Origin of the sequence: Streptomyces sp. PT12, from assembly GCF_003311645.1 — a bacterium.
Classification (GTDB): domain Bacteria; phylum Actinomycetota; class Actinomycetes; order Streptomycetales; family Streptomycetaceae; genus Streptomyces.
The window spans coordinates 56,191-111,673 of the sequence record NZ_QEST01000149.1; the positions used below are offsets into that span (position 1 = coordinate 56,191).

At 74.8% G+C, this 55,483-nt stretch carries 51 protein-coding genes and 5 pseudogenes (2 of these 56 running past the window's edge); 28 read left to right on the forward strand and 28 right to left on the reverse strand.

Annotation, left to right across the window (positions count from 1 at the left end; all coding sequences use genetic code 11):
- The 5 genes in view from DEH69_RS17150 to DEH69_RS17170 are tightly spaced (at most 45 nt apart) and all read left to right on the forward strand, a layout consistent with a single transcriptional unit that may run on beyond the window.
- On the forward strand, positions 1 to 522 hold the 3' portion of the coding sequence (locus DEH69_RS17150; RefSeq protein ID WP_113687860.1) for a glycosyltransferase. The gene continues 444 nt to the left of window position 1, outside the view; the window shows 522 of its 966 coding nt (coding positions 445-966); its start codon lies beyond the left edge, outside the window; its stop codon occupies positions 520 to 522.
- The gene (locus DEH69_RS17155) at positions 522 to 1,778 is read left to right on the forward strand and encodes a glycosyltransferase (RefSeq protein WP_113687861.1); all 1,257 of its coding nucleotides are present in this window, start codon (positions 522 to 524) and stop codon (positions 1,776 to 1,778) included. Before DEH69_RS17150 ends, DEH69_RS17155 begins: the two co-directional genes overlap by 1 nt.
- Positions 1,779 to 1,823: 45 nt before the next feature.
- Entirely contained in the window at positions 1,824 to 2,468 is a 645-nt protein-coding gene (locus tag DEH69_RS17160; protein WP_113687862.1) for an SIS domain-containing protein, read from the forward strand.
- Positions 2,465 to 3,877 (forward strand): D-glycero-beta-D-manno-heptose 1-phosphate adenylyltransferase, encoded by a 1,413-nt coding sequence (rfaE2, locus tag DEH69_RS17165; protein WP_258534730.1) that lies wholly within the window; start codon positions 2,465 to 2,467, stop codon positions 3,875 to 3,877. Before DEH69_RS17160 ends, rfaE2 begins: the two co-directional genes overlap by 4 nt.
- On the forward strand, positions 3,874 to 4,833 hold the full coding sequence (locus DEH69_RS17170) for a glycosyltransferase family 9 protein (protein WP_113687863.1): 960 nt from the start codon (positions 3,874 to 3,876) through the stop codon (positions 4,831 to 4,833). Before rfaE2 ends, DEH69_RS17170 begins: the two co-directional genes overlap by 4 nt.
- Before the next feature lie 651 nt (positions 4,834 to 5,484).
- Here the strand turns inward: DEH69_RS17170 and DEH69_RS17175 are convergent.
- Positions 5,485 to 6,042, reverse strand: a complete 558-nt coding sequence (locus DEH69_RS17175; RefSeq protein WP_147255648.1) for a hypothetical protein — start codon at positions 6,040 to 6,042, stop codon at positions 5,485 to 5,487.
- Between the two features lie 137 nt (positions 6,043 to 6,179).
- Between DEH69_RS17175 and DEH69_RS17180 the strand changes: the two genes are divergently transcribed.
- Entirely contained in the window at positions 6,180 to 7,367 is a 1,188-nt protein-coding gene (locus DEH69_RS17180) for a helix-turn-helix domain-containing protein (protein WP_113687865.1), read from the forward strand.
- A 46-nt stretch (positions 7,368 to 7,413) separates the two neighbouring features.
- Here DEH69_RS17180 and DEH69_RS17185 read toward each other — a convergent pair whose 3' ends face one another.
- Positions 7,414 to 8,313 (reverse strand): glycosyltransferase family 2 protein, encoded by a 900-nt coding sequence (locus DEH69_RS17185; RefSeq protein WP_113687866.1) that lies wholly within the window; start codon positions 8,311 to 8,313, stop codon positions 7,414 to 7,416.
- On the reverse strand, positions 8,300 to 9,181 hold the full coding sequence (locus DEH69_RS17190) for a glycosyltransferase family 2 protein (RefSeq protein WP_258534731.1): 882 nt from the start codon (positions 9,179 to 9,181) through the stop codon (positions 8,300 to 8,302). Before DEH69_RS17190 ends, DEH69_RS17185 begins: the two co-directional genes overlap by 14 nt.
- A 90-nt stretch (positions 9,182 to 9,271) precedes the next feature.
- On the opposite strand from DEH69_RS17190, the gene DEH69_RS17195 reads away from it, so the two are divergent.
- Positions 9,272 to 10,237, forward strand: coding sequence for a polysaccharide pyruvyl transferase family protein (locus DEH69_RS17195; protein WP_113687867.1), 966 nt, complete (start codon positions 9,272 to 9,274; stop codon positions 10,235 to 10,237).
- Positions 10,238 to 10,308: 71 nt separating this feature from the next.
- Positions 10,309 to 12,480, forward strand: coding sequence for a catalase (locus DEH69_RS17200; RefSeq protein WP_113687868.1), 2,172 nt, complete (start codon positions 10,309 to 10,311; stop codon positions 12,478 to 12,480).
- Between the two features lie 201 nt (positions 12,481 to 12,681).
- On the opposite strand, the gene DEH69_RS17205 is transcribed toward DEH69_RS17200, so the two are convergent.
- A complete protein-coding gene (locus tag DEH69_RS17205) occupies positions 12,682 to 13,992 on the reverse strand; it encodes an NAD(P)/FAD-dependent oxidoreductase (protein WP_113687869.1) in 1,311 nt (436 codons plus the stop codon).
- A 115-nt stretch (positions 13,993 to 14,107) separates the two neighbouring features.
- Positions 14,108 to 14,803, reverse strand: a complete 696-nt coding sequence (locus tag DEH69_RS17210) for an ANTAR domain-containing response regulator (RefSeq protein ID WP_113687870.1) — start codon at positions 14,801 to 14,803, stop codon at positions 14,108 to 14,110.
- Between the two features lie 83 nt (positions 14,804 to 14,886).
- Here DEH69_RS17210 and DEH69_RS17215 point away from each other — a divergent pair, with 83 nt between their 5' ends.
- Positions 14,887 to 16,053: a PAS domain-containing protein gene (locus DEH69_RS17215; protein WP_113687871.1), complete on the forward strand. Its 1,167-nt coding sequence runs from the start codon at positions 14,887 to 14,889 to the stop codon at positions 16,051 to 16,053.
- On the opposite strand, the gene DEH69_RS17220 is transcribed toward DEH69_RS17215, so the two are convergent.
- Entirely contained in the window at positions 15,950 to 16,513 is a 564-nt protein-coding gene (locus DEH69_RS17220; RefSeq protein ID WP_113687906.1) for a DUF6328 family protein, read from the reverse strand. The two genes, DEH69_RS17215 and DEH69_RS17220, sit on opposite strands and share 104 nt — an antisense overlap.
- A gap of 4 nt (positions 16,514 to 16,517) precedes the next feature.
- Positions 16,518 to 17,327: a SigB/SigF/SigG family RNA polymerase sigma factor gene (locus DEH69_RS17225; protein WP_113687872.1), complete on the reverse strand. Its 810-nt coding sequence runs from the start codon at positions 17,325 to 17,327 to the stop codon at positions 16,518 to 16,520.
- 458 nt (positions 17,328 to 17,785) lie between these two features.
- On the opposite strand from DEH69_RS17225, the gene DEH69_RS31575 reads away from it, so the two are divergent.
- Positions 17,786 to 17,989: a hypothetical protein gene (locus DEH69_RS31575; RefSeq protein WP_181727469.1), complete on the forward strand. Its 204-nt coding sequence runs from the start codon at positions 17,786 to 17,788 to the stop codon at positions 17,987 to 17,989.
- A 287-nt stretch (positions 17,990 to 18,276) separates the two neighbouring features.
- Here DEH69_RS31575 and DEH69_RS17235 read toward each other — a convergent pair whose 3' ends face one another.
- Both DEH69_RS17235 and DEH69_RS17240 read right to left on the reverse strand, forming a co-directional pair.
- Positions 18,277 to 19,443 (reverse strand): Gfo/Idh/MocA family protein, encoded by a 1,167-nt coding sequence (locus tag DEH69_RS17235; protein WP_113687874.1) that lies wholly within the window; start codon positions 19,441 to 19,443, stop codon positions 18,277 to 18,279.
- Entirely contained in the window at positions 19,440 to 20,213 is a 774-nt protein-coding gene (locus DEH69_RS17240) for a sugar phosphate isomerase/epimerase (protein ID WP_113687875.1), read from the reverse strand. The genes DEH69_RS17235 and DEH69_RS17240 overlap by 4 nt, the downstream gene beginning before the upstream one ends.
- Positions 20,214 to 20,811: 598 nt before the next feature.
- On the opposite strand from DEH69_RS17240, the gene DEH69_RS17245 reads away from it, so the two are divergent.
- From DEH69_RS17245 to DEH69_RS17255, 3 genes and pseudogenes are all read left to right on the forward strand, one after another.
- Positions 20,812 to 21,627 (forward strand): ABC transporter substrate-binding protein, encoded by an 816-nt coding sequence (locus DEH69_RS17245; RefSeq protein ID WP_258534732.1) that lies wholly within the window; start codon positions 20,812 to 20,814, stop codon positions 21,625 to 21,627.
- Positions 21,512 to 22,078 (forward strand): annotated as a pseudogene (locus tag DEH69_RS17250) (ABC transporter ATP-binding protein); the annotation flags it as partial. The gene DEH69_RS17245 and the pseudogene DEH69_RS17250, both read left to right, overlap by 116 nt.
- 50 nt (positions 22,079 to 22,128) lie before the next feature.
- Positions 22,129 to 22,374, forward strand: a pseudogene (locus DEH69_RS17255) (LLM class flavin-dependent oxidoreductase); the annotation flags it as partial.
- A 172-nt stretch (positions 22,375 to 22,546) separates the two neighbouring features.
- Here the strand turns inward: DEH69_RS17255 and DEH69_RS17260 are convergent.
- From DEH69_RS17260 to DEH69_RS17270, 3 genes are all read right to left on the reverse strand, one after another.
- The gene (locus tag DEH69_RS17260; protein WP_258534733.1) at positions 22,547 to 22,990 is read right to left on the reverse strand and encodes a DUF433 domain-containing protein; all 444 of its coding nucleotides are present in this window, start codon (positions 22,988 to 22,990) and stop codon (positions 22,547 to 22,549) included.
- A 365-nt stretch (positions 22,991 to 23,355) separates the two neighbouring features.
- Complete coding sequence (ssuE, locus tag DEH69_RS17265) at positions 23,356 to 23,913, reverse strand: NADPH-dependent FMN reductase (RefSeq protein WP_113687876.1); 558 nt, start codon at positions 23,911 to 23,913, stop codon at positions 23,356 to 23,358.
- Between the two features lie 55 nt (positions 23,914 to 23,968).
- Entirely contained in the window at positions 23,969 to 25,105 is a 1,137-nt protein-coding gene (locus DEH69_RS17270) for an LLM class flavin-dependent oxidoreductase (RefSeq protein WP_113687877.1), read from the reverse strand.
- Between the two features lie 555 nt (positions 25,106 to 25,660).
- On the opposite strand from DEH69_RS17270, the gene DEH69_RS32805 reads away from it, so the two are divergent.
- Both DEH69_RS32805 and DEH69_RS17280 read left to right on the forward strand, forming a co-directional pair.
- The gene (locus tag DEH69_RS32805) at positions 25,661 to 25,843 is read left to right on the forward strand and encodes a hypothetical protein (protein WP_113687878.1); all 183 of its coding nucleotides are present in this window, start codon (positions 25,661 to 25,663) and stop codon (positions 25,841 to 25,843) included.
- On the forward strand, positions 25,840 to 26,646 hold the full coding sequence (locus DEH69_RS17280) for a nucleotidyltransferase domain-containing protein (protein WP_258534734.1): 807 nt from the start codon (positions 25,840 to 25,842) through the stop codon (positions 26,644 to 26,646). The genes DEH69_RS32805 and DEH69_RS17280 overlap by 4 nt, the downstream gene beginning before the upstream one ends.
- A gap of 13 nt (positions 26,647 to 26,659) precedes the next feature.
- Here DEH69_RS17280 and DEH69_RS17285 read toward each other — a convergent pair whose 3' ends face one another.
- From DEH69_RS17285 to DEH69_RS17310, 6 genes and pseudogenes are all read right to left on the reverse strand, one after another.
- Positions 26,660 to 26,941 (reverse strand): hypothetical protein, encoded by a 282-nt coding sequence (locus DEH69_RS17285; RefSeq protein ID WP_113687879.1) that lies wholly within the window; start codon positions 26,939 to 26,941, stop codon positions 26,660 to 26,662.
- Positions 26,938 to 27,153, reverse strand: coding sequence for a hypothetical protein (locus DEH69_RS17290; RefSeq protein WP_113687880.1), 216 nt, complete (start codon positions 27,151 to 27,153; stop codon positions 26,938 to 26,940). Before DEH69_RS17290 ends, DEH69_RS17285 begins: the two co-directional genes overlap by 4 nt.
- Before the next feature lie 43 nt (positions 27,154 to 27,196).
- Positions 27,197 to 28,071, reverse strand: a pseudogene (locus tag DEH69_RS17295) (ABC transporter transmembrane domain-containing protein); the annotation flags it as partial.
- A gap of 40 nt (positions 28,072 to 28,111) precedes the next feature.
- On the reverse strand, positions 28,112 to 30,043 hold the full coding sequence (locus tag DEH69_RS17300) for an ABC transporter ATP-binding protein (RefSeq protein ID WP_258534735.1): 1,932 nt from the start codon (positions 30,041 to 30,043) through the stop codon (positions 28,112 to 28,114).
- A gap of 7 nt (positions 30,044 to 30,050) precedes the next feature.
- Complete coding sequence (locus DEH69_RS17305) at positions 30,051 to 30,560, reverse strand: hypothetical protein (protein WP_181727470.1); 510 nt, start codon at positions 30,558 to 30,560, stop codon at positions 30,051 to 30,053.
- Positions 30,466 to 32,754 (reverse strand): SDR family oxidoreductase, encoded by a 2,289-nt coding sequence (locus DEH69_RS17310; RefSeq protein ID WP_113687883.1) that lies wholly within the window; start codon positions 32,752 to 32,754, stop codon positions 30,466 to 30,468. The genes DEH69_RS17305 and DEH69_RS17310 overlap by 95 nt, the downstream gene beginning before the upstream one ends.
- Before the next feature lie 492 nt (positions 32,755 to 33,246).
- On the opposite strand from DEH69_RS17310, the gene DEH69_RS17315 reads away from it, so the two are divergent.
- The gene (locus DEH69_RS17315; RefSeq protein WP_113687884.1) at positions 33,247 to 34,521 is read left to right on the forward strand and encodes an FAD-binding protein; all 1,275 of its coding nucleotides are present in this window, start codon (positions 33,247 to 33,249) and stop codon (positions 34,519 to 34,521) included.
- A 73-nt stretch (positions 34,522 to 34,594) separates the two neighbouring features.
- Here DEH69_RS17315 and DEH69_RS17320 read toward each other — a convergent pair.
- Both DEH69_RS17320 and DEH69_RS17325 read right to left on the reverse strand, forming a co-directional pair.
- Positions 34,595 to 34,997 (reverse strand): annotated as a pseudogene (locus DEH69_RS17320) (cellulose binding domain-containing protein); the annotation flags it as partial.
- A 6-nt stretch (positions 34,998 to 35,003) separates the two neighbouring features.
- A pseudogene (locus tag DEH69_RS17325) lies at positions 35,004 to 35,801 on the reverse strand (IS5 family transposase).
- Between the two features lie 182 nt (positions 35,802 to 35,983).
- Here DEH69_RS17325 and cutA point away from each other — a divergent pair.
- The 3 genes from cutA (at position 35,984) to DEH69_RS17345 (ending at position 38,325) form a co-directional block, all read left to right on the forward strand.
- A complete protein-coding gene (gene cutA, locus DEH69_RS17330; RefSeq protein ID WP_113687909.1) occupies positions 35,984 to 36,313 on the forward strand; it encodes a divalent-cation tolerance protein CutA in 330 nt (109 codons plus the stop codon).
- Positions 36,314 to 36,919: 606 nt separating this feature from the next.
- Positions 36,920 to 37,219 carry a hypothetical protein gene (locus DEH69_RS17340; RefSeq protein WP_147255650.1) on the forward strand — a complete coding sequence of 100 codons (300 nt, stop codon included), beginning with the start codon at positions 36,920 to 36,922 and terminating at the stop codon, positions 37,217 to 37,219.
- On the forward strand, positions 37,219 to 38,325 hold the full coding sequence (locus DEH69_RS17345) for an MBL fold metallo-hydrolase (protein ID WP_258534736.1): 1,107 nt from the start codon (positions 37,219 to 37,221) through the stop codon (positions 38,323 to 38,325). The genes DEH69_RS17340 and DEH69_RS17345 overlap by 1 nt, the downstream gene beginning before the upstream one ends.
- On the opposite strand, the gene DEH69_RS32810 is transcribed toward DEH69_RS17345, so the two are convergent.
- Positions 38,266 to 38,667, reverse strand: a complete 402-nt coding sequence (locus DEH69_RS32810) for a hypothetical protein (protein ID WP_258534740.1) — start codon at positions 38,665 to 38,667, stop codon at positions 38,266 to 38,268. The genes DEH69_RS17345 and DEH69_RS32810 overlap by 60 nt on opposite strands.
- On the opposite strand from DEH69_RS32810, the gene DEH69_RS17350 reads away from it, so the two are divergent.
- The 4 genes from DEH69_RS17350 (at position 38,590) to DEH69_RS17365 (ending at position 40,471) form a co-directional block, all read left to right on the forward strand.
- A complete protein-coding gene (locus DEH69_RS17350) occupies positions 38,590 to 38,994 on the forward strand; it encodes a phosphotransferase (RefSeq protein ID WP_258534739.1) in 405 nt (134 codons plus the stop codon). The genes DEH69_RS32810 and DEH69_RS17350 overlap by 78 nt on opposite strands.
- A gap of 111 nt (positions 38,995 to 39,105) precedes the next feature.
- Positions 39,106 to 39,348, forward strand: coding sequence for a DUF2630 family protein (locus DEH69_RS17355; RefSeq protein WP_113687888.1), 243 nt, complete (start codon positions 39,106 to 39,108; stop codon positions 39,346 to 39,348).
- A 27-nt stretch (positions 39,349 to 39,375) separates the two neighbouring features.
- A complete protein-coding gene (locus DEH69_RS17360; RefSeq protein ID WP_113687889.1) occupies positions 39,376 to 40,239 on the forward strand; it encodes a TrmH family RNA methyltransferase in 864 nt (287 codons plus the stop codon).
- Between the two features lie 16 nt (positions 40,240 to 40,255).
- Positions 40,256 to 40,471, forward strand: a complete 216-nt coding sequence (locus tag DEH69_RS17365) for a VOC family protein (protein ID WP_113687890.1) — start codon at positions 40,256 to 40,258, stop codon at positions 40,469 to 40,471.
- Between the two features lie 21 nt (positions 40,472 to 40,492).
- Here the strand turns inward: DEH69_RS17365 and DEH69_RS17370 are convergent, their stop codons facing one another.
- Positions 40,493 to 41,551, reverse strand: a complete 1,059-nt coding sequence (locus DEH69_RS17370; RefSeq protein ID WP_113687891.1) for an NAD-dependent epimerase/dehydratase family protein — start codon at positions 41,549 to 41,551, stop codon at positions 40,493 to 40,495.
- A 326-nt stretch (positions 41,552 to 41,877) separates the two neighbouring features.
- On the opposite strand from DEH69_RS17370, the gene DEH69_RS17375 reads away from it, so the two are divergent.
- A complete protein-coding gene (locus DEH69_RS17375) occupies positions 41,878 to 42,186 on the forward strand; it encodes a hypothetical protein (RefSeq protein ID WP_113687892.1) in 309 nt (102 codons plus the stop codon).
- 81 nt (positions 42,187 to 42,267) lie between these two features.
- Here DEH69_RS17375 and DEH69_RS17380 read toward each other — a convergent pair whose 3' ends face one another.
- Both DEH69_RS17380 and DEH69_RS17385 read right to left on the reverse strand, forming a co-directional pair.
- Entirely contained in the window at positions 42,268 to 43,482 is a 1,215-nt protein-coding gene (locus tag DEH69_RS17380) for an acyl-CoA dehydrogenase family protein (RefSeq protein ID WP_113687893.1), read from the reverse strand.
- Between the two features lie 14 nt (positions 43,483 to 43,496).
- Positions 43,497 to 43,958, reverse strand: a complete 462-nt coding sequence (locus DEH69_RS17385) for an SCP2 sterol-binding domain-containing protein (protein ID WP_113687894.1) — start codon at positions 43,956 to 43,958, stop codon at positions 43,497 to 43,499.
- A gap of 93 nt (positions 43,959 to 44,051) precedes the next feature.
- Between DEH69_RS17385 and DEH69_RS17390 the strand changes: the two genes are divergently transcribed.
- The gene (locus DEH69_RS17390; protein ID WP_113687910.1) at positions 44,052 to 44,699 is read left to right on the forward strand and encodes a TetR/AcrR family transcriptional regulator; all 648 of its coding nucleotides are present in this window, start codon (positions 44,052 to 44,054) and stop codon (positions 44,697 to 44,699) included.
- Positions 44,700 to 44,702: 3 nt separating this feature from the next.
- On the opposite strand, the gene DEH69_RS17395 is transcribed toward DEH69_RS17390, so the two are convergent.
- Entirely contained in the window at positions 44,703 to 45,539 is an 837-nt protein-coding gene (locus DEH69_RS17395) for a MaoC/PaaZ C-terminal domain-containing protein (protein ID WP_113687895.1), read from the reverse strand.
- The gene (locus tag DEH69_RS17400; protein ID WP_113687896.1) at positions 45,536 to 46,873 is read right to left on the reverse strand and encodes a 3-oxoacyl-ACP reductase; all 1,338 of its coding nucleotides are present in this window, start codon (positions 46,871 to 46,873) and stop codon (positions 45,536 to 45,538) included. Before DEH69_RS17400 ends, DEH69_RS17395 begins: the two co-directional genes overlap by 4 nt.
- A gap of 71 nt (positions 46,874 to 46,944) precedes the next feature.
- Here DEH69_RS17400 and DEH69_RS17405 point away from each other — a divergent pair, with 71 nt between their 5' ends.
- The 3 genes from DEH69_RS17405 to DEH69_RS32110 are packed head-to-tail and all read left to right on the forward strand — an operon-like array spanning position 46,945 to position 52,006.
- Entirely contained in the window at positions 46,945 to 48,291 is a 1,347-nt protein-coding gene (locus tag DEH69_RS17405; protein ID WP_113687897.1) for an acetyl-CoA C-acetyltransferase, read from the forward strand.
- Between the two features lie 4 nt (positions 48,292 to 48,295).
- Positions 48,296 to 50,215, forward strand: coding sequence for a long-chain fatty acid--CoA ligase (locus tag DEH69_RS17410; protein ID WP_113687898.1), 1,920 nt, complete (start codon positions 48,296 to 48,298; stop codon positions 50,213 to 50,215).
- A gap of 57 nt (positions 50,216 to 50,272) precedes the next feature.
- Positions 50,273 to 52,006: a GNAT family N-acetyltransferase gene (locus DEH69_RS32110; protein ID WP_258534737.1), complete on the forward strand. Its 1,734-nt coding sequence runs from the start codon at positions 50,273 to 50,275 to the stop codon at positions 52,004 to 52,006.
- Positions 52,007 to 52,009: 3 nt separating this feature from the next.
- Here DEH69_RS32110 and DEH69_RS17420 read toward each other — a convergent pair whose 3' ends face one another.
- Complete coding sequence (locus tag DEH69_RS17420) at positions 52,010 to 53,980, reverse strand: AMP-binding protein (protein WP_113687899.1); 1,971 nt, start codon at positions 53,978 to 53,980, stop codon at positions 52,010 to 52,012.
- A 525-nt stretch (positions 53,981 to 54,505) separates the two neighbouring features.
- Positions 54,506 to 55,483: part of a polysaccharide lyase family 7 protein coding region (locus DEH69_RS17425; RefSeq protein WP_147255653.1), annotated on the reverse strand (this coding region is incomplete at its 5' end). 511 nt of the annotated region lie beyond the right edge of the window; the window shows 978 of its 1,489 annotated nt.

Below are 55,483 nucleotides of genomic sequence, written 5' to 3' on the forward strand. Positions count from 1 at the left end.
TGGACCGGCGCGCTGGAACGCGCCGCCGTCGTCGTCAACGAGCCCGTGCGCCGCGGCCGCACCACCGGCACCGACCTGCTGCCGCTGCTCGCCGAGTCGGCGCCGCTCGACGTCTTCGGCATGCGCACCGACGGCCTGGCCGGGCGGCTGCGCGTGCCGTGGGACCGCTGCCGCAGCTACGAGCTGGCGCAGGCGCGCCTGCACGACGAGCTGGCCAGGCGGCGCCTCTATCTGCACCCGGTGCGCTGGACCTCGCTCGGCCTCTCGCTGATCGAGGCGATGCACCTGGGCATGCCCATCGTCGCCCTGTCCACCACCGAGGTCGCCGACGCGGTCCCCGAGGAGGCCGGGGTGCTCTCCACCCGCCCCGAGGTGCTGGCGCGGGCCGCCGCCCGCTATCTGCGCGACCGCGACGCGGCGGCCGAGGCGGGCCGCGCCGCGCGCCACGCGGCGCTCGAGCGCTACGGCCTGAAGAGGTTCATCGACGACTGGGACCTGCTGATGGAGGAGGTGATCCGCTGATGAGGCGCCCCACGAGGCAGGGGGAACGCGGCGGGCGCGACGGGCTGCGCATCGCCCTCGTCTCCGAGCACGCGAGCCCGCTCGCCGCCCTGGGCGGCGAGGACGCGGGCGGCCAGAACGTGCACGTGGCACAGCTGGCGGCCGAGCTCGCCGACCGCGGCAACGCCGTGACGGTCTACACCCGCCGCGACGACCCGGCCCTGCCCGCCGTGGCGCGGCTGCGGGACGGCGTGGCGGTCCGCCATGTCGCCGCGGGCCCGGCCAGGGCCGTGCCAAAGGACCGGCTGCTGCCGTTCATGCCGGAGTTCGGCACGGTGCTCCAGCGGGAGTGGGCGGCGGACCCGCCCGATGTCGTGCACTCGCACTTCTGGATGTCGGGGGTCGCCACGCTCCAGGCCGCCAGGCGCCTGTCGCTGCCGTTCGCGCACACGTTCCACGCGCTCGGCACGGTGAAACGCCGCCACCAGGGCAGCGCCGACACCAGCCCGGCCGACCGGATCACCTGGGAGCGCTACATCGGCCTGAGCTGCGACAGGACCGTGGCCACCTGCCGCGACGAGGTCGAGGAGCTGACCGCGCTCGGGCTGCCCGCCGACCGGATTAGCGTGGTGCCTTGCGGCGTTGACCCCACCCGTTTCACCCCCGTTGGACCGGCCGAGCCACGCGGCGAACTCCCCTACCGGCTCCTTCAGTTGGGGCGACTGGTGCGGCGCAAGGGCGCCGAGGTTTCGCTGGCGGCGCTGGCCAAGATCCCCGACGCCGAGCTGGTGATCGCGGGCGGCCCGCGCGCCGGGCGCCTTGAGAACGACCCCGAGGTGCGGCGGCTGCGCGAGGCGGCCGACGCACTCGGCGTGGCCGACCGGGTCCGCTTCACGGGCGGCCTCGCGCGCGCCGATGTGCCGGTGCTGCTGCGCGGCTCCGACCTGGTGCTGTGCCCCGCGGACTACGAGCCGTTCGGCATCGTGCCGCTCGAGGCCATGGCGTGCGGCGTGCCCGTGGTGGCGAGCGCCGTCGGCGGGCAGCGCGACACCGTCGCCGACCCGGCCACCGGGCGCCTCGTGCCACCGGGCGACCCGGCCGCGCTCGCGGACGCGGTCACCGCCCTGCTGGCCTCGCCCGAGGAGCGCGCCGCCAGGGGCGCGGCGGGGCGGCGGCGGGTGCTGACCCGTTACTGCTGGGCGGCCGTGGCCGCGGGCACCGAGGCGGTCTACCGCGAGATCAGCAGCCGCAGCCCGGCGCCGGTCAGCGGCGCCTGAGGTCCCACTCCCGTTCCGCTCAGCCCCCTCCAGGAGGACCCGCCCATGGACGCACCGCGTACCGACGCATCGCACGCCGCACGCGAGCACTGCACGGCGCTCACGGCGGCGCTGCGCCGCTACGAGGCCGAAGGTCTCGACGAGACCGTCGCCTGGGGCCGTCACCTGGCGGACGTCCTGCCGCGCGGCGGGCGCCTGCTCGCGGCGGGCAACGGCGGCAGCGCGGCACAGGCGCAGCACCTGACGGCCGAGCTCGTGGGGCGTTACGCGGCCGACCGCCGCCCGTTCTCCGCGATCGCGCTGCACGCCGAGACGTCGAGCGTCACCGCGATCGGCAACGACTACGGCTTCGACGAGGTCTATGCGCGCCAGGTCGCCGCGCACGGCAGGCCGGGCGACGTGCTGGTGCTCATGTCCACGTCGGGCCGCAGCGACAACCTCCTGGGCGCTGTCACCGCGGCCCGCGCCGCGGGGCTGCGGGTGTGGGCGATGACAGGGCCCGCGCCCAACCCGCTGGCCGCGCGCGCCGACGCGGCCGTCAGCGTGGACGCGCCCACGGCGGCCACCGTGCAGGAGGCCCACCTGCTCGCGCTCCACGTGCTGTGCGAGGCGTTCGACGCGGCGCTCGCCGGGCCCGCCGCGATCGAGACGCCGGTGCCAGCGGCGCTGACCAGGGGGGAGGCGACATGACGCACGGAGGCATGGGCGTCAGGGGCAGACCGCTCGTCGTCGTCGGCGACGTGCTGCTCGACGAGGACGTGGAGGGCGAGGCCACGCGGCTGGCACCCGACGCGCCGGTCCCGGTCGTCGAGGTGGCGGGGCGGCGCTCGCGCCCCGGCGGCGCCGGGGTGGCCGCCGCGCTGGCCGCGCGGGACGGGCGCGAGGTCGTGCTGGTCGCCGCGCTCGGCGGCGACCCGGCGAGCGAAGCGGTGCGGTCCATGCTGCCGCAGGGCGTGCGCCTGGCCGAGCTGCCGCTCGACGGAACGCTCCCGGTCAAGTCCCGTGTGCTGGCCGGGGGTCGGCCCGTGGTGCGGATGGACAGGGGCGGCGGCACCCCTGGCCCCGCAGGGCCGCTGGTGCGGCGCGCGCTCGCCGAGGCGGGCGCGGTCCTGGTGGCGGACTACGGACAGGGCACGGTCGCCGCCGTGCGCGGGGCGCTCGCCGAGGCGGCCCGGCGCGTTCCGGTGGTGTGGGACCCGCATCCGCGCGGGCGCGCGCCGGTGCCGTCGACGCGCCTGGTCACGCCCAACGAGCGCGAGGCCAGGCTGTTCTGCGGCGCCGAAGGCGGCGAGGAGGACACGCTCAGGGCGCACAGCAGGCGCGGCGCGCTGCTCGCCGAGCGCTGGGGCGCGGCCGCGGTCGCGGTGACTTTGGGCTGCCGGGGCGCGGTGCTGGCCCGCGCCCACTGCGACGACCCGCTCTACGTCCCCCTCGCCAAGGAGCATGACGGCGACCCGTGCGGCGCGGGCGACTGCTTCGCGGCGACGGCCGCGTGCGTCCTGGCCGACGGCGGGCTGCCGCCCGAGGCGGTGGGCCTGGCCACCGAGGCGGCGGCCACGTTCGTCGGCGGGGGCGGCATGGCGTCGCTCGGTACCGGCCGGGGGCCGGGCGTGGGCGGCGAGCCCGCCGCGCCGCGGGCGGGCGGCGACCCGTTCGCGCTGGTGGAGGCGGTGCGCGCCGGGGGCGGCACGGTCGTGGCCGCGGGTGGCTGCTTCGATCTGCTGCACGCGGGGCACGTGCAGTTCCTCCAGGACGCGCGCCGCACGGGCGACTGCCTGATCGTGTGCGTCAACTCCGACGCGTCCGTGCGGCGGTTGAAGGGCCCCGGGCGCCCGTTCAACCCGGCGGCCGACCGCGTCAGGGTGCTCGCGGGCCTCGGCTGCGTGGACGCGGTCGCGGCGTTCGACGAGGACACCCCCGAGGCGCTGCTGCGGCGGCTGCGGCCCGACGTGTGGGTCAAGGGCGGCGACTACAGCGTGCGCGACCTGCCCGAGGCGGAGGCGCTGCGCGAGTGGGGCGGGCAGACGCTCGTCCTGCCCTATCTGGACGGCCGGTCCACGACGGAGCTGGCGCGGCGCGCAGCGTTCACGGCGCCATGAGCGGGGCGCGCGCCGGGCGCGTGCTGGCCCTGCGGGCGCTTGGCCTCGGCGACCTGCTGACGGCCGTTCCCGCGCTGCGCGCCCTGCGGCGCGCGTATCCGGGGCGGCGGCTCGCGTTGGCCACGCCCGCCTGGCTGGCCGAGGCGGTCACGGCCACGGGCGCGGTCGACGAGCAGATCCCGGTGGGCGGCGCGGGCCGCGAGGTGCCCGAGCGCGTCCCGTGGTCGGGGCGCGCGCCCGCCGTCGCGGTGGACCTGCACGGCAACGGTCCCGAGAGCTTCGCGGTGCTGTGCGCGCTGCGCCCTGGGCGGGTGTTCGGCTACGCGGACGGCGGGGGCCCCGGGTGGGCGGCCGAGGAGCACGAACGCGACCGCTGGTGCCGCCTGTTGGAGTGGTACGGCGTCCCCGCCGACCCGCTTGACCTGCGGATCGCGCCGCCCGATGGCGTGCGCTCCCCCGCGCCGGGCGCGGTGCTGCTCCACCCCGGCGCGGACGCGGGCGCGCGGCGCTGGCCGGGGGCGCGTTTTGGCGAGGTGGGGCGCGCGCTGCTTGACGGGGGCGAGCGGGTGGTGGTGACCGGGGGCCCTCACGAGGGCGGCCTGGCGGCTTCGGTGGCCCGGGCGGCGGGCCTGCCGCCGTCCGCGGTCTTCGCCGGGCCAACGGCGCTGCCGTTCCCGCGCCTGGCGGCGCTCGTGTCGGAAGCGCGCGCGGTGGTGGCCGGGGACACGGGCGTCTCGCACCTGGCGACGGCGCTGGGCACCCCTTCGGTCACGCTGTTCGGCCCGGTCTCCCCCGCGCTGTGGGGCCCGCCGCCCGACCCGCGCCACATCGCGCTGTGGCACGGCCCCCCGAGCGGCGACCCCCACGCCCCCGTCCCGGACGAACGCCTCCTGCGGATCCACCCGAAAGAGGTCGTCGCTGCGCTGGCCCGCGCGTTTTCCCCTGCGGGGAGCTGAGCCGTTTCCCTGCGGGGAGCTGAGCCGCGTCCCACACCGCGGTGGGCCGGTGCCGCCGACGGATTGAGCCCGCGATACACGACCCGCGTTTCCGCTGCGGGGGGCCGTCTCCCACGTGGTGGGTGTGTTGTTGCCGTCAATGCGCCCTGTGCGCATCGCGTGGCGTGCGGAGTTGCCTGTCGCGGTGGTGCGCGCGTTCCGCTGCCGCGGAGGGGTGCGGGGCCCCGCGCAGCGGACCGCGCGGCGCGCACACCGCCCACCGGCAGCACCGGCAGCACCGGCACACCGCAGTGGCAACGCCTCGGCTCCCCGCAGGGGGCCAGCTCCTCGCAGGGAAACGCGGGCCGCGCAACGCACGCGCAGCCCACCGCCACGGTGGGACGCGGCACAGCCGTCCGCAGGCGGCTCCACACGCTGCGCGACGTTCGCCCGGCCGGCTGGCAGCATCACCACACCACCGTGGGAACGGGCCCGCCTCCACGCGGGGCACCCCGCGCACCACCGCGAACAGACCCCGCACCCCGCAGGGGAACCCGCGCAGCCCGCAGACGGCACCAGCCCACCACCACGGCAGGACACGGCACAGCACCCCGCAGGGGAACCCGCGCAGCCCGCAGACGGCACCAGCCCGCCACCGCGGTGGGACGCGGCTCAGCACCCCGCAGGGGAATCCGCAGGGGCATGGCAGGGGCAGGCGCAGGGCTCGACGCGGACGCCGTAGACGTCGGGGTGGGCCGTGCTCTGGGGGGTGCCGTGTCGGCACCCTGGGTGCTGGCCGATGCCGCACTCGACGGACCGGTAGGGGCGGGTCAGGGCGCGGTGCCCCGCCAGCTCGTCGTTCAACGCGGCGCGCAGCAGCGGCGGGTCGGTCAGCGGGCCCTGCGGCGGGCTGGCCCACCACAGGGCCGCGGTGGCGGGGGCGTTGGCGGCGGGGACGAGCAACGTCCGCCCCGTGGCGGCCACATCGACCTCGGGCAGCGACCAGCCGACCGCCTCGCCCGAGGGGACCAGCCACCAGTGCTGCCCGGCCCGCTGGTCGCCCACCACGGGGCCGACGGCGCCGCCGAGGCGGGCGAACGCGCCGATGCTGACGACGCAGGGCACGCGCACGGCGTCGAACCAACGCCCGCACGGCACACGGCGGATCTCATCCGCGGCGGCGGGCAGCCACTCGGGGGCCGCGGGGTTCGTTGCGCGGGGGTCCGACACGGGGGCGCCTCCCATGGGCGTGAGAGGGGTGCTTGGGTCATCACTCCGAGTAAACCGGTCTGCACCGGAAAGGCGCTTGCACACTCGTTGCACAAAGTGACCATGTGGTCCGTCTGCGTCAGTGCCACCATGGTGGCATGACGTCGCATCAGATCGCTCCGGGGACCCACCTGGCGAAGCTCCGCGCCGCGCGCGGCATGTCGCAGGTGGGCCTCGCGCGCAAGGCGAACATCTCGGTGTCCCTGCTGTCCAAGATCGAGGTGGGCAGCCGTACGCTCACCCCCGCCGCCGCGGCGGCGCTCGGCAGAGCCATGGGGCTCACGATGGACGAGGTGCTGGGCAAGGCACCCGTCGCGGCGGCCGAGGCCGAGTCGCTGCGCGATCTGCGCGCCGCCATGCGCGACTTCGACCTGCCGAGGCCGATGGCCGTCGAGCCGGACGAGGTCGCCGCCGACCTGCGGCGGGTCAGCGAGCTGCGCGACGCCGTGGAGTTGACGCGGCTCACCGGCATGCTGCCGCCCCTGCTGCGCAAGGTGACGGCCCACGCGCACGCCGCCCACACCACCGAGGCGTGGGCGGCGCTCGCCGAGACGTACTCGGCCGTCTACTGGCTGGCCGCGCGGCACCGTTGGATGGACCTGGCCGAGGTCGCGGTGTCGCGGCAGCGGTGGGCGGCCGAGCAGCGGGCCGACCCGCTCGTCCAGGCCATCGCGGACCGGGACCGGGCGGGCACCTATCTCAACTTCGGGGACTGCGAGGGCGGTCTTGCCGTGATCGACCGCGCCATCGGCACCGCGGAGGCGCGGCTGACGGGCGAGCGGCGCGCCATCGCCACCGGGATCCTGCACCTGCGCGGCATGACGCTCGCGGGGCGGCTGCCCGACAAGCGGGAGGCCGACCGGCAGGCGGGCAAGCACATCAAGTACGCGCGGCGGCTGTGCGCGTCGTTCGCCGAGGACTTCCGCGTCCACGGGCTGACGTTCGGGCCGCGCAACACCCTGACCCACGAGATGGCCACGCTCGTCGACCTCAAGGAGCCCAAGAAGGCGCTGGCCCTCACGGGGGACCTCGCCACGGCGCTCGCGGGCCTGCCCCCGACGCGGCTCGCGCCCAGCTTCATCGCCCAGGCCCGCGCCCAGCTGGACACGGGGGACGCGGGCGCCGCGCTCGAAAGCCTCGCCAGGGCGCAGCGGATCGCTCCGCAGATGGTGCGGATCCACCCCATGGCCCTTGAGGTGCTGCGCGTCGTCGACTCGCTGCACAAGCGCAGCAACCCCCTGCTCAACAGGCTCCGCACGGTCATCGGCCCGCTGCCCTCGCCCTGAGCGAACGCGCCCCGCGCGCGCCGGAGGGACACGCCCCGCGCGCCCCTCAGCCCACGTAACGCCGGGCCGTCGAGGCGCGTTGGGCCGTCTCCAGCGTGCGCAGCCGCGCCTCGACCGGCGGCGGGACCGGGTCGCGGTCGCGCAGGACCCACGGAAGACCCGCGGCCGCGCGGAGCAGGGCTCCGGCCGTGGCGCGGTCGCGGGGGACGGTGCGCAGCAGGTGCGCGGTGCGGCGCAGGGCGGGGCGGGCGGGGCGGCGCAGCCAGGTGAACCACAGCGTGTTCCTGATGCCGTCCGCCCTGCGGCGCGTGGCGTCGCGCGCCGCCGATGGCGCGTGGTGGATCGTCAGGCTCTCGTCGAACATCAGCCACCAGCCGCGCGCCATCAGGTCGGCGGCCAGCAGCTCCTCCTCGCCGCCAAGCCACAGCCGCCGCGAGAAGCCGCCCGCCGCGCGGAACGCGTCCGTGCGCAGCACCGTGGCCGCGGCGAGGAACGAGCCGAGCGCGGGTCCTGGCAGCCAGCCGGGGCGCGGCAGGGGCGAGGAGCGCAGCTCGGCCACGATGGGGTCCTCGTCTCCCGCTGGCTCCACCAGGATCCGCGCGGTCACCGCGGCGACGGCCGGGTGGGCGTCGAGCAGGTCGGCCGCGGTGGCGAGCGAGCCGGGGTCCCACCATGTGTCGTCGTCGCAGAAGGCGACATAGGGCGAGGTGACCTCGCGCAGGGCGAGGTTGCGGCCGACCGCGCCCAGGTTGGCGCCCGGGGTCAGCACGCGGACCTCGGGGTGCGCGGCGGCCACGGCGTCGGCCGTGCCGTCGGTCGAGCCGTTGTCGGTGACGAGCACGCGGGGGCGCTCGGGGAGCGCCGCGAGCCGGTCGAGGGTGCGCAGCAGCTCGGCCCTGCGGTCGCGGGTGATGATCACCACGGAGACGCGGTCATCCGGCGGCATGGCTGAGCTCCAGGCGTTCGAGTCGTCGGACATCGGCCTCCACGGCGTCGGGCAGCGTGCGGCGGCCTCGCCAGGCGGCGGGCAGCCGCGGCACCAGCTGGCCGAGGGCGCGGCGCGCCGCGCGGTCGCCCCTGGCCTCGCGGGCCAGCCGCCATGTGTCGCGCAGCGCGACGGGGAGGGGGCGGCGCAGCCACGACGTGAGGACCTCGTTGCGGCGCACGAGCGTGGAGCGGCGGGCGCGGGGTTCGTTCGAGGGGTGGTGGACGGCGGTGACGCGGGGCGCGTAGCAGACGTCCCAGCCCGCGGCGGCGAGGTCGTAGGCGAGCAGGGTCTCCTCGGCGCCGAAGAACAGCAGCGGGTGGTAGCCGCCCACGTCGAGGAACGCCGAGCGGCGGACGACGGCGGCGCAGCCGAGGAAGCCGAGCACGGGCGGCCCGGGCAGGTCGGGGCGGCGGGTGAGCGGTGAGCCCGCGAGCACGGCGTTGAGCGGGTCGGGGGCGCGCCGCGGGCCGACCTCGGTCCGCGCGGCGACCAGGCCGATCCCGGGGTTGGCCTCCATCAGCTCGACGGCGGCGGCCAGCGCGCCGGGCTCCCACCAGGAGTCGTCGTCGCTGAAGGCGATGTAGCGCGCGGGCAGGGACTGCACGCCGTCGTTGCGCGCCAGTGCGCCCCTGTTGCGAGGCAGGGCGAGCACCTGGACCGCGGGGAAGCGCCGCGCCAGCAGCTCGGGCGTGCCGTCGGCCGAGGCGTTGTCCACGACGAGGACGGGTGGGCGCTCCGGCAGGGACGTCAGCCGGTCCAGCGTGGTGACCAGGCTGGACGCGCGATTGCGGGTGGCGATCACCACCCCCACCGAAGGTGTGGACACGGGCGCCGAGTGCCCCGCGCGGATGGGTCCAAACGGGCGCCACGCGGCCCCTCGCCGTTTCGCCCCCGGTGGCCAGGGGACTCGGCCCCGATGACGAGCGACGGCGCGGGCGATGGCGCGAGCGATGGCGGGAGAACGCTGCTGACCGGCTGGTTCAGCCTGGTCGAAGGCGAGGTGACGGCGGGGGACGTGCTGGCCCTCGACCGGGTGCGGCAGGTGCTCGACGCGGCGGGGACGTCCTACGACGTGGCGTGGAGCCCGCGCTTCGAGCCGCGCGGGCGGGCCCTTGACGGCATCAGGCCCGAGGACTACGCGCTGCTGGTGTTCGTGTGCGGGCCCGTGCACGGGCCGCGGATCGCGGAGCTGCACGAGCGGTTCGCGCACTGCCGCAGGGTGGCCGTGGGCGTCTCGGCGATCAACCGCGGCGACCCCGCGTTGACCGGCTTCCACGACGTGCTCGCGCGGGACGGCACGGGCGGCCAGCCCACCGCCGACCTGTCGCTGCGCGCGCCGCGCGGGCCCGCGACGCCCGTGGTCGGGGTGCTGCTGACGTCGGGGCAGCGCGAGTACGGGGACGCGCGGCTGCACGACGTGGTGGCCGACACGGTGCGGGACTGGCTCGCGGGCAAGGACTGCGCGCCCGTGGTGCTCGAGAGCCGCCTCGACGCGAGGGACGGGCTGCTGTGCGGGACGGCCGAGCAGTTCCAGTCGGTGGTCGAACGCCTCGACGCGGTCGTGACCGACCGGCTGCACGGCCTCGCGCTCGCGCTGCGCGGCGGCGTCCCGCCCATCGCGATCGACCCCGTGCGCGGCGGGGCGAAGGTCTCGGCGCAGGCCAGGGCGTGCCGGTGGCCCGCGCTCGTGCCGGGGGAACGCGTCGACGCGCGGCGGCTCGACGTGTGGCTGACCTGGTGCCTGGACCGGGGCAGGGTGGCGGCGCGGCGGCGTAGGGAGGAGCTGATCGGGGCACCCGATCGCGCCGACGAGCTGGTGGCCGTGCTGCGCGCCCCCGACGCTGGGGGGATGAGCAGCCCGGCGCCAGGGCTCGGCTCGTGAGGCGGCAGGCCGCCGCCCGCCCACGCACCGGAGCACAGCGGGAACCAGAGCACACGGAGGAGGAGTCACCCATGCCGAACGACGAAGCCTCGGCCAAGCGGGAGCAGGTGGAGCCGTCGCGCGACCACGGGGACGACGGGCCGCTGACGACGGCCTCGGGCACCCCGGTCGACGACACGGACAACTCGCTGCGGGCCGGGGAGCGCGGCCCGACCCTGCTCGAGGACTTCCACTTCCGCGAGAAGGTCACCCACTTCGACCACGAGCGCATACCCGAGCGCGTGGTGCACGCGCGGGGCGCGGGGGCGTACGGGCGTTTCCGGCCCTATGAGTCGCTCGCCGAGCACACCAAGGCGGACTTCCTCCAGGACCCGGAGCGCGAGACGCCGGTGTTTGTGCGGTTCTCGACGGTCGCGGGCTCGCGCGGCTCGGCCGACACGGTGCGGGACGTACGCGGCTTCGCCACCAAGTTCTACACGCGCGAGGGCAATTACGACCTGGTGGGCAACAACTTTCCGGTGTTCTTCATCCAGGACGCCGTCAAGTTCCCCGACTTCGTGCACGCGGTGAAGCCCGAGCCACACCACGAGATGCCGCAGGCGGCGTCCGCGCACGACACGTTCTGGGACTTCTGCTCGCTCCAGCCGGAGTCGATGCACATGGTGATGTGGCTGATGTCCGACCGGGCGATCCCGCGCAGCTACCGGATGATGCAGGGCTTCGGGGTGCACACGTTCCGGCTGGTCAACGCGGCGGGCCGGGGCACGTTCGTGAAGTTCCACTGGAGGCCCACGCTGGGCGCGCACTCGCTCGTGTGGGACGAGGCGCAGGCGATCGCGGGCAAGGACCCGGACTTCAACCGCCGCGACCTGTGGGAGTCCATCGAGCAGGGCGACTTCCCCGAGTATGAGCTGTGCCTCCAACTGGTGCCCGAGCAGGACGAGTTCGCGTTCGACTTCGACCTGCTCGACGCGACGAAGCTCATCCCTGAGGAGACGGTGCCGCTGCTGCCGGTCGGGCGGATGATCCTGGACCGCAACCCCGACAACTTCTTCGCCGAGACCGAGCAGGTGGCGTTCCACACCGCGCATGTGGTACCGGGCATCGACTTCACCAACGACCCGCTGCTCCAGGGCCGCAACTTCTCCTATCTCGACACCCAGCTGATCCGCCTCGGCGGCCCCAACTTCCAGCAGATACCGGTGAACCGGCCCGTGGCCACCGTGACCACCACGCAGCGGGACGGCTACGGGCAGCAGCGCGTCGACGTGGGCCGCACAAGCTACACGCCCAACTCCCTCGCGGGCGGCCGCCCCGCGCTCGCCTCGCCCGGCGAGGGCGCGTACGCGCACCACCAGGAGCGCGTGGACGGCGCGAAGATCAGGAAGCGCAGCGACAGCTTCGCCGACCACCACAGCCAGGCGACGCTCTTCTGGAACAGCATGGCCGTCTGGGAGAAGGACCACATCGTCGCCGCCTACCGCTTCGAGCTGGGCAAGGTGACGTTCGCCGAGGTGCGCGAGCGGACCGTGGACCAGCTCAACCACATCGACCACACGCTCGCCACGCGCGTCGCCGAGGGCATCGGGGTGCCGCCGCCCAAGGAGCCCGCCCTCGCCAACCACGGGCGGACCTCGCCCGCGCTGAGCCTGGCCAACAGCCCCACCGGCTCGATCGCCACGCGCCGCGTGGCCATCCTGGCCGCGGACGGCGTGGACGCGGCCCATGTCGAGGCGCTGCGCGACGCGCTCGCGGGCGGGGGCGCTATCCCCGAGGTGCTCGCGGCCAGGGACGGCGAGGTGCGCTCGGCCGAGGGCCCCTCGGGGACGGAGCCCGTGACGGTGGACCGGGCGATGAGCACGATGGCGTCGGTCCTGTACGACGCGGTGTGCGTGCCGGGGGGTGTGGAGAGCGTGCGGGCGCTGGGCGACGACGGCCTTGCGCGGCACTATGTGGCCGAGGCGTTCAAGCACGGCAAGGCGATCGCGGCGCTCGGCGAGGGCGTCCAGCTGCTGCGCGCGCTCGCGCTGCCCGGGGTGCGTCTCGCGCCCGAAGGGGCGGGCGAGGCGGAGGACGGCGAGGGCGGATCGGGCGAAGGCGGCCCTGGCGAGGGCGTGGTGGACGAGCGGGGCGTGGTGACCGGGGCTGAGGGCGCCGAGGTCTCGACGGTGATCACGGCGTTCGCCGACGCGATCGCCTGCCACCGGCACTGGGGCAGGGACACCGACCGCACGGCGGCCTGACGCACCGCGGCCCGAGGGACAGGAGTACCCGAAGGAGGGGAGAACGGGCCCGGCCGCGGCGGCCGGGCCCTTGTCCCGCCCGCCCGCCCCTCTTCCGGGGAGCGGCGGGCGGGCGGCGGGGATCTCCCCTGCACTGCGCCTACCCGCCATCGCCGCCCCCATACGGGCGTGCGCGGGCGTGCGGTGGCGTACGCCGACGCCTCAGCCGGGCGTGCGCGCCAGCTCGGGCGAGGCGGTGTCCAGCGGGACCGAGCCCGAGCGGACCATGCCCAACTGCACGGCCTGGCGCGGCTGGACGGCCTCAAGCAGCCAGTCGGTGGCGACCCTGACGCGGTTCGCGGGCATCGACATCAGGTGGTAGCCGCGGGTCACCGCGCCCGCGAGCGGGCCCGAGAGCGGGATGTGGAACGGGTTGGCCGCGCCCTGGATCCCGCCAAGGTCCACCGCGAAGCCGCGGTCGTGGTGCTCGTAGGGGCGGCGCTCGGCCACGCCGAGGTGGGCCGCGACGTTGCGGGCGACCGTCCTGCCCTGTCGCCAGGCGTGCTGGGCGGTCATCGCCGTGAACTGCCCAGGCTGCGTCACATCGGGCACCGCGGCGGCGTCGCCGCACGCGAACACCTCGGGGTGGCCCGGCACATTGAGGTAGGGGTCGACGACGAGGCGGCCGCGCTCGGTGGGCAGCCCGACGTCCGACACCAGCGGGTCGGGGCGCACGCCCACGCACCAGATGAGGCAGCGCGTGGGCACGGCCTCGCCGTTCTGGAGCACGACCCCGCCGTGGGTGGCCTCCTTGACCGACAGCTCCGTGCGCACATCCACGCCGCGCGCCCGCAGGACGCGGTCGGCGGTGCGGGAGAGGCGTTCGTCGAGCTCGGGCAGGACCCGCGGGGCCACGTCGAGCAGCATCCAGCGCGGCTCGACCGGGTGGCCACCGGCCCTGCGGGTGCGGCGCGCGAGCGTGTCGGCGAAGATCTTGCCGTGCGCGGCGACCTCGGTGCCGGTGTAGCCCGCGCCAACCACGACGAACGTCGAACGCGCCCCGCGCTCCTCCTCGTCCTCCGCGTAGGAGGCCAGCTCGAGCTGCCTGACGATGTGGTCGCGCAGATACAGCGCCTCGGGCAGGCCGCGGAAGCCGCGCGCGTGCTCGGCCACGCCCGGGATGGGCAGCAGCCTGCTGACCGAGCCGACCGACAGGATCAGCGAGTCGTACCCGATGTCGGCCTCACGGCCCTCGGGGTCGGTGTAGCGCACGCGGCGCTCGTCGAGGTCGACGTCGCTGGCCTCGCCAAGCACCAGCCGGACGTGCGGCAGCGTGCCGGTCAGCGAGACGGTGACGCGGCGCGGCTCCAGGATCCCGGCGGCGACCTGAGGAAGCAGCGGAAGGTACAGGAAGTAGTCGGTGGGGTTCAGAAGCACGATCTCGGCGTTCTTCCTCAGCCTGCGGGAGAGCGTGCGCGCGGCCTGGTACCCGGCGAAGCCCGCTCCGACGATCACGATCCGGGTCCGGCTCATGGGTTCGCACCTTTCGCTTAGGACACGGTGGGATAGGACACGGTGGAAAGGTGGCGAGTACCCCCCGATGGCCGGGTGATGCGACCGGGTGCTCCGTCCCGCGCCGCGGTCCGGCTCAGCGGGCGAGCGCCGCCTTCAGGCCCGCGCCCTTGGTGGCCGCCACGCGCTCGGCCAGGTCGGCGAGCTTGCTGTTGGTGCGCTGGGACTGGCGGCGCAGCAGGTCGAACGCGGCGTCCGCGTCGCAGCCGATGACGTGCATGAGGATGCCGCACGCCTGGTCGATGACGGGGCGGGAGCGCAGCGCGGTGTCCAGCTGGTCCACCTCGGTGAGGGCGCGCTCATAGGCGCGGTCGCGCGCGATCGTGCGGGTGGCCAGGTCGCCGATCAGGGTGGCCACGATCCTGGTCCTGGCGTCCATGAGCCCGGGGCGGAAGCCGCACAGGGTGACGGTCACGGTCAGCTCGTGGTGGCGGAAGGGGAGCGTGACGCTGGAACGCAGGCCCCGTTCGAGCGCCAGCGCGCGGTACGCGGGCCAGCGCCGTTCGGTCAGCAGGTCGTCGGCGCCCGCGGGCTCGCCGGTGCGCATCGCCGTGGGCACGGGCCCCTCGCCCGCCTCGGCCTGCACGTCGAGCAGCGGGGCGAGGTCGGGGTGGGTCACCGCGGTCGAGGGCTCGAAGGGGCGCTCGACGCCCCCGCCGAGGGTGGCCGCAGCGCCGCACGTGCCCGGCGCGCACAGGGTGGCCTCCTCGGCGAGCCTGACCAGCGAGCGGGCCGACACGTCCTCGGGCTCTTCGAGCGTCGCGTTGGACATGGCGATCGCCTGCCCCCTGAGGTTTCCACCAAAACGGCGACCGATGCGATGGTCCGACCGGGCGATTGCATAGGGTGCCCCTCATGGCCGAGGCGGACGATTTTGGCGCGGAGCTCACCGACTTCCGCAATCGCGTCGCCGAGCTGCGCGCCACCCGCGCCCTGCCAGGGGGCACCCGCACGGCCAACCTGGACGCCGCCCTCTTCGAGCTCCAGTACGTCTCCGACGTGCTGTGGCCGCGCTACGAGCAGCTGGCCGCGAGCGCGCGGCGGGCGGCGGGGCCCGCCGACCAGAGGGAGCAGCAATTGCTTCGCGCGGTCTTCCAGCGGCTGCCCCTCCCGGTCCTGCTGCTTGACCGGGACGGCGTGGTCAGCCGCCTCAACTTCGCCGCCAGTCAGCTGTTCGGCCTGCGCGCGGGATACGCCGCGGGCCGCTCGATCACCGCGTCGCTCGCCCACGAGGGGCGGGCCGCGTTCCGTGGACAGGTGGCCGCGGTGGCCCGGCACGAGGGCAGTCGCGGCCTCTCCGTCGAACTGATGCGCGGCATAGCGGGGGGTGACCGGGGCCCCGCGCGCCTGTGGGTGACGCTGACCGCCGTGCGGCCCCCTGGGCACCGGCGCACCTCGGTGCTTGCCGTGTGCCAGCCCGCGGGCGGGCCAGGGCACGTCGGGTCGGCCGACGAGCCCGAGGCGCGGCCGGATCCGGGGCCCGATCCCGGCGAGGTCAGCAGCCATGTGGCGCTCATGGACCTGCTCGACGACATGGCCGCCACGCTGCTCGACGAGGGCAACGCCCCCGACTCCCCGCTCCTTCGCGCGGCGCGCCTGCTGCACGGCAGGTTCGCGGACTGGGTGATCGCCGACCGCGCCGCGCCTGGCGGCGGCCCGCTGCGCCGCGTCGCCGTGCTGGCCCCCGACGAGGGCCCCGGCGCGGAGCACGCCGCGGCGATCGCCGCCCGCGACCCGGCCGACGCGCCGCTGATCGGCGAGGCGGCCAGGGCGGGCGGCCAGGGCCTGCGCGTGCGCCCCGAGGACCCGTACGCGCTCGGCGAGGCCGAGGACGGCGTTCCGCTGCTCGCGCTGACCGAGGCGTCGTCGCTGCTGTGCGTGCCGCTGACGCTGCCTTCGGGCGCGGTGCTCGGGGTGCTCACGTTGCTCCGGGTCGGCGGCCGCCCGGCCTTCGAGCTGGCCGAGGCGAGCGCGGCGGAGCGGATGTCCCGTCATGTCGCGCTCGCGCTGCGCGCCTCCTGACCACATGGGGCAGCCCGCCCCATACCAGCCAGGTCAGGGTGAACGCGCCCGCGCCCGCGACGATCGCGGGCCCGCGCCCGAGCACCACGTCCACCACGAGGGTCAGGGCGCCGGTGAGGGCCAGGCCGAGGAAGCCGAGGCCGATCGTGGCCAGGCGCGACGACGTCTCGACGATCTCGCGCTTGGCGCCGCGCCTGAACAGCATGCGGTGCAGCGCCGCGGGGGCCGTGAACATCACGGTGGCGACCATCGCGAGCACGAGCGTGGTGATGTACATGGCCTTCTGCGCCCCGTCGACATCCTCGAAGCGCTCGGCGAACGCGAGGGTCAGCAGGAAGGCGAACAGCATCTGCACGCCCGTCTGCGTCACCCGCATCTCTTGCAGCAGCTCCTGGAAGTTGCGGTCGTCGCGCTCGGGCGGTGTCTCGTTCCGCTCGCGTTTCGGGGGCATCCCGCGCATCTCGTCATCCTGCACCGCCGGCCTCCACCTCGTGCCGGAGGCGCGAGCAGGTGCGGGTGAGCAGGCGGGAGACATGCATCTGGGAGATCCCGATCCGCTCGGCGATGCCGCTCTGCGTCATGCCGCGGAAGAAGCGCAGATAGAGGATGTGCTGTTCGCGCTCGGGAAGCTGCCGCAGCCGCGTGCGGACTGCCTCGCGGTCCACGACCCGGTCATAGCCAGGCTCGCCGCGGCCCAGGGTGTCGAGCAGTGAGTGGCCCCCGTCCTGGGTGCCCGAGAGCTCGGCGTCCAGGGACAGCACGGTGTAGCTGTTGAGGGCCTCCAGGCCGTCCCTGGCCTCCTTGGGCGTCATGTTCGCGTGCTCGGCGATCTCCTCGACGCCGGGGGCGCGGCCGTCCAGGGTGGTGCTCAGCTCGTTGCGGGCGACGCGCACGCGGTTGCGCAGCTCCTGCACGCGGCGCGGCACGTGCATGCCCCACAGGTGGTCGCGGAAGTGGCGCTTGATCTCGCCGACGATGGTGGGCACGGCGTAGCTCTCGAACGCGGTGCCGAGCGTGGGGTCGTAGCGGGTGACGGCCTTGACCAGGCCGAGGTAGGCGACCTGCTCCAGGTCCTCCAGGTTCTCGCCGCGGTTGCGGTATTGCCGGGCGAGCCGGGTGGCCATCGGCATCCAGGCCCGGACGACCCGCTCGCGCAGGGCGTTCTTCTCACGCCCCGCGGGCATCTCGGCAAGGCGCAGGAACGCGTCCCTGGTGTCGGGGGCGTCGTGGTGCGGATGCTTGCGGCCTGGCCTCTTCACATGGGTGGCGGGCATCGTTCTCGGCTCCCTTCTTCGCGGATGTCGTCCCTCCGCGGGAGCACATGGACGAAAGCCGCACACGCCGGGGGCCGAAGGCCGCTCCCGCGGGTGTGCCTGCTGTCCGAAGCACGAGGATCGCGTGCCCGTCCCCGGGGGGCGCAAACGGAAAAGTCGCGAACAACCGGACCCTGACGCGCCTCGGCGATCTTTTCGTGTGCGACGTCTGTAGATTCGCGGCCGCGCGGTACAACTTCGTCGGATGCGGCTGCAGAACGACCGGGCTGTGGCTGGCCCCGCTGGTGGCGCTCGTCTTCCTTGCGCTGCCCCTCGACATGGCGCCCACCCAAAGGAACGCGAGGCCCAACCGCCCAACCCGCCCTCGCACCACGGCCGTTGCCGTTTCCCCGGCCTCGGCGGCGGCGAGGGTCTACGGTGGGTCGCGGCGGATCCGGGGAGACACCGGGAGGACGACGATGGCCGAGACCGGGGACGACTGCCCGGGGCCGCACCGGCAGTGCCAGGCGTGCACGGGGCAGCGGGTGGAGTTCCGCGAGACGCTGTACGTCCCGTCGACCGGGAGGGCGGCTGGCGTGGCCGCGCCCCACCACTGCTGGCACTGCAAGGGCCGCGGCTACTACTGCCAGGCGGAGCACCGCTGCACGCCGCCGCACGAGTGAACTACAGGCGTCCACACGGCGTTTGACGGGTGGCCTCCGGGGTACCCGGTCCCCACCCGCAGGGACCGGGCCCCCTTCCGGCCTTGACCGCGCTCCTGCCCGTGCTCACCCCAGCCAGGGGCGGGGCACGGGCAGTTCGCGCGCAGGCGCCTCCGGCGGAAACGACGGCGGCCGGGCGGACGCCGCGCGGCAGCCGGAAGCCCGGCGTTCACCGTGAGGCCCGGACCCTACGACACCCCGACGCCGGGCCTCCCTCGGACCCTGGTTCCTCGCGGCTGAGGGCGCGGTCAGCGCGCGAGTTCCGCCGCGTGGGGGTCCCAGTCGTCGGGGAGGGGCTCGGGGGCCGTGAACGCCGCGCCGCCGGGGGCCGGGGTGGCGACCTCCACAAACGCGCCGCGCTCGCCCGAGGCGTCGATCGCCGCCATCGCCCCCAGCACATGGAGGCCCAACGCCCCCGAGGCGCGGTGGGGTTGACCCGTGCGCAGCGCGCGGGCCATCTCGAGCACGCCGAGGCCACGGCCCGCCGTCGGCCCGGAGACGGGGAGTTCGCGCCAGTCGTCGTCGGCGTTGCCGCGCAGCAGCAGCGGGCCGATGAAGGTGTTGGGGTCGGGGACGCCGAGCGTTCCCTCGCTGCCGATCACCTCGAACTGGATGCGCCGCACCGCGGAGTCGAAGCTGAAGACGGACGTGGCGCGCGGCCCCGAGGCGAACTCGACGAGCGCGCTCACATGCGTCGGCACGTCGACGGGGAACGTCTGGCCCGCCCTGGGGCCCGAGCCCGTGGTCCGGGTGGCGCGCGCCCTGGCCGCCGTGGCCGCGACGCGCGCGATGGGCCCCAACAGGGCGACCAGGGACGTCACATAGTAGGGGCCGATGTCGAACAGCGGGCCCGCGCCCGGCTGGTAGAAGAACGCGGGGTCGGGGTGCCAGCCCTCGGGGCCCAGGCTCTGCACCGCCGTGGCCGCGGCTATCGGGGTGCCGATGTGCCCGGCGCGTATCGCCCGCAGCGCGGACTGGAGCCCGGCGCCCAGGAACGTGTCGGGGGCGTTGCCCACCAGCAGGCCGCGTTCGGCCGCCTCGGCGAGGATCCGCACGCCGTCGTCGGGGGTGGTGGCCAGCGGCTTCTCGCCGTAGACGTGCTTGCCCGCGCGCAGCGCGGCGAGGGCCACGTCGGCGTGGGCGGCGGGCACGGTGAGGTTGACGACGATCTCCACCTCGGGGACGGCGAGCACGGTGTCCAGGTCGCCCGCGACGGGAACGCCGTGCTCGGCCGCCGCGGCGGTGGCGCGCGCGGTGTCGAGGTCGGCGACGCCGATGACCCTGACATCGGGGAACGCGCCGAGCGTGCGCAGGTATTCGCCGCTGATCACGCCCGCGCCGACGACGGCGACGCCGACCGGGCCCGAGCCGGTGCCGGTGGCCGGGGCGGGGGGCGTCGTGGGGGCGGTGCTCACGCGACCCCCAGCCCTGAGACGTGCGCGTGGCTGGCCGCGAGCGCGTCGAACAGGTCGGTCGCGCACGAGTCAAGCTCGATGACCGGGATCACCGGAGGGGCGTGCGGCGGCGTCGCGGCGACGGCCGCGGCCAGGATCTCGCGGGTCGGCATCGCGCCCTCGCCCACGGCCACATGGGGCGCGTCGCTACCGGTCAACGGCCCGTCCTTGACGTGCAGGAGCTCGGTGCGCTCTCCCAACCGGCCGAGCAGCGCGGGGACATCGGCGCCGCCGAGCGCGGCCCAGTAGGTGTCGACCTCGAGAAAGACATCGGAGGCGAGCCGGTCGGCGAGCAGCTCGATGGCGTGCCGCCCCTCGAAGACGGGCTCGAACTCCCACCAGTGGTTGTGGTATCCGAGGCTGAGGCCGTGCCGCCGCACGTCCTCGTTGACGAGGTTGAGCCGGTCGGCGGCGCGTTCGATGCCCTCATCGGTGGTGAAGTCATCGGCGGGGATGCCCGCGGGGATGATGACGCGGTCGGCGCCAAGCGCCGCGACCGCCTCCAGGATCGGGGCGGGGTCATCCGCGTCGAGCAGGACCCGGGCGTGCGGGGAGATGACGCGCAGCCCCAGGTCGTCGGCGACGCGGCGGAAGCCCTCGGGATCGTCGGTGGGGTCGAAGGGCTCGACATAGCTGAAGCCGATGTCGGCGATGCGGCGGAGGGTCGCGTCCCGGTCGGCGGCAAGCGCCTCACGGACCGTGTAGAGCTGAACGCCCAATGCGGGGGCCATGGTTGAGCTGCCTTCCCTGAGATCCTGTCATTCGGGCCATACAGGAAGATAAGCCGCGTTATTCACCATGGCAACGCCTCTGCGGCACCCACGGCCATCGTCTTCCCCGCCGCCCACACCCCCACGCCCACCCCGCGTCCCGGAACCGCGGCGCAGCGCGGCGCCCTCCGCGCCTGGGGGCCGCGGGCGCACGCGCCGTTTCGCATGCTGGAATGGCACGCGAATTCACACGGTGTTCGCATGTCATCGCATTCCCGGGGTGACCTGGCAGGTAAGCCGTCGGAGCATGACGCGACATTGCGGGGATATGGCCCGGCGCCGCACACCACGCGCCGCGATTCTTGACCCCGCATCCGGGCCGTCGCTACGTTCCCCCCATGCGGAGACTGCTGCGATTCACCCGGCGCCGCGCCGTGGACCACATGCGCGTCGCCACCGCGATCTGTCGCTGATCCCCCTTTCGCCGCCCCCACATCCCCCGCCCAGCACCGGGCGCTTTCCCGTGCGCCTTTCCTCCTTTCCGCTGCCCCACGCTCCCCCTTTCCCCCAGCGCTTTCCCTCGTTTTCTTTCGTTCTCCCGCCCCATTTCCCTCCAGGGATGAAGCATGCCCAGAAATATCCGCAGCCGCCTCGGCGCCGCGCTTCTCGCCCTCGCGCTCCTCCCCGCCCTGGCCAGCTGCGCCGAAGACGACCACACGTCCGCGAGCGCCGCCGAGTTGGCCGATGTGCCGATCCCCGAGGACGTGGATCCCGACACGCCCCTGACCATCGGCTCCCCCGAGACCGAGGTGGCGCTCAAGCTCTCCGGCTCATCGACGAGCTGCCCTTCCGGGTCGAGTGGGCCAACCTCAGCGGCGGCCCCCAGTGCTCGGAGGCGTTCCGCGCCGGGTCGCTCGACGTGTGCTCCGCCGCCGAGATCCCCGCGATCCACGCCCGCTGGACGGGCCTCGACACCCGCCTTGTCGCCTCGGTCTTCCGCGAGGACCCGATCGCCAACCCGCTCTACGAGCTGGGTATCGCCCCAGGCGCCGACATCGAGACCCTGGAGGATCTGCGCGGCAAGCGCATCGCGTTCAGCCCGGGCCAGGCTCAGGGCACCCTGGTGCTGCGCATCCTCCAGGAGCTCGGGCTCACCCGCGAGGATGTCGAGCTGGTGGAAATGCCGAGCACCGGCGATGTCTACCCCACGGCGCTTGGCAGTGGACAGGTGGACGCCGCACCCATCGCGGGGGTCAACATCCGTCGCTACCTGGACCGTTACGGCTCCGAAGGCGTCCTCACCATCGACCATGGGCTGCGCGAGGCTGCTGCCCTGGAAGCGCGTTCTCGACAATGTGACCCTGGGGCTCACGGGCCCCGACGCGCAGGAGCGCGGCAGGACCGCGCTCGACGAGGTGGGCCTCGCGGCCCGTGAGCGCGCCTGGCCCGTCGAGCTCTCGGGCGGCGAGCAACAACGCGTCGCACTGGCCCGCTCGTTGGTGCGCGACCCCGAACTCCTGCTGGCCGACGAGCCGTTCGGCGCCCTCGACGCGCTGACCCGGCTGCGGATGCACGCGCTGCTGCGGCGGCTGTGCCAGCGGCACAAGCCCGCGGTGCTGCTGGTCACCCACGACGTGGACGAGGCCATCGCGCTCGCCGACCGCGTCGCGGTGCTCGAGGACGGCAGGATCGCCGCCGACCTCACCGTGGACCCGCCGGAGCCCCGCGCCCCCGGCAGCCCCGCCAACGCCGGGCTGCGCGACCGGCTGCTGACGCTGCTCGGCGTGGACACCGGCGAGTTGACGCTCGCCACCGACGGGCGCGCCACCGAGCGCGCCACCGAACGCGCCACCGAGCGGCGCCTCGACGAGAGGGAGGAACGATGAGCCGTCGGCAGCTCCGGCTGAACCTCTTCATCTATCCGGGCGGCCACACCGGCACACCCGAGCAGGTCGCCGACCGGATCCAGGAGTGGTTCGAGAACGGCGCGGCGGACGGCTTCAACGTGATGCCGCCGTGGCTGACCGGCGGCTTCGACGCGTTCGCCGACCACGTCGTCCCGCTCCTGCGCCAACGCGGCCTGTTCCGCACCGCGTACACGGGAACGACGCTGCGCGAGCACTATGGCCTGGCGCGGCCACGCAGCGCGTTCTCCCCTGCGGGGGGCCAGCACGACGGCTGAGGCGGAGGGCTGGACCGGCCTCGCAGCCGCGCGGGGGCCCGCGGCCGGGCGCCCGGCGAACTCAGCGCCCCGGCCAGTGCTTCGGAGGAGCCACGGCAGGGTCCGTGACCTGCGACCTGCTGCGTGCCTGCCCAGCCCGTCAGTTCATGTACACGCACCACGTCATGCGACCTCAAGCCGCGACCTGCCGAGAGCTGTCGACGTAGCTATCCACGTAGTCGCTGACGTCGGCCGCGTCACGTGCCGCCGCGGCGCTGACGCCGGGGTAGAAGTCGCTGACCCGATCCGGCGGAACGCCGTCCCTGACCAGTGCGGCCACCTCGGCGGCGGGGATCCGAGTCCCTTCGATGACCGGCTCACCGCCGCGCACGGCGGAGTCGACGGCGAGGTGGTCGCGCCGCTTCAGCAGGTCGGGAATGTGACGGCCGTCCTGGGAGAAGGGCGCGAGGACGTCCACCAGCTGGTGGATGGCCACGTTCCCGCCCCTGATCAGATCGACTGCCCGCTCGGGCTCCGCCAGATAGATCGTGGCCAGATAGATCGTGTCGGGCCCCGCGACGAGAGCGTACGCGGACAGGTGCTCCCGCTCCCCCGGCTCCTCCCGGAGCGCGTCCACGGCCCTTCGGATCTTTCTGCAACGACGTCTCCTTGCGGAGCTTCACACAGGCGCGCAGGGCCACCACGTCCCTGAAAGGAGTACAGGATGGGTCGCGAGCCGGAGATCTCGGGCACAAGGAGCGTGCCCTGCCTGCCGGAGGAACGGCGCCAGTGGGAGAGCTGTCGGAGCGTGGCACCGGAAAGGGCCGCGGCGAGCTTGGGCTCGTACGACACTGTGTTCCTCCTCTCCACCGCCACCGAATCCCCGGTGGCCGTACGCCATTCTCCTGTCTTCCGCCGAGATCGGAAAAAGGTGAGCGCCGTTCGAGGCGACGCACGGCGGGGGCCCTCGGGGCCCCCGCCGAACAGCCCGTCCGACGAGGGTTACGCGGCCGGTGTGGCGAGCAGCGCCGCGCGGTCAAGGGCGGCCGAGAACTGCTCGAGCACCTGGTCGAGCGGCCCCGCCGCGGCCGGGTCCAGGGTCACCGCGCCGTCCTGCTCCACCGTGATGTGGCGGTCGAGCACGAACCACCCCTGGGTGATGTGGGAGGCGCCCATGGAGGAGAGCACGGGCCGCAGCGCGTAGTCGATCGCCAGCACATGGGCGTTGGTGCCGCCCGTGGCCAGCGGCAGCACCGTCTTGTCGGCCAGCGCGAACTGCGGCAGCAGGTCGAGGAGCGACTTCAGCAGCCCCGAGTAGGCCGCCTTGTACACGGGTGTGCCGATGACCACGCCGTCGGCGCTCTCTATCAGCCGGGCCACGTCGACGATGGCGGGGTGGGAGACATCGGCGCCGGTCAGGGCGCCCGATGGCAGGCTCCGCACATCCAGCGGCCTGACGTCGTGCCCGCGCGCGGCGAGCTTCGCGTCGAGGTGGCGCAGCAGGCGGGCGGTGCGGGAGGTCGGGGACGGGCTGCCGGAGATGGACAGGACAAGGGCCATGGGACACCTCGGAGTGTTCGGTGGAACGGGGCGGCGTGGGGGCGGGGGCTGCGGATCAGGCCGGGACCAGCTGGGGGCGGGTGGCGATGTCGGCCGGGGGGACCCACTGGCCGCGTTCGGCGAGGCGCGGCAGGACGCCCTCCCCGAACCAGTACGCCGCCTCCAGGTGCGGATAGCCGGAGAGGACGAACTCCTCGATGCCCAGGGCCTGGTACTCGGCGATGAGGTCGGCCACCTCCTCGTGGCTGCCGACCAGGGCGGTGCCCGCGCCGCCGCGGACCAGGCCGATGCCCGCCCACAGGCCGGGGTGGATCTCCAAGGCGTCCCTGCTGCCGCCGTGCAGGGCCAGCATGCGGCGTTGCCCCTCGGACTCGCTCGCGCCGAGATGCTCCTGCGCGGCCCGGATCGTCTCGGGGTCGAGCCCGTTGAGCAGGCGCGCCGCCTCGGCCCACGCCTCCTGGGACGTGTCGCGGTTGATGACGTGCAGCCGGACGCCGAAGCGCAGCGCGCGGCCCGCCTCTTCGGCGAGGCGCCGCACCGCGCCGATCTTCTCGGCGACCTGCGCGGGCGGCTCACCCCACGTCAGGTAGATGTCGGCGTAGCGGGCCGCCACGCGGAGCGCGGCGGGCGACGAGCCGCCGAAGTAGACGGCGGGCGCGGGGTCGGGCAGCCGGGCCAGCGCCGCGCCCTCGACCCGCAGGTGCTCGCCCGCCAGGTCGACGGTCTCGCCGCGCCACAGGTCGCGGACGATGTGCAGGAACTCGCCGGTGCGGGCGTAGCGGGTGTCCTTGTCGAGGAAGTCGCCATAGGCGCGCTGCTCGCGGCTCTCGCCGCCGGTCACGACGTTGAGCAGCAGCCGCCCGCCGGTCTGCCGCTGGTAGGTGGACGCCATCTGCGCGGCAAAGGTCGGCGAGAGCAGCCCAGGGCGGAACGCCACGAGGAACTTGAGGCGTTCGGTGTGCTGGCTGATCATCGCGGTGGTCAGCCAGGCGTCCTCGCACCAGGCCCCGGTCGGGGTGAGCACGCCGGAGAAGCCCACCTGCTCGGCGGCGCGGGCGATCTGGCCGAGGTAGGCGACGGTGGGCGGCCGATGGTGGGCACCGGCCGCCGTGACCGCGGCCCCGTGGCCGCCGCCGACGACGTGGCGGCTGTCTCCGTTGGTGGGCAGGAACCAGTGGAAGGTGAGGGACATGGTTCTCCGTTCGTGAACGCCACCGGGGCGCGGCGAGTCGGGCGTCGTGCCCGGGGAGGACCGGGGGCGGGACGCGCTCGAACAGCGGGAACAGGGAGAGGGCGGCACCGCGGGGGCGGCACCGCGGGGGCGGCGCCGCGGGACAACCGGGGGAGACGGCGCGCTGACACGGTGCGCGGTCACGGTGCGCGCGGGGGACGGCGCGCGGCGCGGGGCCCGTCAGGGGACGGGCGGCGGGGGTGGGGTCAGGCGCAACAGATCGCGGCGGCGACGCGGAGGAGGTCCACGCAGCGGCGGCGGGTCAGATTCCGTGCGCCAGGCATGCTTCGATGCAAGCACGGCGCCGCAGGGGCGTCAACGCCCACCCGGCAGGCGAGACGGCGGGCGGGCCCGCGGGTGGGGCGGCCCGTGAGAGGGCGGCCGGGGCCGCGGGCGCCGAAAGCGCTGGCGGCGCGCGGCTGCGGTCGGCGAGGATGGCGGCATGGCGCACTCGCGGCACCCCGCCGGGCCCCCTGAGCTGGTCGCGCGGCACACGATCCTCTCGGCGAGCGGCTGATGGCCGTGCGCGAGGGCGCGCTGTCGTGGGACGAGGTGACCGCGTGGCGGAACGCGCTGGCCGTCAGGCTCGACGCGGCCCTCGCGGACAGCCCGCTGCCCGACGAGCCCGATCGGGCGCGCGTGGAGGACTGGCTCGCCTCGGTCCGCCGCCGCTCCCTCGACGCGGAGGCACCGATGTGAACGACCCGAACGAGCTGCCCGGCCTCAACGACCTCCCCGGCCTGCCCGACCTCGCGCCGGTCGTCGCGGAGCAGCGCCATCCGCTGCTGTTCGCGACCGTATCGGGCGCCCACCTCTACGGGTTCCCCTCGCGCGACTCGGACGTGGACGTGCGCGGGGTCCATGTGCTGCCGCTGCGCGACGTGATCGGCCTCGCCCCCGGGCCCGAGACGGTGACCAGGACCTGGGACCGCGACGGCGTGGAGCTCGACCTGGTCACGCACGACCTGACCAAGTTCGCCAGGATGCTGCTGCGGCCCAACGGCTATGTGCTTGAGCAGCTGCTCTCCCCGCTCGTGGCGCACACGACGCCCGAGCACGCCGCGCTGGTCGGGCTGGCGCCCGGGCTGCTCACCCGGCACCACGCCCGCCACTACCGCGGCTTCTCCCGCACCCAGCAGCGGATGTTCGACAAGACGGGCGAACTCAAGCCGCTCCTCAATGTCTTCAGGGTGCTGCTGACCGGGCTGCGGCTGTTGCGGGAGCGCGACGTGGTGGCGCATCTGCCGACGCTCATCGACGAGCCGGGGCGCCGAGGCGAGGCCCCGGCCTATCTGCGCGACCTGGTGCGCGCCAAGTCGGCTGCCGAGCACGGGCTGTTGGACGAGGTCGCGGGGGCACCGACGCGGGAGCGGATCGCGGCGGACGTGGCGCGGCTGCACGCGGCGCTCGACGAGGCCGAGGGGGCCACCGCGCTGCCCGCCAAGCCCCGGGGCGCGCACGCGCTCGACGAGGTGGTCGTGGCCGTTCGCCTCGGGTGGTAGGCGGGGGCGCCGCTCAGGGGCGGTCGCCGTGCCACGAGCGCCACAGCGCCGCGTAGGCGCCGCCGAGGGACACCAGCTCGTCATGGGTGCCGATCTCCGTGAGGCGCCCCTCGGCCATCAGCGCCACCCGGTCCGCGTCGCGGCCGAGGAGCCAGGGGCCGACGAGGCCAGCGGCGGCGGCCAGCGCGTTGAGCAGCAGCATCGCGGTGAACGAGCCCCGGTCAACGCGGATCAGCCGGGCGGCGGCGCGGCGGACTGCGGGGCGTTCGGCGACGGGCAGCGGGCGTTCGGTCACGACGCCGCCCCGTTCCCCTCGCCGCCTGTGGCCTCGTCGCCTGCGGTCTCGCCGCGGGAGATGTCGCGGGAGATGTCGCGGGAGATCAGGCGCCGGTAGCCCGGCTGGTGGGCGAGCAGGTCGCCATGGCGGCCCGACGCGACGACCCGGCCCGCCCTCAGGTGGTGCACGGTGTCGGCGCGGTCAAGGAGCAGCGGCGACGTGGTGGCCACGACGGTGACCCGGCCGCCGCGGGCCTCGCACAGCCGGGCGGCGCATCGCCACATAGCCGTTGACCGCGACGAGTTCGCCGACGCTCAGTGTCCCCTCGGCGGCCATGCGGGCGGCCAGCCAGGTGACCACCGCGAGGAACAGGGTGGGCAGCCCGGTGGCCAGCGCCTGGATCCAGCTGGTGACCGCGCCGACCCGGTACCCCTCGTCGCGCAGCGCGTCCGACTCGCGCCGATAGCGTTCGGCCCAGGCGTCCTCGCCGCCGAGCCCGCTCAGCACGCGCAGCCCGCCGACGATGTCCACGACGCGCGCGGCGAGCCCGCTCTGCCGCTCGCGATAGTCGGTCTCCGCGCCCTGGAGGCGCCCGAGCAGCGGCCCGACGAGCACCACGAGCAGTGGAACGCCGAGCAGCACGACGGCCGCGATCGCCGGGAGATCGACAACAGCAGGACGGCGACGGCGAGATACGCCAGCACGGAGCCCACGCCAGGGCCGGTGACCGTCAACGCGTGGGCCAGCGTGGACACATCACCCCTCCCGATCGTGACGACCTCGCCCGCGGTGACCCGCCATGGCAGCGCCGCGCCGAGCCGCATGGCGTGCTCGACGACGGCGCGCGCGGTGCGGAACGCCGCGTGCATCCGCACCCGGGTCATCGTGCGGTGGCGGGCGATGGCCAGCCAGGCGTTGAGCGCCCCGGTGGCGAACAGGGCGGCGGCCCACCAGGCCGGGGCCGTTCCGTCGCCGCGTTCGAGGCCGTCGTCGATGGCGCGGGAGAGCGGCCAGGGCGGCAGGGCCAGGCACAGCATCCAGACGGTGCCGAGCGTGGCCCCCGCGGCGACGCGGAGCGGCTGGCTGGCCACCAGCCACCACAGATAGCGGCCGGGGCCGCGGCGGTCGGGGGTCTCCTCCGCCGTCATCAGGACCCGGTCCCCATCCGCTTCACCTCGGAGGGGAAGCCTAACGGCCCGCCATGCGGTCGAACTGGGCGGCCTGGATCTCGTACAGCTCGCGGAAGTGGCCCTCGGGCAGCTCCAACAGCTCGCGTGGCGAGCCGGATTCGACGAGGCGGCCCCGGTGGAGGACGTGGACGAGATCGGCGTGGCGCACGGACGCCATGCGGTGGGTGATGAGGATGACGGTCTGGCCGCCCTCGGCCAGCTCGCGGATCTGGTCGAACACCCGCTGCTCCTCGCGGGCGTCGAGGGCCGCGGTGGGCTCGTCGACGATGAGGACGGGGGCGCCGCGGTAGTGGGCGCGAGCGATGCCCAGGCGCTGCCACTGGCCGCCGCTGAGCTGGTGGCCGCCCTGGTAGCCGCGGGCCAGGAGGGTGTCCCAGCCGCGCGGAAGGTCCTTGATCACCGCGTCGGCGCCCGCCTGGTGGGCCGCTGCGTGCAAACGGTCGTCGTCGATGGGGGCGTTGGGGTCGCCGATGGCGACGTTGACGCGGGCGGTGAACCGCCAGCGGTTGAAGTCCTGGGCGACCATGGCGATGCGGGCGAACACCTGGTGCCGATCGGCCTGGCACGTGGGAACGCCGTCCCAGCTGACGCGCCCGCCGTCCGGGAGGTAGAGCCCGGCGAGCAGCTTGACCAGGGTGGACTTGCCCGAGCCGTTCTCGCCGACCAGCGCGGTGATCCGCCCGGTCGGGATGGTGAGCGAGACATCGGCGAGCGCGGGGGGCGCGTCTTGGTCGGTGCCGGGGTAGCGGAACGTGACGCGCTCGAACGTGATGCGGCGCGGGCGCGGCGGAACGGGCCGCCCACCGGTCGGGATGGCCCAGTCGGCGGCCTGGACGCACAGCCGGTCGAGGTCGCCGACGAACAGGCTCTCGTCGTACAGGTTGTTGATGGCCTGCACCATGCCGGTGAGGCTGGACGACCCGGTGCGGATGGCGAGCACGGCGGTGCCCGCGACCGACATCGCCATCGTGCCGCTCCAGGCGAGCGCGCCCAGGGTGAGATAGGTGGCCGCGCCCGCGAGCCCCGTCCACGCGGCGGCCCACAGGCCGGTGCGGGCGTCCAGGCGGGCCAGGCGGGTCTGCTCGGCCTCGGAGCTGGCGGACATGTTGCGGAAGTGCTTGAGCAGGAACGGGCCCACCTGGTGGACGCGGATCTCGGACGCCGTCTCGGTCGCGGTCAGCTCGGAGCTGAGGACCCGCCCGGCGCGCGAGTGCTGCACCCAGGTGCGGAAGCTCTGGTAGCGGCGGCGGGTGGTGACCAGCGTTCCCCACATGCGCGGGACGGTCATCAGGGCGAGCAGCGGCAGCAGCACGGGGTGCAGCACGGTCAGGACGCTCGCGGCGGCGGCCAGGGAGAGCAGGGCGTTGATGACGCGCGTGCAGTAGTCGATCATGCGGCGCGCGGCGGTCGCGCCGTACTGGGCGGTGTCGAGCAGGCGGTGGAACTGGTCGTCCTCGATCGCCGCCAGCTCCACGCGCGAGGCGCGCGCCAAGTACCGCTCGGTGGCGACCCGTTCGACCTTGGGCTCCAGGCGGCCCGAGCCATAGGTGGAGGCGGCGGCGAGCAGCGCGCCGAGCACCGCGGCGACCGCGACGAGCGCGAGCGACGGCATCGCCTCGCGCAGCCGGTCGGCCGCGCCGCCGTCGGCGAGGACGGCGGCGAGCACGGCGTTGACCGCGACCAGGCCGACGGCCTGGACGACGCCGCGGCCGATCTCGGCCGCGGCGACCAGGCGCAGCGCGGCCCGGTCGGCGTCGCGCGCGAGGCGGACGGTGGTGCGGACGAGCGGGGGCAGCGTGCGGACCATCGACCACAGGCTGAGCCGGGTGAAGGCGCCGTCGTGGCTGCTCCAGCCGGTGTCGTAGAGGAGGGGGCCGCCGAAGAGGAGGTGCTCCGACGGGGACGTGCCGGGCGATGAAGGGGGCTTCACGGGGACCTCACGGGGATCGCGCGGGGTGGGGGACATGGGACGCGCCGCCCTGGTCGACCACCGGGCCGCGCGCCGAGGGATCGCGCGGGGAGATGTCGAAGAGGTCGGCACCGAACGGGTCGGCACTGAACGAGTCGGCACCGAACGAGTCGGCACCGAACGGGTCGGCGCCGATGGCGGGTCGGGCATGGGCATCGGCGAACGGGTCGGGCGGGGCGTCGGGCCGCGGCTCGGGGGCGAAGAGCGACGCGGGGTCCCAGCCCCGGTCCCCGGGGAACGCGGCCCTGCCGTCGTCCTCGGTCCCCAGGAGGTTCCACAGGTCGTCGGGCGAGGCGGCCGCCCCCTCGGCCGCGCCCTCGGTGGGCCCCGCAGTGGGCCACCCGTCGGCCCACTCGGCGGGCGCCTCGGCGTCGGCGGGCGCCTCAGCGAAGGGGCCACCGGCGAAGGCGCTCGGCTCGCGCGCCGTCGCGTCGAGGTGGTGGAGCCGCCGCCTGGTCTCGGCCAGCTCCGCCGTCACACGCCGCAGAAGGCAGCGGATCCTGTGCTCGTGGTCCATCGGTGGGCACCCCCTGAACTGGACGTGGTGAAACGGCCGTCGGCACCCGCACCAGGCCGTGGAACAGCGCGGGCAGCGCCCCCTCGACCGCCCGCGACCGCAGCGCGCCGGGGTCGAGCCGCAGCGGAACGGTCACCGCGTCGGGCGCGGTGAGCGCGGCGTCAAGCAGCGCGAGCCCCTCGTGGCCCGCGAGCGGCAGCGAACCCTCCCCCGCGCCCGGGGGCCACCAGGCGATCGACACGGCGGGCAGGCCGAGGGCCCTGCGGCGCTCGGCCAGCGCGTCGATCGCGGCGCCAGCGGCGGCGTGGGGGCCCGCCCCAGGGCCGCCGAGGATCCCGGCGGGCGACGAGAACAGCACGAACGCCGACAGGTCCATGCCGCGCGTCAGCTCGTGCAGCCGGGCGGCGGCCAGGGCCGTGGGCCGCAGCGCCCGCGCCAGCCGCTCGGGCGCGAGCGAGGCGACCGCTCCCCCGCCCTCGGGCGCCCCGGCGCAGTGCACCACCCCGGTCAGGGGGCGATCGGCGAGCAGCGCCCGCAGCGCGGCCCGTTCGCCCACGTCGCACGTGGCGGCGCGAACGGTGGCGCCCCGCGCGGCCAGCGCGGCGACCACATCGCGCGGCACGCCCCTGCGGCCAGCCAGCAGCAGATCGGTCACGCCGTGCGCGGCGACCAGGTGGCGGGCCACCAGGCGGCCCAACGCGCCCCCGGCGCCGGTCACCAGCACCGTGCCGCGCCCGAACACCGGGCCCGCGCGCGGGACTTCGACGACCCGCTCGGCCCGCACCAGGCGGGGAACGAGCAACCGGCCGCCGCGCACGGCCAGCTGGGGCTCGCCACTGGCCAGCGCCGCGCCCAGGTCCTCGTCGGGGTCGGCGTCCACGAGCACCAGGCGGCCCGGATGCTCGGACTGCGCCGCCCGCACCAGACCCCACACCGCCGCCTGCGCGGGATCCGGCGACTCGCCAGGCAGCGCCACCCCGCCGTGGGTCACCACGGCCAGGCGGCCCTCGGCCCTCCCGCCCTCGGCCCTCCCGCCCTCACCCCTCCCGCCCCTCTCGCCGTCGGCCAGCCACGCCCGCACCAGGCCGAGCGCCCACAGCGCGCCCGCGAGGGCATCGCCTTCGCGCCGCCTGGCGTCCCAGCGCGCCACGGCGTCGCGGCCACAGGTCCCGGGCCCGGGGGGCGGCAGGGCCTGCCAGTCCACCCGGTGCGGCGCCGGGCCCGAGGCGGCGCGGTCCGCGGCCAGGGCCGCCGCGGGCAGCGGGCGCAGCACCAGCGCCCCGACCTCCACCACCGTCCGGTCCGCGCCGTCCACCGCCACGAGCGACACCGCGTCCGCCCCCACCCGCGCCAGCCGCACCCGCAGCGCCCGCGCCCCGGGCCGCCACACCCGCACGCCCGAGGCCGCGCACGGCACGCGCGCCCGACCCTCGTCCGCCAGCAGGCCGCCCGCGCCGACCGCGTGCAGAGCGGCGTCGAGCAACGCCGGGTGCACGCCGAACCCTTGGGCCTCGATGCCGTCGGGGAGCGACACCTCGGCCCACACCTCACCCTCCGCGGCCCACACCGCGCGCAGCCCCCGGAACGCCGGACCGAGCACAAGGCCGAGCGCCGCGAGCCTGACCCGGTGCGCGCCCGGGTCCACAGGCATGGCCCCGGGCGGCGGCCCACCGCCGAGGCCCGCGCCCCGCACGTCCCGGCCCCGCGACGCGCGGCCCGCCACGTGCCGCGTCCACGGGGCGTCGGGACCGGTGCCCTCCCCGCGGGCCGAGACGGTGAACGCGCGACGGCCCTCCGCGTTCTCGGCGCCCACGGCGACCCGCAGCTGGAGCGCGCCCCACTCGGGAACGGGAAGCGGCCGCTCGAACACCACCGCGTCGAGGCGGTCGCAGCCCGCCTCCCTGGCGCCGACCGCCGCCAGGTCGAGCAGCGCGGTGGCCGGCAGGAGCACCGCGCCGAGCACCAGGTGATCGGCCAGCCATGGCTGCTCGGCCAGGGAGAGCCGCGCGGTGCGCACCACGCCGCCCCACCGCCGCGGTCGGCTGGTCCGCGGCCATGGGCGTGCCGCGGACCACGGGGGCGCGCCCCCGCCCGGCCGGTCCGCGCCGGGCGACGGCTCGTCCGGGCGTATGGCGGCCATCACGTTCTCACTCATCTCAGCGCTCCAACCCCCCGTCGAACGAGCGGCGATCGATGCCGGATCGGCCCCGGCGGACTGCGAGGTAGGTCGGCGGATTCGGCACGGCGCGACACCCCGGGGTCGCGGCGCGGGGGAATGAGCGGGCGGCGAGCGGGCCTCGCCACCGATCCCTATCCCAGCGCAATCGTCGCGCTACGCACAGCTCATGCGGGAGCCTTTCGGACAATCCTCCGCACCGGCGTTTACACGGCGAACAGGCATGGTGACACTCGGTGTCCACCCGGCCATGGCCCGGCGCTCACCGCATCCACGCGCGGCCACCGCGCCGTTGACATGGGCCCGCTGACCACGGAAAGTGACCGAATCCCGCCAGGAAGAAACGTTCAGCCACCGTTTCCGCCTCTCTCCTTCGAGTGAACGCCCGTTGGCGCGTGTTGACACATGGGGCGCCCGAGCAGGGGTTGACGCCCCTGTCCGTCCCGAGGGATCGCGTATTACGGTCGGCGCATGCTGACATCCGGCGCCTCCGCGCACAATTGGGCAGGAAACATTACATTCAGGGCTGAACGGCTGCACCAACCCGCCTCGCTCGACGAGCTGCGGCGCGTCGTCGCGGGCGCCAGGCGCGTGCGCACGCTGGGGAGCGGCCACTCGTTCAACCGCATCGCCGACACCGAAGGCGACCTCGTGCGGGTGGACGGCCTGCCGCGCCGCGTGGACATCGCCCCGGACGGCGCGCGCGTCACCGTGAGCGCCGGTCTACGCTACGCCGAGGTCGCCTCCGCGCTGCACGCCGCCGGGCACGCGCTGCCCAATCTGGCCTCGCTCCCCCACATCTCCGTCGCCGGATCGGTCGCCACCGGGACCCATGGCTCGGGCAACGCCCGGAGAGCGCTCTCCTCGGCCGTCTCCGCCGTCGAACTCGTCGGCCCCGACGGGGACCTGCTCACCCTGACCCGCGACGCCGACCCCGACCGCTTCCCCGGCGCGGTGGTGAACCTCGGCGCACTCGGCGTGGTCACGGCGCTCACCCTGGATATCGAGCCCTCCTACGAGGTGGCGCAGTGGTTGTACACGGGGGTGCCGCTCGACGCGCTCTCGACCCGTTTCGACGAGATCAGCGGCGCCGCGTACAGCGTCAGCACGTTCACCGACTGGCACAGCGGCCTCGGCACCGTGTGGCTCAAGCGCCGCGTCGACCAGGACGGCCTCGGGCACCCGGGCGACGACTGGCTGGGTGGAACACCGGCCAGGGAGCCATGGCACCCGATCCCCGGCATGCCCGCGCACCACTGCACCGAACAGCTCGGCGTCCCGGGTCCCTGGCACGCCCGACTGCCGCATTTCCGCATGGAGTTCACGCCGAGCAGGGGCGAGGAGCTCCAGTCGGAGCTGCTGCTGCCGCGCGCCGCCGCACCGGCCGCGTTCGCCGCGCTGCGGGAGCTCGGTGCGGCGTTCGCGCCGGTGCTCCAGACCTCCGAGGTGCGCACCGTCGCGGGCGACGACCAGTGGCTGAGCCCGGCGTACGGGCGGGACTCGGTCGCCCTGCACTTCACATGGATACCCGACGCCCAGGCCGTGCGCCCGGTGATCGCCGCGGTCGAGGAGCGGCTGCTGCCGCTGGGCGCACGCCCCCACTGGGGCAAGGTCAGCACGGCGTCACCCGCGGACATCGTGGCGGCCTACGAGCGGTTCGGGGACTTCGCCGAGCTACTCACGTCCCATGACCCGAGCGGCCGTTTCCGCAACGCGTTCGTCGACGACCTGCTGGCGGCCCACTGAACCGACGCCCCTTGGGCGGGGCCATTCCTGGTGAACGGCCCCGCCTTCAGGGACAGTTGTCCGCCGTCGGCGCTCAGGCGAGGGCGCGGAGCCCGCCGCCCAGCGTGAACTCGGCGGGCTCGGCGTTCCTTTCGCCCCTGTCCGCGATGAAGCAAACGGTCACCGAGCCGCCCGGCGCGAGACGCGGGTATAGGACGCGGGCGTGACGATGACCGCGCCGCCGTTCTGCGCGGGGGTGCCGCCCCACATGGTGGTGACGCGCTGGCCGTCGGCGAACGAGAAGGCCGGCATCCAGTCGTTGATCGGCGATGAGCCGGTGTTGCCGATGACGATCTCGCCCTGGAACCCGCCGGACCACTCCCCACGACCCGGTAGCCGACCGAGCAGGCCGCGGGCGTTCCACCGCCGCCTTCCGTGGTGACCTGGACGGTGGCGGAGCGCGGCGAACGGTTCCCCGCCGCGTCCCTGGCGTAGAGCTGGTCTCATTTGGTGAGTCTGCGGTAGCAGATGAGGGTGCAGGCCATGGCGGTGAGGGCGAGGACGTGGTCGGCTTCGCGTTCGTAGCGGCGGTGGAGTCGGCGGCATCCGGCGAGCCAGGCACATGGTGCGTTCGATGGCCCAGCGGTGTCGGCCCAGTCGCTTGGAGGACTCGATGCCCTCGCGGGCGATGCGGTGGGTGATGCCACGGCTGCGGAGCCAACGACGCAAGTGGTCGTAGTCGTAGCCCTTGTCGGCGTAGAGCTTCGCGGGGCGTCGTCGGCGAGGCCCGCGGCGGGAACGGATCGGCGGGATGCCACGGACGAGCGGTTCCAGGGCCTGGCTGTCGTCGCGGTTGGCACCAAAGATGCCGATCGAGAGGGGCGGACCGGTCCGCTCGGTGATCAAGTGGATCTTCGAGCCCTTCTTGCCCCGGTCCACAGGATGCGGGCCTGTCAGCTCCCCCCTTTGAGGGCTCGCACGTTCACCGAGTCGATCGCGCACCGCGACCAGTCCAGCTCGCCCCGCGCGCCGAGTTCGTCCAGGACCAGCCGGTAGAGCTTGGCCCACACCCGAGCCCGGGTCCACTCGCTGAACCGGCGATGAGCCGTCGGACCCGAAGGACCGAACGACGGCGGCAACTGCCGCCACGCGCGACCCGACGTGGCCACGAAGACGATCGCCGCCAACACCTCGCGGTCCCCGTACCGCCGCCGCCCCCCACCCTGAGGACGAGGCGGCGCCTCAGGCACCACCCGCTCGAACAACTCCCACAACTCGTCCGGCACCAGACGTTCCACGATCCCCACGAAGCCAGGCTATCGAACAATCCAAATGAGACGACCTCTTAGGAGCGCTCCCATAGACGCATCGACGGCGTGGGGCGTCGAGGGGTCGCGCGCTGGGGCGTTGACTCGTAAGAAGGTGGCTGTCACATTCGGTAGCCTCGGCCGTGGCGAGCCGTTCCGAGTCGCAGGAGGAGCAGATGGCCGACCACATCACGGTGTTGACGACAACGGACAGCAGGGAGGCGGCCCAGGCCCTCGCCCGGTCGGCCGTCGAGGCCCGCGTGGCGGCGTGTGCCCAGATCGACGGGCCGATCACGAGCGTCTACCGGTGGGAGGGAGCGGTCCAGACCGAGGAGGAGTGGCGCGTTCTCTACAAGACGCCCGCGTCGAAGTACCCCGCCCTCGAGGCGCACATCAAGAGCGTGCACACATATGACACTCCGGAGATCATCGCGGCCGAGATCACGCTGGGGAGCGGGGCGTACCTGGCGTGGCTGGAGAGCGAGACGAGCGCGGGCGCGGACTGAACGGGGCTACGGAGGGTCCAGTGGCGTAGGCCGCCTGCCGCGGTGGCTGCTTATCCGCGGCTTATGCCAGGGCAGGTGCTCTTTGGAAACGGCGCACACTGTGTGTTGAACAGAACGTGCCCTGTGTCAGAAGAGACCCCGACCCCGCGCAAGCGGGGCATAAAGCCCAACGGGCCCGCTGAACGACGCGCACGACCACCCCCGCACCGGCCTGCTCCCTCAGCTCAACGTGCGCGCGGTGAACGACGAGAGCGGCGGCCAGGGCAGGCCCGAAGGGTGCGCGCCACCGCAACCGACCACCGGCACGGCGGCCGCCAACGAGGGACGCGGCCGCGCCCGTTCGGCGAACGGCCCCAGCCCACAACGAGACCGACCGTTGACCGAGACGGCCCCCGGCCGGGCCGACGTTCCGCAACGCGCGGCATCGCGTGGCCGAGGCCGAGTGGCGTACTGGGCACGGACCGGTGGCTGGGGCGCGCCCGACCCGCGTACCGTGCTCGCACCGCTGTCCGGCGTCGTCGAGTTCCTTCGGGACGGTGAGACGATCGCGCTGGGGATCACCGTGCACGCCACGCCGGGGCACACGCCCGGCACCTGGCGGTCACCGTGGCCGATCCGGACCGTCCGGAGGCCGAACGCGTGCTGATCGTGGGGGACATCCTGCACTCGGCGGCGCAAGTGGCCGAGCCGGACTGGTCGTTCGCCACCGACGTCGATCCGCGCCGTGCGCGGGAGGTGCGCGGGGACGTCCTCGCGACGCCCCGCACCGTGCTCGCGGTCGGGCATGCCACCGGGCACGTCTTCGGGCGCGTGGAACGCACGGAACGCACGGAACGCGCCGAGCACTCGGAACGCGCCGCATCGGGAACGGTGTGGGCCCCGGTGTTCGGCGAGGGCGGCGCGTGATGCGCGTGCGCCACATCGACTGCGGCGCGATGCCTCCGCTCGGCGGGCGGCTGATCGACGACCGGCCGGGGCTGCTGCGCCGTGGCGAGATGGTCACGCACTGCCCGCTGATCGACACCGGCGCCCAACTCGTCCTCGTGGACCCGGGGGTGGGAACGCCAAGCGTCGATGGGGCCCGTGGCTGGCTGGGGCGTGGGCTGGTCACCGCGTTCCGGCTCGGGGGCGACGCGAGGGAGACGGCCGTGGCGCGGGTGAGAGGGCTCGGTTACGACCCGGCCGATGTCTCGGACATCGTGCTCACCCATGGGGACGGGGATCACGCCGGTGGGCTCGTGGACTTCCCCGACGCCAACGTGCATGTGCTGGCCGAGGAGTTGAGGGCGCTCAGCGCGCCCGCGACCCGGCTGGAACGCGCCCGCTACCACCGCGCGCACTTCGCCCACCGGCCGCGCTGGATCCCGTACGAGGAGGTGGGCGAGCGGTGGTTCGGGTTCGGTGCCGTCCGCGCGTTGAAGGGGCTGCCGCCCGAGATCCTGCTGGTCCCGCTGGCGGGGCACACGCGCGGGCACGCCGGGGTGGCCGTCGACACCGGGGCTGGCTGGCTGCTGCACGCGGGCGATTCCTACTTCCACCGCGGGGAGTTGGACGCGAGGGCCCCCCACTGCCCGCCCGGCATCGGCCTGTTCCAGCGGATGGTCGAGTCACGGCGCCGCGAGCGCCCGGGGAACCAGCGGCACTTGCGCGAGCTGGTCCACGACCATGGCGACCGGGTGACCGTGTTCTCCGCCCACTGCGCCGACGAGTTCGACGCCATCGGCCCCATAGGGTTGCGGGGTGGAGAGAACAGCGGCGACGGCGTTCCTGGCAAGGGTGTGGGACGCGTTCCGTGTGGCGCCCGTGGAGCGGCGCGGGGAGGCGTTGGAGTCCAGGTCGGGGGCCGGGGTGCACACCGTGCGGACGGGCGGAGGCGAGGTCGCGTATCTCAAGGTCACCGGGGCCGAGGCGGGGCCTGGGCCGTTGGCGGCGGCTCGGTGGGAGCTGCGTTTCTACCGGGAGCTGGCGCCGGTCGTGCCCGTGCGCACGCCGCGCCTGCTCGGCGCGCTTGACGCCGACGACGGCGTGGCCCTGCTGCTTGCGGCCGGGGGCGAGGCGCGGGACGCCGCGTCGTGGACGCCGGGCATGTGGGCGGCGCTCGGGCGCGACCTGGCCGCGCTGCATGGCACGCCGTTGCCCGCGGACCATGGCTTGGACGGCCGCCCCGACGCGCTGCTCGCGGCGCTCGACGCCCCCGCCACGGCCGAGATCCGCGCGTTCTGGGCGGACCCGCCCCCCGGGCCCCCGAGCCCTCCGGGCTTCCCGGCCTGCCCGCCCTGCTCGACGGCCGCGACGCGCTCAGGGCCAGGCTCACCGAGCGGCAGCCGCCCGTCCTGGTCCATGGCGACTGCCACACGGACAACGTCGTGCACGACGTTGGTTCGCTCGTCTTCTGCGACTGGCAGGAGGCGCGGATCGGCCGCCCCACCTCCGACCTGGCCTTCCTCCAGGTGCGAGCGACCCCCGCGGGAACGACCGTGCCCCCGGCCCTCGGGGACGCCCACCTCGACGCACGCCCCGGCGACCGGGATGTCATCGAACGCGCCCTGGTCGCCGAGGAGTTGGCGATCCTGCTGTTCCTGTGGCCGCCGTTTGCCCCGTTCAACGGCCCCGAGGCGATCGAACGCGTCCGCCGCAGGGCCCGCGCGCTGGCCGCGCGGTACCTCCGCGAGGCGGCCTGAGGCCCAGCCGCTGCGCCCGCCCTGGCGCGGCGCCAGCCCAGGCGCCGGGCCGTCCTGGAGAGGCGCCGTCCTGGAGAGGCGGGACGCGGGAGCTGGTCGTAGTGTGGCCCCATGGAAGACAAGGACATTCTCGTCCATGTCGGGCAGCTTGTGGACGAGGAGCGGGTGCTCCGGGCGCGGGCGGCCGGGCGTGGTCTCCGGGACGACGAGCAGGCGCGGCTCGACGGGGTGGAGGCCCGGCTCGACCAGTGCTGGGACCTGCTGCGACGGCGGCGGGTCAGGGAGGGTGCCGGGGAGGACCCGGACGGGACGACGGTGCGGCCCGCCTGGGAGGTCGAGGGGTACGAGTCGTAGCCTTCGGGGCTGGGGTAGCCTGCTGGGGTGGCGGCACAGCGGATCACGACGCGTAACGCTCGGTTCCAGCAGTGGCAGGCACAGCTCACCAACAGGAACAAGCGGCAGAGGGCCGGGGAGTTCCTGGTGCAGGGGGTGCGCCCGGTGTCGCAGGCGGTCGAGCACGGGTGGCCCGTCAGGGCGTTGCTCTTCGACGAGAGCCGTCAGCTGACGCGGTGGGCCAGCGGCCTGTTGCGGGAGGTGAAGGCCGAGAAGATCGCCATGGCCCCTGAGTTGCTCGCCGAGCTCGGCGAGAAGGACAAGGGCGTCCCCGAGGTGGTGGCGGTGGCCGAGATGCCGCCCGACGAGCTGACGCGGATCCCGGTGGGCCCCGGCTTCCTCGGGGTGCTCTTCGACCGGCCGACCAGCCCGGGGAACATCGGCGCCATCGTGCGTTCGGCCGACTCCTTCGGCGCGCACGGCCTCGTGGTCACGGGGCACGCGGCCGATGTCTACGACCCCAAGTCCGTGCGGGCCAGCACCGGTTCGCTGTTCGCGCTGCCCGTCGTGCGGGTGCCGGGGCAGCGGGAGGTCGAGGCGTGGCTCGCGGCGGCCGCGCCCGAGGTGACGGTCGTCGGAACGGATGAGCGAGGGTCGATCGACATCACCGAGGCCGACCTCACCGGGCCCGTCCTGCTGGCCGTCGGCAACGAGACGACGGGTCTGAGCACGGCCTGGCGCGAGCGGTGCGACGTGCTGGTGCGCATCCCCATGACGGGCTCGGCGTCCTCGCTCAACGCCGCGAGCGCGGCGAGCGTCGTGCTCTACGAGACGGCACGGCAGCGCGGGTTCGAGCGGCGCGGGTTCGAGCGGCGCGGCTTCGAGCGGCGCGGCTTCGAGCGGCGCGCGTGACGGGAGCGAGGGCGGCATGGCGCGGATCCTGGACATCGTTGTGGACTGCGGGCACCCGGCGCCGTTGGCGCGGTTCTGGGCGGTGGCGCTCGACGGGTACGCGGTCGCGCCGTACGACGAGGCGGAGCTGGCGCGGCTGCGCGCCCTGGGCGCGCGGGTGGCCGAGGAGCGCGAGACGCTGACGGCGCTGTGCGACCCGGAGGGGAACGAGTTCTGCCTGATGCGCCCCTGACCCCCTCGGGGGCGCCGTCCCTCAGGCGGCCCGGTCCCGCACGAGTCCCGCGCGGAGCAGGCTGTCGCCCGTCTCGACGATGGTGGCCTCGGGGTCGCGGGGCCGCCAGCCGAGCACGGAGCGGGCCTTGTCGGTGCGCAGGACGGGCCTGCGGCCCAGCTGGCCGAGCACGCCCCGCAGGTCCGCCTGGGAACGGGCCGCCTCCCGCACCTGCTCCTCGGTCAGCTCGGTGGTCGGCACGCGCGCGGCGCGCTCCCCCAGGTGCTCGGCGAGGGTCCTGGCCAGCTCGATAAACGTCATGGTGGCGCCGCCGTCAGCGATGAACCGCTCCCCCGCGGCGGCCGGGTGCGCCATCGCGCGCACATGGAGGTCCACGACATCGCGCACGTCCACCACGCCGAAGGCCACGGGCGGAACGGTGGGCATCGCGCCATCCAGCATCGCCTTGACCAGGTTGACGGAGGTGGACAGGCGGGAGCTGAGGACGGGGCCGAAGATGCCGCTCGGAGCGATGACCGTGAGTTGGAGATCGCCGCCTTCTCTTTGGACGAAGTCCCAGGCTGACCGTTCGGCGATCATTTTCGACCGGATGTAGGGCGTGTGGTCGTCGGACGGGATCGTCCAGTCGGTCTCGTCGAAGGTGTCACCCGGCTTGGGCGTGTAGCCGACCGCGGCGAACGACGACGTCAGCACGGTCCGCCGCACCCCGTGGTCGCGCGCGGCCCGCAGGACGCGCAGCGCGCCGTCCCGCGCGGGAACGATGACCTCGTCGGCGTTCTCCGGCTGGGACGCGGGGAACGGCGACGCGACGTGGTGGACCTCGGCGCAGCCCGCGACGGCCTCGGGCCAGCCGTCGTCGGACGACAGGTCGGCGGTGACGATCTCGAGGCGGCCGCCCGGGTCGGTCCCCGCGGTCGCGAGGGCGGCGCGGACCTCATCGGCGCGGGTGGGCGTGCGGACCGTGGCGCGCACGCGACGGCCGTCGCGCAGGAGGCGGTCGACCAGGTGCGTTCCGAGGAAACCGGTGCCACCGGTGACCAGAACGGGCGCGCCGTTCGTCGTGGGGGTCGTGCTGTCCATGGGTGTTCCCTCTCAGCGAGGCGCGTCCGCGCCGTGGATGAGTTCGTCCGGCGTCCGGCGTCCGGCATCCGTCGCCCGGCATCCGGCCCCGGCGTCGGAGCGCCGCCTTGCGGCCCACAGGTCCGCGGGCCGTCCGCTCGTCTCTCCGTCGCCGCCACGCGGCCGAGTCTCCGGCACCTGAAGCGCTTGACGTCGAGCGCACCGCCCGCCGCCCCCGGCAGGTCGCGCGCCTGGCGCAACGGCGCGCGGCTCGGCACGCGCGGCTCGGCACGCGCGGGCCCCGCCCAGGCGGGCCGGTGTGCTCGGGCGGGCCTAATATCGAACGCGTGAACGACCTGCCGTCCGATGTGCCCCGCCTGCGGGCCCTCGCCGCCTGGCTGGAGTCCCAGCTGAGCGCGGTGCGGAAGGCCATCGACGAGGCGGAGGAGCGGGACGGGCCGCGCTGGTGGGTGCAGTGGATGCGCACCGCGCCGGGCGAGCCACGGCGGGGCGTGCTGCACCGCGCGGGCTGCTGGTGCCCCGGCGCGCCCGATCTCCATCTCGCCGACGCGCGGCGCGTGTTGGCCGAGCACGGCGCCGGGATCGAACGCTGCCCGGTCTGCCGCGCTGAGGTCACCCCTGGACGGCCCGAGTGACCCCGCCACCCCCCGCCACCCCCGCCGTCTGGGCCGCCCCCCCGTCGCGGATCGCCGCGGATCGCCGCGCGTCGCGGCGGCTCAGCGGATCGCGTGGCCCGAGATCGCGCGGGCGATCACCAGGCGCTGGATCTCGCTCGTGCCCTCGAAGATCGTGTAGATCTTGGCGTCCCTGTACATCCGCTCCACCGGGTGGTCGCGGCTGTAGCCCGCGCCACCGAGGATCTGGATCGCCTTCTCCGTCGCCGCCACCGCCAGCTCGCCCGCGCGCAGCTTGGACATCGAGCCCTCCGCCGCGTGGAAGGGCCGCTCCGTGCGCGCCATCCACGCCGCGCGCCAGATCAGCAGGCGCACGGCGTCGATCTCGGTGCGCAGGTCGGCGAGAGGGAAGGCGATCGCCTGGTTCTCGATGATCGGGCGGCCGAACGCCTCGCGCCCCTTCGCGTACTCCAGCGCGTACTCGTGAGCGGCGCGGGCGATGCCGAGCGCCTGGGCGCCCACGGTGGGGCGGGAGACCTCGAACGTCGCCATCGCCGCCTGCCCCTTGGCCCGGCCGCCCTCGCGCGCCCGGGCGAGCCGCCGTTCCAGCCGTTCGCGCCCGCCGAGCAGGCAGTGGCCCGGCACGCGCACGTCGTCGAGGAAGACATCGGCGGTGTGCGAGGCCCGCAGCCCCAGCTTCTTGATCTTCGGGCCGCCGGTCAGCCCCGCCGTCCCCGGCGGCACGACGAACGCGGCCTGCCCGCGCGAGCCGAGATCCGGGTCCACGGAGGCGACCACGACATGGACGGCGGCGATGCCGCCGTTGGTGATCCACGCCTTCTGGCCGCCGAGCACCCACTCGTCCTTGGCCTCGTCGTAGCGTGCCCGCGTGCGCAGGGCGGAGACATCGGAGCCCGCGCCGGGCTCGGAGACGCAGAACGCCGCCACGCGCGGGTCGTCGGCGTCGCCGAAGCACTGGGGCACCCACTCGGCGAGCTGGTCGGGCGTGCCCGCGGCGAAGATGCCCGCGACCGCGAGCGAGGTGCCGAACAGGGCCATGCCGATGCCCGCGTCGCCCCAGAACAGCTCCTCGTTGGCCAGCTGGAGGGTGATCCCCGTGGGGTCGCCGAACATCTCGGCAAGCGACTCGAAGCCGTAGAGGCCGATGGCGGCGGCCTCCTTGATGATCGGCCAGGGGGTGTCCTCGCGCTCGTCCCACTCGGCCGCCGCGGGCCGCACCACGTCGGCCGCGAAGCCGTGCACCCAGTCGCGCACTGCGCGCTGCTCGTCGGTCAGATCGAGGAAGAAACCGCTCAACGTCCCGCCCTCCCTCAGCCCTTGGGGATCTCGAAGAGGCGGGTGAGGCCCGAGGCGAGCCCCATGTCGCCGCCGACCTTGAGCTTTCGGGTCATGAACATCATGACCGGACTGCCGTTCCCCGACACGAGCTTGAGGAACTCCGCGTCGCCCATCGTGAGGACCGTGCGCGGCTCCGCGCCCGAACGGCCCTCGCCGACCGTGCAGCCGCCATCGGCGATCGTCGTCTCGTACACCACCACGGGGTCGCCGGTGATCTCCCAGCGGATCAGCGCGCTGAGGCCGCCCGCCTGCTCGGGCCTGAACTGTCCCGCCAGGCGCCCGAATATCTCGGCCAGCACGCGCAGGCGCGTCTCGCCGCGCATCAGCCGCTCGATGTCCTCACCCGACGCCTTCCTCACCAGCGCCGCGAACTCCTCGGGTGTGATCTCCCCGAAGTCCCTGCTCTCCAGACCGCCGAGGCCGGTGTCACCCATCAGGCCCTCACCACCTTTCCCGCCACCTTCCTTACCACCAAGTAAACTTACCAGAGAGTAAGGTGCGGGGACAGCGTGGGTAGGGTGACCAGGGTGAAGGACAAGCCGAAGCGCCGACTGCCGAGGAGCGTGCGCGAGCGGGAGATCGTCGACGCGGCGGTCCACGTCTTCTCCCAACGCGGGTACCGCGCCGCCGTGGTGGACGAGATCGCCGAGCTGGCGGGGATCTCCAAGCCGATGGTGTATCTCTACTTCGCCTCCAAGGAGGGGCTGTTCGTCGCGTGTGTGCGGCGCGAGGCGCGGCGCCTCGCGGAGACGTTCAGACAGGCGGCACACCAGGCCGGTGACTCACCGGAGTTGCGGCTGTGGGCCGGTCTTTCGGCGTTCTTCACGTTCGTCGCGGAGCGGCGGGACAGCTGGGTGGTGCTGCACCGGCAGGCGCCTGAGCAGAGCGAGGCGATCGCCGCCGAGCTCGCGCGGGCGCGGCGGGCGGTGATGGCGGAGGTCACCGCGCTGGTCGCCTCGGGGATCTCGGACAGCGACGGGGGGGACCATCTCGGGGACTCCGAGGCGGAGTTCGTGGCGCACGCGCTGGTGGGCGCGGCGGACGCGGTCACCGACTGGATGGAGCGGCACCCGGACAGCCCGCCGGACGGGGCCTCCCTGCGGCTGATGAACATGGTGTGGATCGGCATGCGCGACGTGCTGGCGGGCGGCACCTGGACGCCTCGGGCACCCTAGGGCCTAGGAGCGTTGCCCCAACGCCCTTGTGCGGCCCGTCAGATGGACCCGGTCGCCGGTGGCCGAGCGCAGGGTGAACGGCCCAGGGGTGGTCGCGTGGAACGTCACGCGGGCGGGCAGCGGAACGGGGGCGCGAAAGGCCGCCTCGACGGTGAACGCCCCCGGCAACGCGTCCTGTTGGGCGGCGAGGCAGCGGGCGAGTGACCACATGCCGTGCGCGATCGGGCCCGGCAGGCCGAACAGTCGGGCGGTCAGCGGGTGGAGGTGGATGGGGTTGCGGTCGCCCGAGGCGGCGGCGTAGCGGCGCCCCGTGTCGGCGGGGACATCCCATGGCTCGCCGGGTCCGGGCGCCTCGGGCCCGGCCTTTGGCGCGCACCCATCGCCGCCTCCTCGCCGCCCGTCCCCGCGCAGATAGGTGCTGGTCGAGCGCCACACGGCCGCGCCCGTGGCGTCCAGCGCGGTGGTCCTGATCTCGAACGCCGTGCCCCAGGGGTGCGGGGCGAGGCCGCCCGCGGCGACGCGGTGGCGCAGCGGCTCGTCGGCGGCCAGGTGCCGCCGCTGCTCGATGCGGATTCCCAGGTGGATCAGGCCCGTTGGGCGGAAAGGGAAGTCGCGCCGCGTCATCAGGTCGAGGGCCAGGGGGAACGCCGCCACATGCGGGTGGGTGGGCGGCAGCGGGTCGGTGCGGGCGAACGCGCAGACCTCGGCGTAGCGGGCCAGCGCGGCGGGCGCGGCGGCGGTGGGCGCGCCGGTGAGGACCCCGGTGGGCAGCGGCCCGCGGCCCTGGCGGGGCAGCAGCAGGGCGCGGGCGTAGGAGCGGGCGAGCCCCGGCACGGTCACGCCCCCACCAGGGACTGGCCGCACACGCGCAGGACCTGGCCCGTGACCGCGCCGGTGCCGGGGGACGCGAGCCAGGTGACGGCCTCGGCGACGTCGACGGGCAGCCCCGGCTGGCCCAGGCTGTTGAGCCGCGCGGCGACCACGCGGGCCGGGAACGGCATGGCCGCCGTCATGCCGGTGGCGATAAAGCCGGGCGCGACGGCGTTGGCGGTGATGCCGCGCGGCGCGAGCAGCGGGGCGAGCGCCTGGACCAGGCCGACCGAACCCGCCTTGCTGGCCGCGTAGTTGGTCTGCCCCGCGGCCCCTGCGATGCCGTTGACCGACGAGGTGGCCACGATGCGGCCGCCGTCGCGCAGCAGCGGCGCGAGGGCGGCGGTGAGCCGCTCGACGGCGGTGAGGTTGACGTCGATGACGGCGTTCCACTCCGCGGCTGGCATCCGGGCCAGGGTGCGGTCGCGGGTGATCCCGGCGTTGTGCACCAGGATGTCGAGGCCGCCGCCGTGCGCGTCGCGCAGGTGCGCCTCGATCAGGGCGTCCGCGTCCCCGGCCGTGATGTCCACGGGCACGGCGGTGCCGCCGAGCCGGTCGGCGAGCGCGGTCAGCGGCTCGGCCGCGCCGGGGACGTCGAGGCACACGACGCGGGCGCCGTCCCGGTGCAGCACCTCGGCGACGGCGGCGCCGATGCCCCGCGCCGCGCCGGTCACCAGCGCGGTGCGGCCTTGAAGAGGGCGCTCCGGGTCGGCGGGCCGCACCGCGGCCGACGGCGCGACGGGCGGGTCGAGGCGCACGGCCTGGCCGCTGACATAGGCGGAGCGGGCGGAGAGCAGAAAGCGGACGGTGGACTCGGTGAACTCCTCGGCGCCAGGCGCGACATGGAGCAGCTGCGCGGTCGAGCCGCCGCGCAGCTCCTTGGCGAGCGAGCGGACGAAGCCCTCGATCGCGCGCTGCGCGGCGCGCTCGCGGGGCGTGGTGGTCAGCTCGGGCGGGGTGCCGACCACCAGGACGCGCCCGCAGGGGGCCAACGACCGCACGCGGGGCCCGAGGAACGCGTGCAGCGCGCCGAGCCCCCGGCTCTCCCTGATGCCGGTGGCGTCGTAGAGCAGCGCGGCGGGGCGCGCGGCGCCCGGCTGAACGGTGGCGCCGCAGGACGCCAGGACCGCGCGCAACGCCCCTGCCACGCGGGCGTGTTCGCCCTCCGCCAGCTCGACGGGCCCGGCGAGCACGGGCCGCCCCCGGTCGTGCCGCGCCAACGGCGCGGGCCGTGGCAGGCCGAGGCGCCGGGCGAGGAACGCTCCCGGTCGGCTCGACACCAGGGAGAGATACCGGTCGGCCATTGATTTCCTCCTTACCGCGCGGTAAGTCTACTGGGGAGTCACGTCGGTGGTGACCGGAAGGGGTGAGGGCCATGAGGGCGTCGGGTGTGCGCCGGGTGGCGGTGCTCGGCGGGAACCGGATCCCGTTCGCGCGCGCCGACGGGCCCTATGCCACCGCGTCCAACGGGGAGATGCTGGCGGCCGCGCTCGAAGGGCTGGTCGAACGGTTCGGCCTGCGCGGGGAGTTGCTCGGCGAGTTCGTGGCGGGCGCGGTGCTCAAGCACAGCAGGGACTTCCAGCTGGCGCGCGAGACGGTGCTCGGCAGCGCCCTCGACCACCGCACCCCGGCGTTCGACGTGCAACAGGCGTGCGGCACGGGACTTGAGGCGGTCATCCTGGTCGCCAACAAGATCGCGCTCGGCCAGATCGACTCGGGCGTCGCGGGCGGCGTGGACACCGCGAGCGATGTGCCGCTGGCGTTGCACGACGGGCTGCGCCGCCTGCTGCTCCGGGCGCGGCGCGAGCGGACGACGCCCCGCAGGCTGCGGGCGCTCGCCGGGGTGCGCCCCCGGCAGCTGCTGCCGGAGATCCCGCGCAACGCCGAGCCGCGCACCGGGCTCTCGATGGGCGAGCACGCGGCCCGCACCGCCGCGGCGTGGGGCGTGACCCGCGCCGACCAGGACGCCTTCGCCGCGGCGAGCCACCGGCGTCTTGCGGCCGCGTACGAGCGGGGGTTCTTCGACGACCTGCTCACCCCGTTCCGCGGCCTTCAGCGCGACCAGACCCTCCGCCCCGACAGCACACCCGGTCAACTGGCGGCGCTCCGCCCGGTGTTCGGCGTGGGGCAAGGGGGCGGCGGGGAGGGTGCCACCATGACGGCGGGGAACTCCACGCCGCTCACCGACGGCGCGGCCACCGTGCTGCTGGCGAGCGAGGAGTGGGCCAGGGAGCGCCGCCTGCCGGTGCTGGCGTATCTGACCCACGCCCGCACCGCGGCCGTCGACTTCGTCGAGGGCGACGACGGGCCCGACGGGCCCGACGGGCTGCTGATGGCGCCCGCGTACGCCGTTCCCCGGCTGCTCGACGACGCGGGGCTCGGCCTTGCCGACCTCGATGTGCTGGAGATCCACGAGGCGTTCGCCGCCCAGGTGCTCGCCACCCTGGCCGCCTGGGAGGACCCCGCGTTCGGTGCCCAACGCCTGGGCCTGCCGGGCGCGTTCGGCGCCGTCGACCGAGAGCGGGTCAATCCCCTGGGCTCGTCGCTTGCCACCGGGCACCCCTTCGCGGCGACGGGCGGGCGGATCGTCGCCACGCTGGCCAAGGAGTTGCACGAGCGCACCAGGGAGCGCGGCGGCGGACCCGTCAGGGGCCTGGTGTCGGTCTGCGCGGCGGGCGGCGTAGGGGTCACCGCCATTCTTGAGAGCCGACAAGGGAGTTGAAGCCATGGGCGTGCACCGGGACCTCAGGCGATTGCGGCGGCGCGGCCACCTGGCCGCCCGTGTGACGCCCGAGCTGATCAGGGAGGGCGGCGCGGTGCGCGAGGTGCGCACGCCCCCGCTCGTCCCGCCGCTCGCGCGCGGCAGCGTCGCCGACATCCCCTTCGCCAACGCCGCCGAGGCCCCTGCCGCCGTGGTCGTGCGGCGCAAGGAGGGCGCGGTGTGGGCGCCGGTCACCGCCGCGGCGTTCGCGGCCCGGGTCACCGAGGTGGCCAAGGGCCTTCTCGCCGCGGGGCTTACCCCGGGGGGCCGGGTGGCGCTCATGGCCCGCACCAGCGCCGACTGGGTCGTGCTCGACTTCGCGATCTGGGCCGCGGGCGGCGTCACCGTCCCGGTCTACGCGACGTCGTCCGCCGACCAGGTGGCCTGGATCCTGCGGGACTCGGGCGCGTCGTTCCTCGTCGTGGAGACGGCCGCGCACGCCGACACCGCGGAGCGGGGGCGCGTCGAGTCGGGGACGCCGACGCCCTGGGTCATCGACGACGGCGCGCTCGACGAGCTGGCCGGGCTCGGGCGGACCGTCTCCGACGCGGCCGTCGAGGAGCGGCGCGCCGCGCTCGGCCCCGACACGGTCGCCACCGTCGTCTACACCTCGGGCACCACGGGCCGCCCCCGGGGCTGCGCGCTCACCCATGGCAACCTGCACGCCGAGGCCGCCACCCTCGTCGCGCTCCTCAAGCCCGTCTTCGAGGAGGCCACGGGGCAGACGCCGACCACGCTCGTCTTCCTGCCGCTCGCGCACATCCTGGGCCGGGCCATCCAGATCGCCTGCCTGTCCGCGCGCATCGAGACGGGCCACTGCCCCAGCGTCAGGCCGGACGACCTGCGCCCCGAACTCGCCTCGTACCGGCCGACGTTCCTGGTGGGCGTGCCCTATCTCTTCGAGAAGATCCACGACACGGGGCGGGCCACGGCCGAACGCATCGGCAGGGGCGCGTCGTTCGAGCGGGCCGACCGCGTCGGCGTGGCCTACGGCGAGGCCAGGATGCGCGCCCACCACGGCACGGGCCCGGGGCCAGGCCCAGGGCTGCGGCTGGCCAAGGGCCTCTACGACCTGCTGGTCTACCGCCGCATCCGCAAGGCGCTGGGCGGCCGGGTGCGCTACGCCGTCAGCGGCGGCTCTCCGCTCGACCCGAGGCTGACGCTCTTCTTCTTCGGCTGCGGCATCGTCATCTACGAGGGCTACGGCCTCACCGAGACCACCGCGGCGGCCACCCTCAGCCCGCCGCTCGCGCCGCGCCCCGGCACCGTCGGGCAGCCGCTGCCCGGCACGGCGGTGCGGATCGCCGACGACGGCGAGGTGCTGATCCGCGGCGGCATCGTCACCACCGCCTACTGGAACGCCCCCGAGGCCACCGAACGCGCCCTGGACGGCGGCTGGTTCGCCACCGGGGACCTCGGCGTCCTCGACGACGACGGCTATCTCGCCATCACCGGGCGGAAGAAGGACATCCTGATCACCAGCGGCGGCAAGAACGTCTCGCCCGCCCCGCTTGAGGACCGGCTGCGCAGCCGACCGCCCATCGGCGCCTGCATGGTCGTCGGCGACAACCGCCCGTACGTCGCCGCGCTCATCGCCCTGGAGCGGGAGGCGCTCGACCACTGGCTCACCGTGCGCGGCCGCCCCGCGGGAACGCCCGTGGCGGAGCTGCGCGACGACCCCGAGCTGCTGGCGACGGTGCGGCGCGCGGTCGACCACGCCAACGCGGCCGTATCGCGCGCCGAGTCGATCCGCGCGTTCGCCCTCGTGGACGGCGAGTTCACCGAGGAGAACGGCATGCTCACCCCGTCGCTCAAGGTGCGGCGGCAGGCGGTGGCCTCGGCCTACGCGGCCGAGCTGGAACGCCTCTACGATCGGAGCACCTGAGCGGGCGATCGGCGCACCCGGCGGAACACGCCGAGCCGGGGCGGGAGATGGGGCGGGGTGGACGTGACGATCCGTCCGGCGCGGCCGGGCGAGGAGGCGGCGCTCGGCGCCCTCATGCTGCGCTCCAAGGGCCACTGGGGCTACGACGCGGCGCACCTGGCGGCGTGCCGCGACGAACTGTCCCTCGCCCCCGACGCGTTGGCGGCCCGGCGCGTGGTGGTGGCCGAGGACGCCCACGAGGTGCTGGGTGTGGCATCGCTCGAGGGCGAGCCCCCGGAGGGACTGCTGGGGCTGCTGTTCGTCGAGCCCTGGGCCATCGGGCGCGGCATCGGCTCCGCGCTCTACGCCCATGTCACCACCCGGGCAAGGGAGCTGGGCTTCACCCTGCTGCGGGTCGAGGCCGACCCGCACGCCGCGGGGTTCTATGGGCGCTGCGGCGCCCGCCTCCGTGGGCCCGGGCGGGACGGGCTTGTGCTGTTCGAGGCCGCGCTGGTGCCGCGCCCCGGCTGGCTCGACGCCTGGACGGGCGGGCGCCGCGCGGTCCATGTGGGCAATGTCGCCGACTTCCAGGGGCAGTTCGGGCCGCTGCCGCCCGCGGCGCGCAAGGGCGCGGGGCACTACTCGGGGCTCGCGGCGTTCGCGGGTCCCCACCCCGCGGCGCTCGTGCTGCCCCGCGCGGTGCCCGATGGCTGGATCGACCTGGTGGGGCGGCAGCTCGGCTGGGGCGCGGTGGAGGTGTTCGACGGGCTCGACGGGGCGCGTGGCCCCGCGGGCGCGGTGCTCGAACGCCCGGCGCTCGCCGCCCATCTGCGCGGCCTCGGCGCGCCGCTGCTGCCCTGGGGCCGCACCGAGGCGTTCGCCGAGCTGGCCGGGGAGCCCTGGCGGCCGGGCGGGCTGCGGAATGAGTCGAAGCGGGCGGCGCACAAGCTGTTCACCCGGCTGGCCGGTGGCCACCCGGGGATCGCCGTGCCCGCGCAGTGGGCCGCCGCCACCCGGCGCGAGGCGGCCAGGCTGCTGCGGGCGCGGGCGCGTTCCCGGCTGCCCTCGATGGTCAAGTCCGGGCATGGCGCGGGTGGTTCGGGGGTGCGCCTGGTGGCGCCTGGAGACCGGGGGCGGGCTGTGCTGCGGGGGCTGCCCAAAGGGCCACTGCTGATCGAGGAGTATGTCGCGGGCGCGGGCGACGGGCCATGGGACCTCACCTATGACGGCGTGGTGGCCGCCTCGGGCGAGGTGTTCGACGTCGGCGTGGCGGAGATGGACGTGCGCGGCCTCGCCTACCGGGGCGCGACGGTGGGCCCAGGCGTGGTCCCCGCCCAACTCGCGGAGCGCGCCCTGCGGTTCGGCAACGCCGTCGGGGCCGCGCTGGCCGATGACGGCTACCGCGGCTGGTTCGACGTGGACTTCGTGACCGCGCCTGGCGGACGCCTCGCGCCCACCGAGGCCAATCTGCGCCTGACGGGCCCGGCCGTGGCGTTTATGGTCAAGGCCCGCCTCGACGAGCTGCACGGGGGCGGCTTCGTGGTACGGGCCGTGGACAGGCTGGAGTTGGGCGCCAGGCTGCCCGACGGCGAACTCATCGACTGGCTGGGCACGTTGACGGCCCGCTGCCGGGCCATGGACGCGGTGTGCGTGCCGTCGATCGCCACGGCCGCGTTCGAGCCGGGCCCCTGGCTCGGCGTCGTCCTCGCGGCCCGCTCAAAGGACCGGCTGCTGCGCGCCGAGTCGCTTGTGCGCACCGCCGCCCGCGAACTGACCCGGCGCTTGGCCCCGTTGGGCCGATCGGGCCGGTGAGCGTCACCCGCGCGCGGCCCGTTCCTCCAGGTCCTCCTCGTCGCGGCGCCGCGGCGGGCGCCACGCCGCGAACACCGCGACCACAACCGCGGCGATCATCAGCGGCACGTTGAACACGTAGACGAGCAGCGCCTGTTGGGGCCAGTCGGTTTTCGCCGCCAGCCGGTAGGCGTTGTCCTGCGGCCACCATGACGCCATGAGCCACACCAGCGACGCGTGCGCCGCGACGGTCAGCGGCAGCGGCCTGCCCTGCCGGGCCAGCAGCGGCCACCCCGACACCAGGAAGCCCACGCCCGCGCCGAACGCCGCCCACTCGGCGACATAGAGCGCCCTGAACAGCTGCCGCCACGGCCCCGGCACGCCCGTCAGGTCCGTGGAGCCCGGCCAGATCCCATCCGTGGCGATCGCCGCGTACACCGCGGCGATCACCGGCACGAGGAACCAGCCGATCACCGCCCTGGTGTCCTCGCCGCGGAGCGAGACACCCTTGCCGCCCCCGGATGGCCTGGCCGCCGCGGGCGCGGCCGGGAGCGGCAGCGCGCCGCGGTCCACCTTCCCCGACCGGTCGCGGGGCAGCGCGTCAACGGTGACGACCGTGTCGGGCAGCGCCCGCTCCTCAATTCCCCTGGCCCGCAGGTGCTGGCGGAGGGCGACAGCGCCCGGCACGCGGCGCACCTCCCCCGCGGGCTCGACATGGGCGACCAGGCGCGTGGCGCGCCCGCCACCCGGCCCGGTGTCGCCGGTGATCACCGCGTCGCCGATCCGCGGGTGGGCCGCCAGGGCGAGCTCGGCGTCATGCGGGTGGACGACCCCGCCGCCGACCTTGATCCGGTGGGCCGCCCTGCCGCGGAACTCCAGTGGCCCGCCCTTCCGTTGGCGCCCGAGGTCGCCGGTGGGCACGGCGGCGCCGCCGCCCGGCGGGATGAGCCACACGCGCCCTGAGCGGATCCGCACGCCGCACCCCGGCATCGGGCGGCCGAGGTAGCTCACGGTGTGCGGGTCGGCCACCGGGTCGGCGAGCTGGCCCGTCTCGAACCACGTTCCGCAGCCCGCCACTTCAGCCGGGCCGTAGACATTGAGCACCCTGGCGCCGGTCCACAGCAGCTCTTCAAGCCGCATCTGCTGGGCCAGCGTGAGCCGTTCGCCGCTCACGGCCACCAGGCGCGGGGGGCGGCCGCGTTCGGCGGACCGACCGCGGCCCTTGGCATGGCCGCCCGCGCCCCTCGGACGGGCCAGCAGCCGGGCCGCGGTGGCCGGGTCGGTGTCCAGCACCGTGGGGGACGGGCTCGGGCCCTGGCCCGTGGGGCGAACGGCGAGCAGCAGCGTCGCGCCCGCGCACAGGGCGCGTATCCAACCCCCCGTGAACGCCACCGAGTCGGGAGGCGCGGTCACCAGGCAGCGGTCGTCGGGCTCGATCCCGTACACCTCGGCCCATGCGGCGTGGGCGGCCAGCAGCGCGCGGTGCGTGGTGGGCAGCGGGCGGCGGTGATTCGTGGTACCCGCGCTGAACAACACGGCGGCGTTGGCCGGGGAGTTGGCGGGGGTGTCGGCTTCGATCGACGGGCCGGGCGCGGTGTCGTCGTCGAGGCAGATGACGGGGAGGCCGCCGCCGTCCACGCGCGCCCTGTGGGCACGTTGGGTGACGACGGCCACGGCGGCGGCGCGGCGCAGGAGCCCCGCCGCCTCGGCGGGCTTCTCGTGCGGGTCGACGACGGCATACGCGCCTCCCGCCTTGAGCACGCCCAGGATCGCGACCAGGCCATCCGGCATCCGGTCGGTCCGCACCGCGACGGTCGCGCCCTCCGGCAGCGCGGCGCGTCGCAGCCGGTGCGCCAACGCGTCAGCGGCGCCGTCGAGTTGGCCGTAGGTGAGGTGGGTGGTCTCCGTGTGGATCGCTGCCCGCTCCGGGTGGAGCCGCGCCTGCGCCTCGAACAGGTGGTGAATGTGCGTGGTGTCTTCCGTCCCCCCTGGCATGTCGTTGGATTCTTCCAGAAGTTCGCCTCCTGTGGGGTTCGACGCCCGCCTCCGGCGGGGCTTTCTCGCTCGCCCACCCACCCCTTCGCCTGCGGCATGGTGCGGACCGGTTCCATTCCCGCGGCTATCGACCACAAGCAGGCCGCCCCTGGCGCGGGGTTCGACGCCCGCCGCGGGCGGGGGCGGACGTCGCCGCAGCACCCCCCGCCCCCGCCTGCGGCATGGTGCCGAACAACCGGCCCCATCCCCGTGGCCATCGACCGCAAGCAGGCCGCCCCTGGCGCGGGCGGACGTGCCTCGCCGCCGCGGGCCGGTGCCCCGCGGGGAAACCCCCTGCCGTCCCCGGCAGGGGGTCTCGGCCCACACACCCGGCCCACACACCCGGCACAGAAGCCTCGCCTGAGGCGACGGCCCCCGCGCAGCGGGCCCCGGCGCCGGGGCCGAACCCCCGACAGCGGAACCCGCCGCGGATGTGGTGACTACCGGTGGGCAACGTCGAGGCCAGCGCAGCGGCTCAGCAGCGGCTCACTCGTAGACGCGTACCCAGTCCACCTCGAACACCGCGGGGCGCAGGCCGCCGTCCCCCGTGAAGTTGTCGAGCTGGATGTTCAGGTGGCCCGACGGCATCGTCTGGATGTCGCCGCGGTCCTCGTTCGCCCCGTTCGACGCGCGGAACCACTCCTCGCCGTCGACGTAGCCGACCAGCGCGTCCGGGGTCCACTCGAACGCGAAGTTGTGCCACTCCGTCATGTCGAGCGGGCACAGGTCGAAGCGCTCCTTCTCGTCCGTCGGGCTCTCCGGGTAGTGCAGGAACGCCGTGAGGCACTGCGCGTCCGGGTCGGAGTACTCGACCCAGTCGTACTCGCCGTTCTCCAGGCGGTTGCCCTCGGTGGGCCAGATCAGGTGGAGGGGGTGGTAAAGCCCGCCGTCGTCACCGGTGTTGCGGGAGCGGGAGCGGATCTCCCAGCGGCCGTACTGCTCGTCGCGCTCCTGGCGGAGCCACCCCGTGTCGCCGTTCTCCTCGCCGCGCATGGTGAGGATGCCGTCGGCGACCGTGCTGTTCTTCGCGCAGCGGCGGCCGTTGCCCGCGTGGCCCTCCCAGCAGCCCTCCGTGCCACCGACGTTGCCCGACGGCACCGCCCACCTCTCAGGGTCGACCGGGCCCGTGTAGTCGAACTCGTCGGAGATCGGTAGGGGTTCGCCCCAGCCGTAGCGGTCGGCGGCCGAGGTCTCGTCCAAGCCCTGGTTGCCGTCGCCTTCGCCGTGGGTCACGGCCAGGTCGTATATCTCGACCTCGCCGTAGTTGTCGTCGCTGCACGGCGACGACCGCTCGCAGTTGGCCTGCGTGTAGGCACCCGCCTTGAAGTAGTTGGTGGAGTCGGAGTGTTCGATCGTCGTCTCGAGATCGCCGTTGAAGTAGATGTCGATCTCGCCGTCGCTCACCACGTACTCGAGCTCGAAGACATCTCCCAACTCGTACTCGTCGGTGACCAGATGATGCTC

Excerpts from the sequence above, each read along its gene's own strand:
- DEH69_RS17170 (WP_113687863.1), top strand. The coding sequence starts at position 3,874 with ATGAGCGGGGCGCGCGCCGGGCGCGTGCTGGCCCTGCGGGCGCTTGGC.
- DEH69_RS17345 (WP_258534736.1), top strand. The coding sequence starts at position 37,219 with ATGCGCGTGCGCCACATCGACTGCGGCGCGATGCCTCCGCTCGGCGGG.
- DEH69_RS17315 (WP_113687884.1), top strand. The coding sequence starts at position 33,247 with ATGCTGACATCCGGCGCCTCCGCGCACAATTGGGCAGGAAACATTACA.
- DEH69_RS17370 (WP_113687891.1), bottom strand. The coding sequence starts at position 41,551 with ATGGACAGCACGACCCCCACGACGAACGGCGCGCCCGTTCTGGTCACC.
- ssuE (WP_113687876.1), bottom strand. The coding sequence starts at position 23,913 with ATGGCCCTTGTCCTGTCCATCTCCGGCAGCCCGTCCCCGACCTCCCGC.
- DEH69_RS17365 (WP_113687890.1), top strand. The coding sequence starts at position 40,256 with ATGGCGCGGATCCTGGACATCGTTGTGGACTGCGGGCACCCGGCGCCG.
- DEH69_RS32805 (WP_113687878.1), top strand. The coding sequence starts at position 25,661 with ATGGCCGTGCGCGAGGGCGCGCTGTCGTGGGACGAGGTGACCGCGTGG.
- DEH69_RS17200 (WP_113687868.1), top strand. The coding sequence starts at position 10,309 with ATGCCGAACGACGAAGCCTCGGCCAAGCGGGAGCAGGTGGAGCCGTCG.
- DEH69_RS17270 (WP_113687877.1), bottom strand. The coding sequence starts at position 25,105 with ATGTCCCTCACCTTCCACTGGTTCCTGCCCACCAACGGAGACAGCCGC.
- DEH69_RS17205 (WP_113687869.1), bottom strand. The coding sequence starts at position 13,992 with ATGAGCCGGACCCGGATCGTGATCGTCGGAGCGGGCTTCGCCGGGTAC.
- rfaE2 (WP_258534730.1), top strand. The coding sequence starts at position 2,465 with ATGACGCACGGAGGCATGGGCGTCAGGGGCAGACCGCTCGTCGTCGTC.
- DEH69_RS17420 (WP_113687899.1), bottom strand. The coding sequence starts at position 53,980 with ATGCCAGGGGGGACGGAAGACACCACGCACATTCACCACCTGTTCGAG.
- DEH69_RS17160 (WP_113687862.1), top strand. The coding sequence starts at position 1,824 with ATGGACGCACCGCGTACCGACGCATCGCACGCCGCACGCGAGCACTGC.
- DEH69_RS17185 (WP_113687866.1), bottom strand. The coding sequence starts at position 8,313 with ATGCCGCCGGATGACCGCGTCTCCGTGGTGATCATCACCCGCGACCGC.
- DEH69_RS17155 (WP_113687861.1), top strand. The coding sequence starts at position 522 with ATGAGGCGCCCCACGAGGCAGGGGGAACGCGGCGGGCGCGACGGGCTG.
- DEH69_RS17410 (WP_113687898.1), top strand. The coding sequence starts at position 48,296 with ATGGGCGTGCACCGGGACCTCAGGCGATTGCGGCGGCGCGGCCACCTG.
- DEH69_RS17225 (WP_113687872.1), bottom strand. The coding sequence starts at position 17,327 with ATGCCCGCCACCCATGTGAAGAGGCCAGGCCGCAAGCATCCGCACCAC.
- DEH69_RS17215 (WP_113687871.1), top strand. The coding sequence starts at position 14,887 with ATGGCCGAGGCGGACGATTTTGGCGCGGAGCTCACCGACTTCCGCAAT.
- DEH69_RS17310 (WP_113687883.1), bottom strand. The coding sequence starts at position 32,754 with ATGAGTGAGAACGTGATGGCCGCCATACGCCCGGACGAGCCGTCGCCC.
- DEH69_RS17180 (WP_113687865.1), top strand. The coding sequence starts at position 6,180 with ATGACGTCGCATCAGATCGCTCCGGGGACCCACCTGGCGAAGCTCCGC.
- DEH69_RS17240 (WP_113687875.1), bottom strand. The coding sequence starts at position 20,213 with ATGGCCCCCGCATTGGGCGTTCAGCTCTACACGGTCCGTGAGGCGCTT.
- DEH69_RS17220 (WP_113687906.1), bottom strand. The coding sequence starts at position 16,513 with ATGCGCGGGATGCCCCCGAAACGCGAGCGGAACGAGACACCGCCCGAG.
- DEH69_RS17405 (WP_113687897.1), top strand. The coding sequence starts at position 46,945 with ATGAGGGCGTCGGGTGTGCGCCGGGTGGCGGTGCTCGGCGGGAACCGG.
- DEH69_RS17400 (WP_113687896.1), bottom strand. The coding sequence starts at position 46,873 with ATGGCCGACCGGTATCTCTCCCTGGTGTCGAGCCGACCGGGAGCGTTC.
- DEH69_RS31575 (WP_181727469.1), top strand. The coding sequence starts at position 17,786 with ATGGCCGAGACCGGGGACGACTGCCCGGGGCCGCACCGGCAGTGCCAG.
- DEH69_RS17245 (WP_258534732.1), top strand. The coding sequence starts at position 20,812 with ATGAAGCATGCCCAGAAATATCCGCAGCCGCCTCGGCGCCGCGCTTCT.
- DEH69_RS17210 (WP_113687870.1), bottom strand. The coding sequence starts at position 14,803 with ATGTCCAACGCGACGCTCGAAGAGCCCGAGGACGTGTCGGCCCGCTCG.
- cutA (WP_113687909.1), top strand. The coding sequence starts at position 35,984 with ATGGCCGACCACATCACGGTGTTGACGACAACGGACAGCAGGGAGGCG.
- DEH69_RS17385 (WP_113687894.1), bottom strand. The coding sequence starts at position 43,958 with ATGGGTGACACCGGCCTCGGCGGTCTGGAGAGCAGGGACTTCGGGGAG.
- DEH69_RS17195 (WP_113687867.1), top strand. The coding sequence starts at position 9,272 with ATGACGAGCGACGGCGCGGGCGATGGCGCGAGCGATGGCGGGAGAACG.
- DEH69_RS17355 (WP_113687888.1), top strand. The coding sequence starts at position 39,106 with ATGGAAGACAAGGACATTCTCGTCCATGTCGGGCAGCTTGTGGACGAG.